This is a genomic window from Vagococcus silagei, from assembly GCF_004795745.1.
Lineage (GTDB): Bacteria > Bacillota > Bacilli > Lactobacillales > Vagococcaceae > Vagococcus > Vagococcus silagei.
Genome location: NZ_SDGV01000017.1, coordinates 57,672 through 115,342, shown reverse-complemented (window position 1 = coordinate 115,342; position 57,671 = coordinate 57,672). Strand labels below are relative to the sequence as shown.

The 57,671-nt window shown below is 34.7% G+C and carries 61 protein-coding genes, 1 tRNA gene and 1 other annotated feature (2 of these 63 cut by a window edge); of the genes, 56 read left to right on the top strand and 6 right to left on the bottom strand.

The window, feature by feature from the left end; genetic code table 11:
- The 5 genes from ytpR to ESZ54_RS07860 form a co-directional block, all read left to right on the top strand.
- Positions 1-81, top strand: the end of a protein-coding gene (ytpR, locus tag ESZ54_RS07880; RefSeq protein WP_136137120.1) for a YtpR family tRNA-binding protein. The gene continues 531 nt to the left of window position 1, outside the view; only the last 81 of its 612 coding nucleotides appear in the window; the start codon falls outside the window, past its left edge; the stop codon is at positions 79-81.
- Between the two features lie 77 nt (positions 82-158).
- On the top strand, positions 159-428 hold the full coding sequence (locus ESZ54_RS07875) for an IreB family regulatory phosphoprotein (protein ID WP_136137119.1): 270 nt from the start codon (positions 159-161) through the stop codon (positions 426-428).
- The gene (ruvX, locus tag ESZ54_RS07870; RefSeq protein ID WP_136137118.1) at positions 425-844 is read left to right on the top strand and encodes a Holliday junction resolvase RuvX; all 420 of its coding nucleotides are present in this window, start codon (positions 425-427) and stop codon (positions 842-844) included. Before ESZ54_RS07875 ends, ruvX begins: the two co-directional genes overlap by 4 nt.
- A 75-nt stretch (positions 845-919) precedes the next feature.
- Positions 920-1,246, top strand: coding sequence for a DUF1292 domain-containing protein (locus ESZ54_RS07865; RefSeq protein ID WP_136137117.1), 327 nt, complete (start codon positions 920-922; stop codon positions 1,244-1,246).
- 147 nt (positions 1,247-1,393) lie between these two features.
- On the top strand, positions 1,394-2,743 hold the full coding sequence (locus tag ESZ54_RS07860; protein ID WP_136137116.1) for a TrkH family potassium uptake protein: 1,350 nt from the start codon (positions 1,394-1,396) through the stop codon (positions 2,741-2,743).
- Positions 2,744-3,240: 497 nt separating this feature from the next.
- Here the strand turns inward: ESZ54_RS07860 and ESZ54_RS07855 are convergent.
- Positions 3,241-3,314: transfer RNA gene (locus tag ESZ54_RS07855), tRNA-Arg, on the bottom strand.
- A 236-nt stretch (positions 3,315-3,550) separates the two neighbouring features.
- On the opposite strand from ESZ54_RS07855, the gene ESZ54_RS07850 reads away from it, so the two are divergent.
- The 13 genes from ESZ54_RS07850 to recN all read left to right on the top strand — a co-directional run bounded on the left by ESZ54_RS07850 (position 3,551) and on the right by recN (position 13,576).
- Entirely contained in the window at positions 3,551-4,189 is a 639-nt protein-coding gene (locus ESZ54_RS07850; protein WP_162615133.1) for a TetR/AcrR family transcriptional regulator, read from the top strand.
- Between the two features lie 69 nt (positions 4,190-4,258).
- Positions 4,259-4,331, top strand: a sequence feature (ribosomal protein L21 leader region).
- 18 nt (positions 4,332-4,349) lie between these two features.
- Positions 4,350-4,658 carry a 50S ribosomal protein L21 gene (gene rplU / locus ESZ54_RS07845; RefSeq protein WP_136137114.1) on the top strand — a complete coding sequence of 103 codons (309 nt, stop codon included), beginning with the start codon at positions 4,350-4,352 and terminating at the stop codon, positions 4,656-4,658.
- A 30-nt stretch (positions 4,659-4,688) separates the two neighbouring features.
- Positions 4,689-5,009 (top strand): ribosomal-processing cysteine protease Prp, encoded by a 321-nt coding sequence (locus tag ESZ54_RS07840; protein WP_239433776.1) that lies wholly within the window; start codon positions 4,689-4,691, stop codon positions 5,007-5,009.
- Between the two features lie 29 nt (positions 5,010-5,038).
- Positions 5,039-5,314: a 50S ribosomal protein L27 gene (rpmA, locus tag ESZ54_RS07835; RefSeq protein ID WP_455350413.1), complete on the top strand. Its 276-nt coding sequence runs from the start codon at positions 5,039-5,041 to the stop codon at positions 5,312-5,314.
- A 192-nt stretch (positions 5,315-5,506) separates the two neighbouring features.
- Complete coding sequence (locus ESZ54_RS07830; protein WP_136137112.1) at positions 5,507-6,571, top strand: M24 family metallopeptidase; 1,065 nt, start codon at positions 5,507-5,509, stop codon at positions 6,569-6,571.
- Positions 6,572-6,651: 80 nt separating this feature from the next.
- Positions 6,652-7,080, top strand: coding sequence for an Asp23/Gls24 family envelope stress response protein (locus tag ESZ54_RS07825; protein ID WP_136137111.1), 429 nt, complete (start codon positions 6,652-6,654; stop codon positions 7,078-7,080).
- A 1-nt stretch (position 7,081) separates the two neighbouring features.
- The gene (gene nusB / locus ESZ54_RS07820; RefSeq protein WP_239433775.1) at positions 7,082-7,519 is read left to right on the top strand and encodes a transcription antitermination factor NusB; all 438 of its coding nucleotides are present in this window, start codon (positions 7,082-7,084) and stop codon (positions 7,517-7,519) included.
- Between the two features lie 79 nt (positions 7,520-7,598).
- Positions 7,599-8,450, top strand: a complete 852-nt coding sequence (gene folD / locus ESZ54_RS07815; RefSeq protein ID WP_136137109.1) for a bifunctional methylenetetrahydrofolate dehydrogenase/methenyltetrahydrofolate cyclohydrolase FolD — start codon at positions 7,599-7,601, stop codon at positions 8,448-8,450.
- Positions 8,450-9,796, top strand: a complete 1,347-nt coding sequence (gene xseA / locus ESZ54_RS07810) for an exodeoxyribonuclease VII large subunit (protein WP_136137108.1) — start codon at positions 8,450-8,452, stop codon at positions 9,794-9,796. The genes folD and xseA overlap by 1 nt, the downstream gene beginning before the upstream one ends.
- Before the next feature lies 1 nt (position 9,797).
- Entirely contained in the window at positions 9,798-10,025 is a 228-nt protein-coding gene (locus ESZ54_RS07805) for an exodeoxyribonuclease VII small subunit (protein ID WP_136137107.1), read from the top strand.
- A gap of 2 nt (positions 10,026-10,027) precedes the next feature.
- Positions 10,028-10,921, top strand: coding sequence for a polyprenyl synthetase family protein (locus tag ESZ54_RS07800; protein WP_136137106.1), 894 nt, complete (start codon positions 10,028-10,030; stop codon positions 10,919-10,921).
- Positions 10,922-10,929: 8 nt separating this feature from the next.
- The gene (locus ESZ54_RS07795) at positions 10,930-11,751 is read left to right on the top strand and encodes a TlyA family RNA methyltransferase (protein ID WP_136137272.1); all 822 of its coding nucleotides are present in this window, start codon (positions 10,930-10,932) and stop codon (positions 11,749-11,751) included.
- 145 nt (positions 11,752-11,896) lie between these two features.
- The gene (recN, locus tag ESZ54_RS07790; protein WP_136137105.1) at positions 11,897-13,576 is read left to right on the top strand and encodes a DNA repair protein RecN; all 1,680 of its coding nucleotides are present in this window, start codon (positions 11,897-11,899) and stop codon (positions 13,574-13,576) included.
- Positions 13,577-13,685: 109 nt separating this feature from the next.
- Here the strand turns inward: recN and ESZ54_RS07785 are convergent, their stop codons facing one another.
- Positions 13,686-13,805, bottom strand: coding sequence for a DUF4044 domain-containing protein (locus ESZ54_RS07785; RefSeq protein ID WP_136137104.1), 120 nt, complete (start codon positions 13,803-13,805; stop codon positions 13,686-13,688).
- Positions 13,806-13,995: 190 nt separating this feature from the next.
- Here ESZ54_RS07785 and ESZ54_RS07780 point away from each other — a divergent pair, with 190 nt between their 5' ends.
- From ESZ54_RS07780 to ileS, 17 genes are all read left to right on the top strand, one after another.
- Positions 13,996-14,349: a DUF3397 domain-containing protein gene (locus tag ESZ54_RS07780; RefSeq protein ID WP_136137103.1), complete on the top strand. Its 354-nt coding sequence runs from the start codon at positions 13,996-13,998 to the stop codon at positions 14,347-14,349.
- A 156-nt stretch (positions 14,350-14,505) separates the two neighbouring features.
- A complete protein-coding gene (gene mraZ / locus ESZ54_RS07775) occupies positions 14,506-14,937 on the top strand; it encodes a division/cell wall cluster transcriptional repressor MraZ (protein WP_136137102.1) in 432 nt (143 codons plus the stop codon).
- A 24-nt stretch (positions 14,938-14,961) separates the two neighbouring features.
- Positions 14,962-15,930: a 16S rRNA (cytosine(1402)-N(4))-methyltransferase RsmH gene (rsmH, locus tag ESZ54_RS07770; protein WP_136137101.1), complete on the top strand. Its 969-nt coding sequence runs from the start codon at positions 14,962-14,964 to the stop codon at positions 15,928-15,930.
- Position 15,931: 1 nt separating this feature from the next.
- On the top strand, positions 15,932-16,321 hold the full coding sequence (gene ftsL / locus ESZ54_RS07765) for a cell division protein FtsL (protein ID WP_136137100.1): 390 nt from the start codon (positions 15,932-15,934) through the stop codon (positions 16,319-16,321).
- 104 nt (positions 16,322-16,425) lie between these two features.
- Entirely contained in the window at positions 16,426-18,207 is a 1,782-nt protein-coding gene (locus tag ESZ54_RS07760; RefSeq protein ID WP_239433774.1) for a penicillin-binding transpeptidase domain-containing protein, read from the top strand.
- A gap of 24 nt (positions 18,208-18,231) precedes the next feature.
- The gene (mraY, locus tag ESZ54_RS07755) at positions 18,232-19,200 is read left to right on the top strand and encodes a phospho-N-acetylmuramoyl-pentapeptide-transferase (protein WP_136137099.1); all 969 of its coding nucleotides are present in this window, start codon (positions 18,232-18,234) and stop codon (positions 19,198-19,200) included.
- A 15-nt stretch (positions 19,201-19,215) separates the two neighbouring features.
- Positions 19,216-20,589, top strand: coding sequence for a UDP-N-acetylmuramoyl-L-alanine--D-glutamate ligase (gene murD / locus ESZ54_RS07750; protein WP_136137098.1), 1,374 nt, complete (start codon positions 19,216-19,218; stop codon positions 20,587-20,589).
- Between the two features lie 9 nt (positions 20,590-20,598).
- The gene (gene murG / locus ESZ54_RS07745) at positions 20,599-21,693 is read left to right on the top strand and encodes an undecaprenyldiphospho-muramoylpentapeptide beta-N-acetylglucosaminyltransferase (protein WP_136137097.1); all 1,095 of its coding nucleotides are present in this window, start codon (positions 20,599-20,601) and stop codon (positions 21,691-21,693) included.
- 15 nt (positions 21,694-21,708) lie between these two features.
- Positions 21,709-22,647, top strand: a complete 939-nt coding sequence (locus tag ESZ54_RS07740) for a cell division protein FtsQ/DivIB (protein WP_136137096.1) — start codon at positions 21,709-21,711, stop codon at positions 22,645-22,647.
- A gap of 125 nt (positions 22,648-22,772) precedes the next feature.
- Positions 22,773-24,101 (top strand): cell division protein FtsA, encoded by a 1,329-nt coding sequence (gene ftsA / locus ESZ54_RS07735; RefSeq protein WP_136137095.1) that lies wholly within the window; start codon positions 22,773-22,775, stop codon positions 24,099-24,101.
- A gap of 23 nt (positions 24,102-24,124) precedes the next feature.
- The gene (gene ftsZ / locus ESZ54_RS07730) at positions 24,125-25,375 is read left to right on the top strand and encodes a cell division protein FtsZ (RefSeq protein ID WP_136137094.1); all 1,251 of its coding nucleotides are present in this window, start codon (positions 24,125-24,127) and stop codon (positions 25,373-25,375) included.
- A 15-nt stretch (positions 25,376-25,390) separates the two neighbouring features.
- Entirely contained in the window at positions 25,391-26,062 is a 672-nt protein-coding gene (locus tag ESZ54_RS07725) for a YggS family pyridoxal phosphate-dependent enzyme (RefSeq protein ID WP_136137093.1), read from the top strand.
- 18 nt (positions 26,063-26,080) lie between these two features.
- Positions 26,081-26,683, top strand: a complete 603-nt coding sequence (locus ESZ54_RS07720) for a cell division protein SepF (RefSeq protein ID WP_239433773.1) — start codon at positions 26,081-26,083, stop codon at positions 26,681-26,683.
- 12 nt (positions 26,684-26,695) lie between these two features.
- A complete protein-coding gene (locus tag ESZ54_RS07715; protein ID WP_239433772.1) occupies positions 26,696-26,965 on the top strand; it encodes a YggT family protein in 270 nt (89 codons plus the stop codon).
- Between the two features lie 26 nt (positions 26,966-26,991).
- The gene (locus ESZ54_RS07710; RefSeq protein ID WP_136137092.1) at positions 26,992-27,774 is read left to right on the top strand and encodes a YlmH family RNA-binding protein; all 783 of its coding nucleotides are present in this window, start codon (positions 26,992-26,994) and stop codon (positions 27,772-27,774) included.
- A gap of 16 nt (positions 27,775-27,790) precedes the next feature.
- Positions 27,791-28,552: a DivIVA domain-containing protein gene (locus ESZ54_RS07705; protein WP_136137091.1), complete on the top strand. Its 762-nt coding sequence runs from the start codon at positions 27,791-27,793 to the stop codon at positions 28,550-28,552.
- Positions 28,553-28,821: 269 nt separating this feature from the next.
- Positions 28,822-31,608: an isoleucine--tRNA ligase gene (ileS, locus tag ESZ54_RS07700; protein ID WP_136137090.1), complete on the top strand. Its 2,787-nt coding sequence runs from the start codon at positions 28,822-28,824 to the stop codon at positions 31,606-31,608.
- Between the two features lie 56 nt (positions 31,609-31,664).
- Here the strand turns inward: ileS and zwf are convergent, their stop codons facing one another.
- The gene (gene zwf, locus ESZ54_RS07695) at positions 31,665-33,152 is read right to left on the bottom strand and encodes a glucose-6-phosphate dehydrogenase (RefSeq protein ID WP_136137089.1); all 1,488 of its coding nucleotides are present in this window, start codon (positions 33,150-33,152) and stop codon (positions 31,665-31,667) included.
- Between the two features lie 193 nt (positions 33,153-33,345).
- On the opposite strand from zwf, the gene ESZ54_RS07690 reads away from it, so the two are divergent.
- A complete protein-coding gene (locus ESZ54_RS07690; RefSeq protein ID WP_136137088.1) occupies positions 33,346-34,083 on the top strand; it encodes an acyl-ACP thioesterase domain-containing protein in 738 nt (245 codons plus the stop codon).
- 86 nt (positions 34,084-34,169) lie between these two features.
- Entirely contained in the window at positions 34,170-35,387 is a 1,218-nt protein-coding gene (locus tag ESZ54_RS07685; RefSeq protein WP_136137087.1) for a pyridoxal phosphate-dependent aminotransferase, read from the top strand.
- A 54-nt stretch (positions 35,388-35,441) separates the two neighbouring features.
- On the opposite strand, the gene ESZ54_RS07680 is transcribed toward ESZ54_RS07685, so the two are convergent.
- A complete protein-coding gene (locus ESZ54_RS07680; protein WP_136137086.1) occupies positions 35,442-35,621 on the bottom strand; it encodes a DUF2187 domain-containing protein in 180 nt (59 codons plus the stop codon).
- A gap of 269 nt (positions 35,622-35,890) precedes the next feature.
- Here ESZ54_RS07680 and ESZ54_RS07675 point away from each other — a divergent pair, with 269 nt between their 5' ends.
- Together ESZ54_RS07675 and ESZ54_RS07670 are read left to right on the top strand one after the other, a co-directional pair.
- The gene (locus tag ESZ54_RS07675) at positions 35,891-36,967 is read left to right on the top strand and encodes a M24 family metallopeptidase (RefSeq protein ID WP_239433771.1); all 1,077 of its coding nucleotides are present in this window, start codon (positions 35,891-35,893) and stop codon (positions 36,965-36,967) included.
- 21 nt (positions 36,968-36,988) lie between these two features.
- On the top strand, positions 36,989-37,336 hold the full coding sequence (locus ESZ54_RS07670) for a tRNA-binding protein (RefSeq protein ID WP_136137084.1): 348 nt from the start codon (positions 36,989-36,991) through the stop codon (positions 37,334-37,336).
- Between the two features lie 133 nt (positions 37,337-37,469).
- On the opposite strand, the gene ESZ54_RS07665 is transcribed toward ESZ54_RS07670, so the two are convergent.
- A complete protein-coding gene (locus ESZ54_RS07665) occupies positions 37,470-38,210 on the bottom strand; it encodes a class I SAM-dependent DNA methyltransferase (RefSeq protein WP_136137083.1) in 741 nt (246 codons plus the stop codon).
- Between the two features lie 151 nt (positions 38,211-38,361).
- On the opposite strand from ESZ54_RS07665, the gene ESZ54_RS07660 reads away from it, so the two are divergent.
- From ESZ54_RS07660 to ESZ54_RS07635, 6 genes are all read left to right on the top strand, one after another.
- A complete protein-coding gene (locus ESZ54_RS07660) occupies positions 38,362-39,111 on the top strand; it encodes an ABC transporter ATP-binding protein (protein ID WP_136137082.1) in 750 nt (249 codons plus the stop codon).
- Complete coding sequence (locus tag ESZ54_RS07655; RefSeq protein ID WP_136137081.1) at positions 39,101-40,987, top strand: ABC transporter permease; 1,887 nt, start codon at positions 39,101-39,103, stop codon at positions 40,985-40,987. The genes ESZ54_RS07660 and ESZ54_RS07655 overlap by 11 nt, the downstream gene beginning before the upstream one ends.
- Before the next feature lie 134 nt (positions 40,988-41,121).
- Entirely contained in the window at positions 41,122-41,559 is a 438-nt protein-coding gene (locus ESZ54_RS07650; protein WP_136137080.1) for a MarR family winged helix-turn-helix transcriptional regulator, read from the top strand.
- A complete protein-coding gene (locus tag ESZ54_RS07645) occupies positions 41,556-43,295 on the top strand; it encodes an ABC transporter ATP-binding protein (RefSeq protein ID WP_136137079.1) in 1,740 nt (579 codons plus the stop codon). Before ESZ54_RS07650 ends, ESZ54_RS07645 begins: the two co-directional genes overlap by 4 nt.
- Positions 43,282-45,153, top strand: a complete 1,872-nt coding sequence (locus ESZ54_RS07640; protein ID WP_239433770.1) for an ABC transporter ATP-binding protein — start codon at positions 43,282-43,284, stop codon at positions 45,151-45,153. Before ESZ54_RS07645 ends, ESZ54_RS07640 begins: the two co-directional genes overlap by 14 nt.
- A gap of 185 nt (positions 45,154-45,338) precedes the next feature.
- On the top strand, positions 45,339-46,121 hold the full coding sequence (locus ESZ54_RS07635) for a (S)-acetoin forming diacetyl reductase (RefSeq protein WP_136137077.1): 783 nt from the start codon (positions 45,339-45,341) through the stop codon (positions 46,119-46,121).
- Positions 46,122-46,401: 280 nt separating this feature from the next.
- Here ESZ54_RS07635 and rnhC read toward each other — a convergent pair whose 3' ends face one another.
- Entirely contained in the window at positions 46,402-47,331 is a 930-nt protein-coding gene (gene rnhC, locus ESZ54_RS07630; RefSeq protein ID WP_136137076.1) for a ribonuclease HIII, read from the bottom strand.
- A gap of 160 nt (positions 47,332-47,491) precedes the next feature.
- Between rnhC and ESZ54_RS07625 the strand changes: the two genes are divergently transcribed.
- The 11 genes from ESZ54_RS07625 to ESZ54_RS07575 form a co-directional block, all read left to right on the top strand.
- Positions 47,492-47,971, top strand: a complete 480-nt coding sequence (locus tag ESZ54_RS07625) for a cell division protein ZapA (RefSeq protein ID WP_136137075.1) — start codon at positions 47,492-47,494, stop codon at positions 47,969-47,971.
- Positions 47,972-47,982: 11 nt separating this feature from the next.
- On the top strand, positions 47,983-48,531 hold the full coding sequence (locus tag ESZ54_RS07620) for a CvpA family protein (protein WP_136137074.1): 549 nt from the start codon (positions 47,983-47,985) through the stop codon (positions 48,529-48,531).
- Between the two features lie 56 nt (positions 48,532-48,587).
- On the top strand, positions 48,588-50,966 hold the full coding sequence (locus ESZ54_RS07615; protein WP_136137073.1) for an endonuclease MutS2: 2,379 nt from the start codon (positions 48,588-48,590) through the stop codon (positions 50,964-50,966).
- A gap of 83 nt (positions 50,967-51,049) precedes the next feature.
- Positions 51,050-51,361, top strand: a complete 312-nt coding sequence (gene trxA, locus ESZ54_RS07610) for a thioredoxin (RefSeq protein WP_136137072.1) — start codon at positions 51,050-51,052, stop codon at positions 51,359-51,361.
- A gap of 100 nt (positions 51,362-51,461) precedes the next feature.
- A complete protein-coding gene (gene uvrC / locus ESZ54_RS07605) occupies positions 51,462-53,243 on the top strand; it encodes an excinuclease ABC subunit UvrC (protein WP_136137071.1) in 1,782 nt (593 codons plus the stop codon).
- Between the two features lie 65 nt (positions 53,244-53,308).
- Positions 53,309-53,605 carry a hypothetical protein gene (locus tag ESZ54_RS07600; protein ID WP_136137070.1) on the top strand — a complete coding sequence of 99 codons (297 nt, stop codon included), beginning with the start codon at positions 53,309-53,311 and terminating at the stop codon, positions 53,603-53,605.
- Positions 53,606-53,699: 94 nt separating this feature from the next.
- Positions 53,700-54,905, top strand: a complete 1,206-nt coding sequence (locus ESZ54_RS07595) for an NAD(P)/FAD-dependent oxidoreductase (protein ID WP_136137069.1) — start codon at positions 53,700-53,702, stop codon at positions 54,903-54,905.
- A 165-nt stretch (positions 54,906-55,070) separates the two neighbouring features.
- Positions 55,071-55,373: a PadR family transcriptional regulator gene (locus ESZ54_RS07590; RefSeq protein WP_136137068.1), complete on the top strand. Its 303-nt coding sequence runs from the start codon at positions 55,071-55,073 to the stop codon at positions 55,371-55,373.
- A 4-nt stretch (positions 55,374-55,377) separates the two neighbouring features.
- A complete protein-coding gene (locus tag ESZ54_RS07585; protein WP_136137067.1) occupies positions 55,378-56,070 on the top strand; it encodes a DUF2812 domain-containing protein in 693 nt (230 codons plus the stop codon).
- Between the two features lie 14 nt (positions 56,071-56,084).
- Entirely contained in the window at positions 56,085-56,987 is a 903-nt protein-coding gene (locus tag ESZ54_RS07580; protein WP_136137066.1) for an ABC transporter ATP-binding protein, read from the top strand.
- A protein-coding gene (locus ESZ54_RS07575; protein WP_136137065.1) for an ABC transporter permease crosses the window boundary here: on the top strand, positions 56,980-57,671 show its 5' portion. Its footprint extends 550 nt past the window's final position; the window shows 692 of its 1,242 coding nt (coding positions 1-692); it begins with the start codon at positions 56,980-56,982; its stop codon lies beyond the right edge, outside the window. Before ESZ54_RS07580 ends, ESZ54_RS07575 begins: the two co-directional genes overlap by 8 nt.

Below are 57,671 nucleotides of genomic sequence, written 5' to 3'. Positions count from 1 at the left end.
GGGCTACCAAATGCACCAACCAAACGTGGCATTTTAGAGCTTTCTATGGATTACGAAGTGGGTTCAGTCTTCGAACATTAAAATCAATAAGGCTATCAATTGTTGTTTTGAACACTTTGCGGTAAAATAGAGAAAGAAAATGGAATGGAGGCGATTCGATGAGTTTTACAGATGAAACTGTTCGTTTTGACTTTAATGATAATAATAAAAAAGAAGTTAGTGAAACATTAGCTATTGTTTATCAAGCATTAAAAGAAAAAGGCTATAACCCGATTAACCAAATTGTCGGCTATTTACTTTCTGGAGATCCGGCATATATCCCACGTTATCAAGATGCTAGAAACCTTATTCGTCGTCATGAACGCGATGAAATCATGGAAGAATTAGTTAAAGAATATCTATCTCATTACGGTATCGATACACTATGAGATTAATGGGATTAGATGTTGGCTCAAGAACAGTCGGTATTGCAGTCAGCGATCCATTAGGTTGGACAGCACAAGGCATTGAAATTATCAAGATTAATGAAGATGAAGAAGAATTTGGTATCGACCGTGTAGCAGAATTAGTTGCCGAGTATCAAGTGACGGAGTTTGTTGTCGGACTACCTAAAAATATGAATAATACTATAGGCCCGAGAGCAGAAGCTTCAATGAGATATGGCGATATGTTAATTGAACGATTCAATTTGCCAGTTCAATATCAAGATGAGCGACTGACAACTGTTCAAGCTGAAAGAATGCTAATTGATGAAGCAAATACATCACGTGCTAAACGTAAGAAAGTAATTGATAAGTTGGCTGCAGTGATGATTTTGCAAAATTATTTAGATAAAAAAAATTAAGAGCATAGCCTTTTTATCTTTTAGAATGTATAATGAGGCAAATAGTCTTTAAAGACAAAGAAAAGAGGAATTACGATGAGCCATAACCATGAGCATCATCACGATCATGATCATGACCACGATCACGATGTAGATGATTTAATTACATTAATTGACGATGAAGGAAATGAAGTACTATTCAGAATTCATATGACAATTGATGGTCAAGAACAATTTAACAAAGATTATGTACTTTTATATGATGCTAGTACACCAGAAGGCGAAGAAGTTGAACTTTTAGCTTACGCTTATATTCAAGAAGAGGGCGAAGCTGATGGTCGTCTTTTAGAAATTGAAACAGAAGCAGAATGGGACATGATTGAAGAAGTTTTCAATGCTTTTGAAGCAGAAGAAGAAGAATAAAATAAGTAGAGACTTACAAAGCAAGAAATATATTTGTTTTGTAAGTCTTTTTTTTCGAATAATCTATTAAACTTTTTAAAAGCAGTTGTATAGTTGAAAAGTGACCTGTACAATAGTGATTATCAATTTATATGAGGAGTATTATTAATGTTAGCAAAGAAAAAATCAAAAGGATATAAAATGAGCACAGTTCAGTTTATTACCTTAGTTTTTATCGGTATCATTTTGTTAGGTGCTTTTTTATTTTGGCTACCGATAACACAGCAACCGGGACAATCAATTAAATTTATTGATGCTTTATTTGTTGCAACTTCATCGGTTTGCGTAACTGGATTGACGCCAATTAATGTGTCAGAAGTGTTTAATCCTTTTGGTCATACTGTGATGATGTTATTGATTGAAGTTGGAGGACTAGGATTTATGACGGTCTTTTTAATGGTAGCAATTATGCTTAAAAAAAGACTTTCATTTCAGTCACGATTGATCATGAAAGATATGTTGAATATGGATAGTCATGGAGGTATTGTTCGTTTATTGAAATTCATTTTTAAATTTTCTTTAACCGTTCAATTGATAGGGGCACTGCTGTTAAGTTTCCAATTTATTCCTGAGTATGGTATTTCGACGGGCGTGTTTTATAGTGTCTTTCATTCAGTTTCAGCATTTTGTAATGCTGGTTTTGATTTGTTTGGGACAAGTTTGACTGGGTACGCGAATAAACCTTATGTTTTAGTTGTCATTTCACTATTAATTATCGCGGGTGGTTTTGGATTTATTGTTTGGCATGATGTCATCTATTATCATCAACAAAAAAAACTATCATTTCATACTCAAGTAGCTTTAACTGTAACAGCAACGTTATTGATTTTGGGAACAGTCATTTTTTATTTTACGGACGCTTTTAGAGGTACAGACTCAGTGCTAGCTCGTTTAGCAAATAGTTTCTTTTTAAGTGTAACGCCAAGAACAGCTGGTTTTGTTTCATTTGATTATAATAATTTTAGTTATGCAGGAATCTTTTTAACAATTATCCTAATGTTCGTTGGTGGAACTTCTGGTTCAACAGCTGGTGGTATTAAAACAACAACTCTTGGTGTGCTATTTATTCAAGCAATCAGTTTATTCAAAGGTCGTGAGGAAGCGGAAGCTTTTGAACGTACAGTACCAAAAGCAACAGTCGTACGCTCGTTTGTCTTTGTTTCGTCAGCAGCATTAATTTGTCTAGTAAGTTCATTAATACTAATGGTGACTGAAAAGATTCCAAGAAACTCTGGTATTGAATATGTATTGTTTGAAGTAGTATCAGCTTTTGCGACAGTGGGCTTAACAATGGGCTTAACACCAGACTTAACGGTCTTTGGTAAATTACTAATCACTTCATTAATGTTCATCGGACGAGTTGGTTTATATACAGTGAGCTTTGCTTTATTACGTGGTGAGACAAATTTACAAACGACACATTTTAATTATCCTAAAGAAAATATTGTCATCGGTTAGATAAACTTCTGGATTTATGAATTCTACTTAAAAGTAATGTTGAATAATACTTTTAAGGCTGAGTCATAAAGACAGAAGTTTTTTTTAGAGAAAATACTGGCGAAATTATAACGACAGTTTTTGTAAGCGGTATATTTATGAAGAAACCTTGATTAAATAACAATGGAAAAAGCAAACGTTAATTAAACGAGTGGATAAGGAATTATAGCTGGAACTAAAAGTCGAATATAGGGAGGTTTTTCTCGTTAGAAATGACTAGATAACCATTGCGTTTAGGCTCAGAAATTATAGGAAATAGAAGGAATGAAACAGGATCTAAAAATTACTTAGTAAGTAAAGATACTAAAAAAAGTCTATTGTACGATTAGTCTGTTTTGTGAAAAAGAAGTCTGATTGTTAATGATAATCATAATAATCTTAGTATAATTGTCTTTTTATTAAGATTATTCAATGGAAAAAGGACAAAAAAACACACAACAATTTGTTGTGTGTTTTTACGTCGCAGGAGGGATTCGAACCCCCGACCGTTCGCTTAGAAGGCGAATGCTCTATCCAGCTGAGCTACTGCGACAGCTTTAAATTAGTGTTCTTCAAGAACAATTAATATCATATCTAAAATATAACAATTAGTCAATAGATTTTTTGATATTTATCAAATAAATGGGGATATCCAAAAACATAACACAAAGGAGGTCAATTTTACTAGACAAAAAAACATATATGGTATATAATCCTAAATGTGTGTTTGAAAATCATTGTGGGGGATTTTTGAATGTAAACATAAACATATCAAGGGGGAAATGTATAATGGGGAAAATAGATCCTCGAGTAGTAAAAACTCGTAAAAAACTAAGACAAGCATTTTTAGAACTATTAGTAACAAGAACGCTAGGTGAAATGAACATTAAAGACCTAACAAATCAAGCAGGTGTAACTCGGGGGACGTTTTATCTGCACTATAAAGATAAAGAGACTTTTATCGAAACAATTATGGAAGAAATCATTGAAGATTTCTTCACTGAAGTCGTAGAATATAGCGCTGTAAGTGCAAATGACGATACTCGTGTTCCATATATTCAATTAGAAAAAGTATTTGAAAACATTGGTGAAACACCAGAGTTCTTTATCACGTTATTAAAAGAGTCAGAGGCTGAGGATTATCGAATTTTATTTAGCGACAAATTGTATGACTATTTATTAGAACATACATCAGCTAATACGCCAAATCCGGTAAGAAAATTACCAAAAGAACTTCTAACTAACTATCTTGTATACTCATTATTAGGTATTGCTGAATCTTGGGTACAAGAAGGAAAAATTTACGCTAACCATTACATGGCATCTGTCTTTGTTAAGTTAATGCGTTCAGAGTTATTTGAAGAGGTAGGGTTAAACAGTTTTTTTATTGATTCAGCTAGCCATTTAAAACTAGCCAGTGTCAATTAAAGAAAATTTAAGTTTAAATTGACTTTAAAATAAGAAACTGATAATATATTAATGTTGTAATTGTGTGCACCACAACTACAACCGCTCGAAATAAGTTATTAAGAACATTTTGTCGCTTATGACGGCGAGTCTAAGTCAAATGAAGGAGGTGCGGAAATACATGTACGCTATCGTAAAAACAGGTGGAAAACAACTTAAAGTTGAAGTTGGCCAAGCTATCTATGTTGAAAAATTAAACGCAGAAGCTGGTGAAAAAGTTGTCTTTGATGAAGTAGTTTTAGTAGGTGGAGAATCAACAAAAGTTGGCTCACCATTAGTAGCAGGAGCAACTGTTGAAGGAACTGTTGAAAAACAAGGAAAACAAAAGAAAGTTGTTACTTACAAATATAAACCTAAAAAAGATTCTCATCGTAAACAAGGACATCGTCAACCTTATACAAAAGTGATGATCGATGCTATTAACGCATAATTTTATAGAGAATAGAAAGTAGGATTTCTAGTGATTCGTGTCTTATTTAAACAAGATGATCAAGGTTGCTTTCAATCTTTCGAATTGAGTGGTCATGCTGGATCAGGACCTTATGGGTATGATTTAGTCTGTGCGGCTTGTTCAAGTCTTTCAATAAATACTGTGAACAGTATCGAGCAACTTGCTCAAACTGTACCGATTGTTGAAAGTGATGAAGGATACTTATTTTTAACTGTTCCAGCTGATTTGTCAGTTGAACAAAGAGAAAAAGTGCAACTTTTAACTGATAGTTTGCAGATTGGACTACGAGATATCGCAAAAGAGTATCCTGAATTCGTAAGATTTACCTAGAAATTGAGGAGGTGTAACTCATGATGAAAATGAATTTACAATTATTCGCCCATAAAAAAGGTGGGGGTTCTACAACTAACGGCCGTGAATCAGAATCAAAACGTTTAGGTGCAAAACGCGCTGATGGTCAAACTGTTACTGGTGGTTCAATTTTATACCGTCAACGCGGAACTAAAATTTACCCAGGTACTAACGTTGGACGTGGAGGCGATGACACTTTATACGCTAAAGTTGAAGGTGTTGTACGTTTCGAACGTAAAGGCCGTGACAAAACACAAGTTTCTGTGTACCCTGTTGCTAAATAAGAACTTTAAAGAGATAGACTTTCGAAGTCTATCTCTATTTTTTTGTAAAATATTTGAAGAATATTTATTTTACTTGGTCATTATTCTTCAAAATATGTCATTTAAAAAAATCAACTGGAGATATTGTTTTAATTGATAACACACTTTGCTATAATAGGGATTATATTACAATAGAAGAAAAGGGGTAATTAAATGATTCAACGCGTTGAAAATTTACGAAGCATAATGAAAGAGCAAGAATTATCGTCATTCTTGATTACAAATCCTTATAATTTAAGATATTTAACAGGATTTACTGGAACGACAGGAGTCGCTTTAATTACTCTAACTGAAGCCTTCTTTATCACAGACTTTAGATATACTGAACAAGCAGCTACACAATGTCAAGGTTACAAAATTGTAAAAAATACAGGTCCAATTTTTGAAACAGTCGCTGACTTAGTTGCTTCTGAAAAAGTAACGAATTTAGCTTTTGAAGAGTCTGTCGTTTCATTTAAAGAATATGCAAACTTAGAAATGCTAATCGAAGCTGATTTAATTCCGATTTCTGGGGAAATTGAGGAATTAAGAGAAATTAAAGATGAAACTGAAATTGAAACAATTAAAAAAGCATGTCAAATTGCAGATGCAGCTTTTGAACATATTTTAACATTCATCAAACCTGGTGTGACAGAAATTCAAGTTGCTAATGAATTAGATTTCTTTATGCGTTCAAAAGGTGCGAGTGGCGTATCTTTTGATACTATCGTAGCTAGTGGTTTGCGTTCTGCGATGCCGCATGGTGTCGCAAGCGATAAAGTGATTGAAATGGGTGACATGATTACAATCGACTTTGGTTGTTACTATGAAGGCTATGTTTCAGATATGACACGTACGATTTCCTTAGGTGAACCTAGTGATCAATTAAGAGAAATTTACCAAATCGTCAAGGAAGCGCAAGAAAAAGTTTTAGAAGTAGCGAAACCTGGAATGACTGGAATTGAATTAGATGCGGTCGCACGTGACTACATAACTGAAAAAGGGTACGGTCCAGAATTCGGGCATTCAACTGGTCATGGTATTGGTTTAGAAATTCATGAAGGACCAAATGTTTCTAAAGCAGCAGAAAAAGCATTTGTACCTGGAAATGTGATTACCGATGAACCTGGAATTTATGTGCCAGGTGTTGGTGGAGTTCGAATCGAAGATGATATGTTAGTTACAGAAAATGGCGTAGAAAGATTGACACAATCGCCAAAAGAGCTTATCATTTTATAGAAGTACACGTTTGAAATTATAACGAGAAGAGAAAGTGTGGAAGTTCATTTGTCTCTCAAAAAAATGAAGGAGGAAGACACATGGCTGAAAATAAAAACTTAGTTTTAGACAATCAAAACCAAGAAGTTAGTGGCGAAATTGTGATTGCCCCAGAGGTGCTTGAAATTATTGTAGGGATTGCGGCATCAAAAGTAGATGGTGTTTATGCAATGCGCGGTAATTTAGCTAGTAATGTTACTGAATTATTTGGTGGATCTGTTCATGACAAAGGAGTAACGCTAAAAAATAGTGACGGCGAAATCAAAATTGATTTATACTGCTATTTAGAATATGGTATCTCTGTACCTAAAGTCGCGCTTGATATGCAAGGAAAAGTGAGACAACAAGTGTTGTATATGACAGATTTAGAATTAGCTGAAGTCAATGTACATGTTGTAGGTGTTGTTCCTGAAAAAACAACAATGCCAAATTTAGATGATTTATTCGGTTCGGAAGAAGAGGAAGCGTAAATTGAATTTTAACAGACATCAATTAAGACAAATTGCATTTCAAAGTATCTTTATTCAATTTTTCAATGAAGATTTATCTTGTGAAGATGCTATTAACCATGTTTTAGACCTATTTGAATCTGCGGAAGACGAAGAGTATGAGTTTGTTTTGCCAGAATATGTTGTGACTACTGTTAATGGTGTGAAGGAACATCAAAGTGAACTTGATGCTTTGATTAGTAAACATTTGAACAAGTGGAAACTTGAAAGAATAGCTAAAACTGATTTAGCGATTTTAAGATTAACAACCTATGAAATGTTGTACCAAAGTGATATTCCTAATAAAGTAGCTCTAAATGAAGCGTTAGAATTAGCGAAAGAGTTTAGTGATGATGAATCACGTCGTTTTGTAAATGGGGTATTATCATCAATACTAACTTCGTTGGAAGATCAAGCTTAGACGTTGTTAAAATCGTATAAAACCTTAAATTTTAAGGTTTTGTACGATTTTTTTTAAAAGAAAAAAATGGAGGGGTTCTATGACAATCGTATTGGATGGAAAAAAAATTGCTGAAGAGATTCAACGTGAACTACATGAAGAAATGAAAGATTGGAAAAAATGTGGTAAAAGATTGCCAAAATTAGCCGTGATTATAGTGGGGGATCATACAGCGAGCCAAGTGTATGTGAACAACAAAGAAAATGCCGCTAAATATATTGGCTTTCATTCTATTGTCAAAGAATTTCCGAAAGATATTACAGAAGAAAAATTACTCTGTGAAATTGACAAGTTAAATCAAGATTCAACCGTCGATGGTATTTTAGTTCAACTACCGCTACCGCTTCACATGGATGAAGAAAGAGTGTTGGTTTCGATTGGACCTGAAAAGGATGTTGATGGGTTTCACCCGTTAAATATGGGGCATTTACTTGTCGGGCATCCAGAAAAATTACCATGTACACCTTATGGAATTATGACGTTGCTAGACCGTTATCAGATTGACTTAGAAGGAAAGCATGCAGTTATCGTAGGACGGAGCAATATTGTTGGTAAACCGATGTCTCAATTGTTATTACATCAAAATGCTACAGTAACAGTAACGCACTCAAAAACTAAAAATTTGAAAGAAATTACTCAACAGGCAGACATTTTAATTGTTGCAATTGGTCAGTGTGAGATGATTACAGCAGACTTTGTTAAAGATGGAGCGGTTGTTGTTGATGTTGGTATGAATCGGAATAGTGAAGGCAAACTTGTTGGTGACGTTGCATACGACGATGTGTTTCCAAAAGCGAGCTTTATTACGCCTGTTCCAGGTGGAGTTGGACCAATGACAATTACAATGTTAATGGAACAGACAATTAACAATGCAAGAATAGGTGATAGATAATGTCAGATGTTCAGTATCTTAGTGTTACGGCATTAACAAAGTATTTAAAACGAAAATTTGATGTTGATCCGTATTTAGAACGTGTGTATTTAACAGCAGAAATTTCAAATTTTCGAAATCGACCAAATAGTCATCAGTATTTTAGTTTAAAGGATGAAAAAGCTAAAATATCAGCAGTAATGTTTAAACAATCTTTTGCTAAGTTGAAATTCAAGCCAGAAGAAGGGATGAAAGTCTTAGTCATTGGGCGTGTTTCCTTATATGAAGCAAGTGGTAGTTATCAAATTTACGTTGAACACATGGAGCCAGCGGGTGTAGGCGCTTTATACCAAGCTTATGAAGAGCTGAAGAAAAAGCTGACGCAAGAGGGTGTATTTAAAGTTGAACATAAACAACCTCTAGTCAAGTATCCTAAAAGGATTGCCGTTATTACTAGCCCAAGTGGTGCCGTTATTCGTGATATCATCACAACGATTCAACGTCGTTATCCGATTACGCAACTCGTTTTATTTCCAACGCTGGTTCAAGGTGATAAAGCAAGCGTTGACATTGTAAGGCAAATTCAACGGGTCAATCAACAAGGTGATTTTGATACATTAATTGTTGCGCGTGGTGGTGGATCGATTGAGGACTTATGGCCTTTTAATGAAGAAAATGTTGCGAGAGCGATTTTTGAATCTCGAACACCAGTCATATCTTCAGTTGGTCATGAGACAGATACAACCATTGCTGATCTTGTTGCAGATGTTAGAGCTGCAACACCAACAGCTGCTGCCGAAATTGCAACACCGGTTTTGACAGAAGAAATTATTAGATTAAAAGAACAAGAAGCTAAAATTCATCGTATTCTTGAATTTAAACTTAAACATGAGAAACAACGATTACTTCATTTGCAATCGTCAGTTTTGTTTAAACAACCACAAAGACTTTATGAACCGTATAGTTTGAAAATTGATGATTTAACTCGTCGTTTGATTCAAACGACAGAGCAACAGGTTCGTGAAAATGATAAAAAATATCATGCACTAAATCAACGTTTGCATTTAATTAATGTAAAAGAAAAAATATCAAATTATCAAATAGAACTACAACACAATCAAGAAAAATTGTTGCGTTCAATCCATTATTTATTTGAAAGTAAACAAAACTTATTTGAAAAAAATATAGAAAGTCTAGATATGTTAAGCCCTTTAAAAACGATGACACGTGGCTATAGTTATGTTACGTTAGAGGGAGAAATTATTAAAGATACTTCGAAATTGAAAGTTGACCAAGACGTTAAAGTTACGCTTTCTGAAGGATCGTTTAATGCAACTGTTAATGAAATTGTGGAAAAGGAAGATTAGCATGGAAAAGAAAAAACAAACCTTTGAAGAATCATTGTTAGAATTAGAAGATATTGTAAAACAGCTTGAAATGGGCGAAGTACCTTTAGAAGAAGCCTTAGATAAATTTAAAAAAGGAATTGAAATTAGTAAAGAATGTCAGAAAACATTAGCTCAAGCAGAAAAAACAATAACGTTAATTGCAACTGAGAATGGTGAGGAAGTTCCGTTTGAGGGAAAAGGAGAGTAACTATGGTAGATTTTACTCAATTTTCTCATAATGGAAAACAAAAAATTGATCAAGTCATGGTTGGATTTTTACAAAAAAACTCGTCATCAGAGGAATTAACACAATCAATGACATATTCGATTTTAGCAGGAGGAAAACGATTCCGACCATTACTGATGTTAGCTACAATTCGGTCATTTGAATCAAATCTGTCGGAATCAGCCTATCAGGTTGCATCTGCACTAGAAATGGCCCACTGCTATTCTTTAATTCATGATGACTTACCAGCGATGGATAATGATGATTTAAGACGTGGTAAGCCTACGAATCATAAAGTTTATGGTGAAGCAACAGCTATTTTGGCTGGTGACGCACTATTAACTGAAAGTTTTGCATTGATTGCAGCGACAACTTTAAGTGATGAAATCAAAATTCAATTGATACAATTATTTGCTAGCGCGGCAGGTTCTAACGGAATGATTGCGGGTCAAATGATGGATATGCAAAATGAAAAAAAGAAAATTTCATTAGATGAACTGAAAGAAATGCATCAAAAAAAAACAGGAGCTTTAATTGAATTTGCAGTTAAAGCGGGTTGTTTATTCTGTGGATGTGACACGCGAACAATGACTCTGTTTGAATCATTTGCTTATCATTTGGGGATTGCTTTTCAAATTCGAGATGATTTGTTAGATGTTTTAGGTGACGAAGAAGTCATCGGTAAAAAAATTGGTATGGATCAAGAACATGATAAAAGCACTTATGTATCGCTTTTAGGAGTAGATGGTGCTAAAGTTGAGTTTGAGGATCATGGGAAAAAAGCCGCAGAGTTTTTAGTTGCACTTAAGGAAAGTGAAGCAGTTAATGATGTTGCTTTACTTGAAGATATCTTAAAAGAATTGATGGTAGTGATATGAAAGAAAAAATAAATAAAGAACGTGTTGATGTACTCGTACATAGACAAGGTTTAGTTGAAACGCGTGAAAAAGCTAAGCGATCGATTATGGCTGGAATTGTCTATGATCAAAATAATTTACGTTATGACAAACCGGGAGAAAAGGTACCTGAAACAACAGAATTTAAAATTAAAGGACAAACACTCCCTTATGTTTCTCGAGGCGGTTTGAAATTAGAAAAGGCGAAGGAAGTTTTTGCGATTGATTTTTCAAATCGTATTTTGTTGGATATTGGCTCATCTACTGGTGGCTTCACTGACGTTGCGCTTCAAAGTGGTGCGAAAATAAGTTATGCTTTAGACGTGGGTTCTAACCAACTTGCTTGGAAATTACGTCAAGATGAACGTGTTAAAGTCATGGAAAAGACTAATTTTAGATATTCTAAACCAGAAGATTTTGATTTAGGTCAACCGACGATTGCAACAATTGATGTCTCGTTTATTTCGTTAAAACTAATTTTACCAGTGTTAAGAGAAATTCTTGCGGAAGATGGTGAAGTCGTCGCATTAATTAAACCGCAATTTGAAGCTGGTCGTGAACAAGTTGGCAAAAAAGGAATTATTCGAGATGCTAAAATTCATCTATCTGTTTTAGAAGAAGTTTTATCGTTTATCACACAATTTGGGTTTAATGTCATTAATTTAGATTTTTCACCAATTACTGGTGGAGACGGTAATATTGAATTTTTAGCTCATTTAAAACCAGCAAAGGAAGGGTTAGGACAATATCAAGCAACAATATTACCAAGTGAAGTCGTACAACAAGCACATCAAAAACTAAAAGAGCGATAATTAATAGGTGGAGTAGAAAGCGGTTTGTGCTGAGCAGTAAGGCAAGCACGATAATTTGACGGTCTTTGTCAAAAAATCGTGATAGACTTAATGCCGAAGCGCAGCCTCCATAACCTCCGATAATCAAAGCTAGGTGGTGTTTTTTATGATTCAAGAATTATCAGTTAAAGATTTTGCAATCATTTCAAGCTTACACATTCAATTTAAAGAAGGAATGACTGTTCTAACCGGAGAAACTGGAGCAGGTAAATCCATTATTATTGATGCGATGAGTTTATTAGTTGGCGGGAGAGGCTCAATCGATTTTATTCGGGATGGGACAGATAAATGTCGGATTGAAGGAGCTTTTTATGTCAAACAACCGATGACTAAAATGAAAAATTATTTACAAGAGTATGGCATTGAAGTCACGGATGATTTAATCATTTTACAACGTGAAATATTTAGGTCGGGACGGAATATTTGTCGCATAAATGGGCAGCTTGTTAATACAAAAGTTTTAAGAGAAGTGGGACGTCAATTAGTTGATATTCATGGTCAAAATGAACATCAAGAATTAATGGATGCAGCTTTTCATTTGAGTCTTTTGGACAAGTTTAATGGTGAGGAAATCAGCTCGGTTTTAAATGACTATCAAAAAACATATGATCGTTATCGTGAGTTGAAAGAAAAAATAGATAAATATCAAACGCATGAAAAAGAATTTGTTCAAAGGATGGACATGCTGCAATTTCAACGTGATGAAATTGTGAGCGCGAATCTACAAATAGGTGAAGAAGCTGAATTGCAATCTGAACGACAACGATTGGCGAATTTCCAAAGAATTGTGCAAGCTTTAACGACAAGTTATAACGTTTTAGAAGGAGATGAGGATCAAATTCTCAACCTTTTAGGCATCGCAATGAATGAAATGGAAACAATTGAAGCTTTAGATGAAGTGTATGAGGAATCTTCTGGATTGATTAAAAATGCGTATTTTACGCTACAAGAAGCGGCTGGAACAATTTCAGGGTTAATTGATACTTTAGAGTTAGATGAAAGTCGTTTGAATGAAGTCGAAGCACGATTAGATTTAATTCGTCAATTGAAACGTAAATATGGTGAGTCTGTCGAAGAAGTTTTAACTTATGCCGAAACAATTGATCAAGAATTAGAATTGAATGGCCATCAGACATTAAATTTAGAGGAATTAAATGCTGAATTGAACCAAGCCAAGACGATGTTGATTCAATTGGCTGATCAATTAACTGATGTTCGAAAACGAACTGCTATAGAATTAGAAAACAATATTTTAGAACAATTGCAAGGGCTGTATATGGATAAAACGGTTTTTAAAGTGGTATTTGAAGAAGATGCGATAAGTTTTAATCGTACAGGTCGTGATAAAGTTGAGTTTTATATTTCCACGAATGTGGGAGAGTCGTTAAAACCATTAGTGAAAGTTGCCTCTGGCGGTGAGTTATCACGAATGATGCTTGCGTTAAAAACAATTTTTTCACAATCGCAAGCAATTACAAGTATCATTTTTGATGAAGTTGATACGGGTGTGAGTGGCCGAGTGGCACAAGCGATTGCAGAAAAAATCCATCAAATTGGCAAAAATTCGCAAGTTTTATGTATCTCGCATTTGCCTCAGGTTGCAGCAGTCGCTGATACGCAATACTTTATCGAAAAGCATATTGTAGATGAGCGAACAGAGACAACTGTTAGAGAATTAGCGCATGATGAGCGGACTGAAGAAATTGCTAGAATGCTATCGGGAAGCGAAATTACTGAATTAACTTTAAAACATGCACAAGAGCTTTTGCAATTGGCACATGAATAAGGTTGTGACAGAAGTGTTCGGCTTATTTCCGAAGAAGCTACTTCTGTGACACCGTTTAGTTTGTAAAAAGAGGGGCTGTGACATAAATACGTCACAGCCCCTCTTTTTATTATAGAACGCCTAATTGTAATAGTGCAGTTAGTCCGATACCGCCAACAGTTGCGATAATCATAATCCAGACTACAATGTGAGTGATCTTTTCAAAAGTTGATTTTTTTTTCTTAGCCATTTTGAACACGCCTTTCTGTATTCCTCTCAATAGTCTACAATGAAAGGGATTAGGAATTCAAGTGAAAAATGATTAAAATACGTATTTTTAATAAAAAAATTTGAATGAGCGTGTAAATTATCTTATAATGTGTTGTAATCAGAAGACTATTTTATTAAATATAAAGGTTAGTAAAGGTGTGTAAAAAAATATGAATGGTTTAGTATTTGTTTGGTATATCCTGCCGCTTGTATCATTTGGTGTCATCCAATTTTTTATGAATAAAAGACACTTAACAAATCAAAATGGATTGAGAACACCTGATTTAGTGACTCCTATTTTGATATTAAGTGTTCATTTCACTTCTAAAAATGTTTTAAATGAAAGTTTGTTACCATATTTTAGCTTGATGATGTTATTAATTGCAATGTTAATTGCTGTTTTCCATGTTAAATACTTTAAAGTGTTAAATTATAAACGCTATTTTAAAATGCTGTGGCGAATTGCCTTCTTAGTGATTTCGCTGATTTATGTTGTTGTATTTATCCTCCAATTTATTCTTTAATAAAAATTTTGAAAGACTTTTGTGCTATTAAACAACAAAAGTCTTTTTGTTTTTAAAAAATGGATAATTTAATGAAAAAAAGGCAAGGATATTGTGGTAGAAAGTGGGGGAATGTGGTAGACTAGTCCTAGTAAGTGGTTGAATGAGGTGATCATGATGTTTATGGGAGAATATCAACACAATATCGACGCAAAAGGTCGTTTAATCGTTCCAGCTAAACTGCGAGAAGGACTTGGAGAAAAGTTCGTTGTCACTCGTGGAATGGATGGGTGTTTGTTTGGTTATCCTTTAACTGAATGGGAGCTTCTAGAGGAAAAAATGCAAGAGATGCCTTTAGCAAAGAAAGACGCTCGTACATTTGTCCGTTTCTTTTACTCCGCAGCAACAGAATGCGAGATTGATAAACAAGGACGCATCAACTTACCTACAAACCTAAGAAAATATGCAAAATTAGAGAAAGCTTGCACAATTATAGGCGTATCCAATCGAATTGAAATCTGGTCTGAAGAAAACTGGCAAGAATTTTCTTGTGAAGCTGAAGAGAACTTTGATGATATTGCAGAAAATATGATTGATTTTGGCTTTTAACAATAAAAAGTTGGAGAGAAAAAAATGTCAGAAAAATTTAAACATATAACAGTCCTTTTACACGAAACTGTTGATGGATTAAAAATAAAACCAAATGGAACTTATGTTGATTGTACGTTAGGTGGAGCTGGACATAGTCAGTATTTACTGTCACAGCTGGATGAAACGGGTCACTTGATTGTGTTTGATCAAGATGAAACAGCCATTGAGCATGCTAAAGAATTTCTCGCACCGTATGTAGAAAAAAACATGGTGACATTTATTCAAAGTAATTTTCGTTTTTTAAAAGAAGAATTAATAAAAATAAATGTTGCGAAAGTCGACGGTATTTTATATGATTTAGGTGTGTCTTCTCCGCAGTTAGATGAAGCGGAAAGAGGATTTAGTTATCATCAAGATGCACCGTTAGATATGCGGATGGATTTATCTGCATCGTTAACAGCACAAGACGTTGTCAATGATTATTCATATGAGCAACTTGTTAAGATTTTCTTTCGCTATGGTGAAGAAAAATTTTCAAAACAAATTGCGCGTCTGATTGAAAAAAGAAGAGAGACTGCTAGAATTACAACAACTGGTGAATTGGTTGATATTATCAAAGATGCTATCCCAGCCCCAGCAAGACGTAAAGGTGGTCACCCAGCAAAACGCGTTTTCCAAGCTATCCGTATTGAAGTGAATAGCGAATTAGACGTGATTGGGGAATCTCTTGAACAAGCAATTGAAATGTTAGATGAAGGTGGACGTATTAGCGTAATTACCTTCCACTCATTAGAAGATAAGTTAGTTAAAAATATATTTAAGGAGTACAGTCAACCGCATTCTGATTTGCCACCTGGCTTACCGATTATTCCGATTGAGTATCAACCTACGTTGAAGCTTATCAATCGCAAACCAATCCTACCTTCTGAGGAAGAGTTGGAGGCTAATAATCGTTCACGAAGTGCGAAATTAAGAATTGTTGAAAAAGTACTTCCGGAAAGGATGGTGTAGTATGTCTCTAGCTGAAGAAAAAAAATATTATCTTGAAGAGCATGCTCCGAAGAATCCTCAAGAGGAAATTAAAACTGGACTAAAAGCCGTTGAAAATAAAAAAGAATCAAATAAATTACAAGTGGTAAGTCGTTTAGAAAAAGTAGTTGGAGTTAGTTTTGTGGTAGCGTTGGTCTTTCTGTCAGTAGCAACAATTAAGTTGACAACAGCTGTAAATCATGAGGAAGAAGCAATTACCGGTATCCAACAAAAAATGAGTCAAGCTCAAAAAGATGTGAATAAACTCGAACAAGAAAAAAATGAGTTGCTCAGACAAGATCGCGTGAAAGAAATTGCGGATAAAGCTGGGATTAAACCACACGAAGATAGTATAAGGACAATTCGCGAATGAAAAATAAAGTTAGAATGTTTTTCAAAAAAATAAAGAACAAGATTAATAGTAAAAATCAAACGCCTGCTAGGAACAGACGTAATGTTGGGTTGATTTTGAGTATTATGACAATAGCAGTTTTTGTTCTATTTACCAGTCGTTTTATTTATATTGTGACAATTGGAAAAGTAGGAACTGAAAACTTAAACGAGAAAAAGGACAGTTTATATCAAGGGAGTAGCATAATCAAAGCAAAAAGAGGGACTATTTTCGACAGAAATGGTTTGCCGATTGCTAAGGATGCTACTTCCTATTCGTTATATGCTGAATTAAGTAAGGATTATATTGGTTTAAATAATGTCGAACTTTTTGTACATGAGAAAGATCATAATGCAATCGCTGAAATTCTAAACAAGCATGCCAGCGTGCCTAAAGAAATGACGCTGGAACAATTAAAACCAAAGAGAAATAAAGCAGGTAAAGAAATTAGTTATGTTGAGTTTGGTTCTGAGGGTAAGAATTTATCACTAGAAACAAAAACTGAAATTGAAAAGGAATTGCAAGAGAAAAAAATTACCGGAATTTATTTTAATGAACATCCTGATCGTATGTATCCTAATGGTGAATTTGCTTCATATTTAATTGGTTACGCATCGCCACAAAAAGATAAAAATGGAAACACTGTTTCTATTTCTGGTGAAGAAGGTATGGGCATTGAAAAAGCCTATGATAAAGTTTTAAAAGGTGAAGATGGTCATAAGAATTATCAGCGTGACAGCAAGGGTAATGAAATACCAGGAACTGAAATTGTTGAGAAGAAAGCTAAAGATGGTCAAGATATTTATACAACTATTGATACCAACCTACAAGTTAGATTAGAAGACGCCATGTCAGAAGTTCAAAAAGAAGCGAAGCCCGTTAATATGACAGCGACATTAATGAACGCGAAAACAGGTGAAATTCTAGCGGCTTCTCAACGGCCAACTTTTGATCCACAGACTAAACGTGGATTGTATGAAGAAAAAGGTCAGCCAAAACCAGTTTGGGAAAATCTTTTAATTGAAAATCCGTATGAGCCAGGATCAACCATGAAAGTCTTTACAATGGCTGCGGCAATTGATTCAGGTAATCTTAATGAAAATGAAACCTTCCAATCCGGGAAAATCCAAGTTGAAGACCGAGTAATTAATGACTGGAATGGTGGTGAAGGTAAAGGACCAATGACGTATCGTCAAGCATTAGCATGGTCAAGTAACGTTGGTATGATTCGTCTAGAACAAAAAATGGGGCCAACGTGGCAATCATACTTACAAAAATTTGGTTTTGGAAAGACAACTGACTCAAATTTACCAAATGAAAAACCGGGAAATATTCAGGATACATCACCTGTCGATACGGCGATGACTTCATTTGGACAAGCGATTAATGTTACCAATTTCCAAATGATGCAAGGTTTCTCTGCAATTGCTAATGATGGGAAAATGATGAAACCTCAATATCTTAAAAAAGTAACGACAGAAGATAAGAAAGATAAAGTATATGGGCCAAAAGAAGTAGGCCAACCAGTAAAATCAGATACAGCAAATAAAGTGTTAGATTTTATGCAAGATGTTGTTAATGATAAAGTCTACGGAACTGGTACTGGTATTTATAATATTGACGGCTTAAATGTGTCTGCGAAAACAGGGACTGCGCAAATTTTTGATCGAGGTTTACTATTAACAGGTCCAACTGATTATATTTATTCAGTGGTGCAAATGGCACCAACGGAGAATCCAGAATATATTATGTATGTCACAATGAAACAACCGAAAGTTGGCGACGCGCCAGAACAAATTGCAAAAATTTCGAATAGCGTACTAGAACATGCATTTAAAGTTGATGCAGGTAATACAGAACATAAATAAACGAGTGAACAAAGGAGAACAAACATGTTAACCACAGAATTATTAATTCCATTTTCATTAGGATTTGCTTTTGTCTTAATGGTGATGCCAATCTTTATTGGCTTTTTTAGAACTAAAAAAATGGGTCAAGCAATTAGAGAAGAAGGTCCACAAGCACATTTAGCTAAATCTGGGACGCCTACTATGGGAGGATTTGTCTTTTTAATTAGTATTGTGTTAGCTTCTTTGATTACGACATTGTGGTTAAAAGAAGTGACGCCCTTCTACGGGATTGTAATTTTTATTTTAATGCTTTACGGAGGATTAGGTTTTGTAGATGACTTTTTAAAAGTTTTCAAAAAACAAAACCTTGGCCTTAATTCATTACAAAAATTAATCGGTCAAATCGTTGGCGGGATTATTCTATATGGTGTAATCAAAATGGAAGGGATTAGTGAAACACTTGCTCTTCCATGGGGTGGTTCAATCCATATTGGTGTTCTCTATGGTGTCTTTTGTGTCTTTTGGTTAGTTGGCTTTTCAAATGCAGTCAATTTAACTGACGGCATTGATGGTTTAGTATCTGGATTAGGCATGATTTCATTCTTAACATACGCTTTTATTGCGTGGAAGCAACACCAAATAGATATTGCCTTAATTTGTATTACAACAGCAGGCGCGTTGTTTGGTTTCTTTTTCTATAATAAGAAACCAGCGAAAATATTTATGGGTGATGTCGGCTCGTTAGCACTAGGTGGTATGTTAGCAGCTATTTCTATCCTATTGGAGAAAGAATGGACATTACTCTTAATTGGGTTTGTTTATGTTGTGGAGACCGCTAGTGTCATGTTACAAGTTGCATCATTTAAGTTAACTGGAAAAAGAATCTTTAAAATGTCACCCATTCACCATCATTTTGAATTAAGTGGTTGGACTGAATGGAAAATTGATATTGTTTTTTGGATAGTAGGATTAATTATGTCAGGTTTAACATTAGGAATTTTATACTTATAAAAAGGGGTCATAAGGATGAAAGCAACAACAAAATATGAAAATAAAAAAATATTAGTGCTAGGATTAGCGAAAAGTGGTGTTGCAGCTGCCCAGTTATTACATGAGTTAGGTGCTTTTGTCACAGTTAACGATGCTAAAAAATTAGATGATAATTTAGAAGCACAACAACTGTTAGAACAAGGCATGACGGTTATAACAGGGGAGCATCCGATTGATTTACTTGATGAAGGGTTCGCGATGATTATCAAGAACCCTGGTATTCCTTACAGTAATCCTATTCTCGAAGAAGCAATAAAACGTCATATTCCTATTTATACTGAAGTAGAATTAGCGGCTGAAATTTCTGCAGCTGATTTTATCGGTATTACAGGAACGAATGGTAAAACAACAACAACAACCATGATTTATCAAATTTTAAATGCTAATAAACAAGCGGGGCAAGCTTTATTAGCTGGTAATATCGGTTTTCCTGCTTGTCAAGTAGCTAAAGCAGCAGCTGCTAGTGATCGATTGGTTACTGAATTATCAAGTTTCCAACTAATGGGCATCGAAACATTTCATCCTAAATTAGCGATTATTACAAATCTTTATGAAGCTCATTTGGATTATCATGGTACGCGTGATGAGTATGTTAAGGCGAAATGGAATATTCAAAACAATATGACAGCGGATGATAAATTAATTTTAAACTTTAATCAAGCTGAATTAAAAGAATTATCAAAATTAACGAAAGCTACAGTCATTCCATTTTGTACAGATGGCTCAACAAAAGAAGGGGCCTATGTGCTTGATGGACAATTATTCTATCAAACAGAATTAATTATGACAGCTTCTGAAATTGGTGTTCCCGGCGTACATAACATTGAAAATGCTTTGGCAGCTATTTGTGTGGCAAAATTAGAAGGTGTTTCCAATGAAGTTATTCGCGAAACCTTAATTCATTTTGTAGGTGTGCCTCATCGAACAGAATTTATTGGCCAATTTGAAAATAGAAAAGTCTATAATGATTCCAAAGCAACCAACATTCTAGCTACAGAACGAGCATTAAGTGGTTTTGATAAGCAACACTTAATTTTAATTGCTGGTGGTTTAGATCGCGGGAATTCATTTAGTGAATTAGTACCGAGTCTAACTGATTTGAAGGCAATTGTTGTGATGGGTGAAACGAAAGATAAATTAGTTGTAGCTGCAAAGGAAGCGGGGATTCCGTTGATTTATGAAGTTGATACAATGCGAGATGCAGTTTTAAATGCATTTTTAGCAAGTGACTTAGGGGATTCCATTCTTTTATCTCCAGCCTGTGCTAGCTGGGATCAATATGAGAATTTCGAAAAGCGCGGTGAGGATTTTATTTCTGAGGTAGCACGACATTTTAAAAAAAGTAAATAGGGGTATAACATGAAAATTTTAGTTTCAGGTGGAGGTACCGGTGGTCATATCTATCCAGCGGTTTCACTGATAAAACATATTAGGAAAATTGATCCTACTGCAGAATTTTTGTATGTGGGAACAGAAAAAGGTTTGGAACAAAAAATTGTACCAAGAGAAAACATACCTTTTACGACATTAGAAATACAAGGCTTTAAACGTTCGCTGTCACTAACTAACTTCAAAACGATTTATTTGTTTTTGAAAAGTGTGAAGCAATCAAAAAAAATGATTAAAGAATTTAGACCTGATGTTGTGATTGGAACAGGTGGTTATGTTAGTGGAGCAGTTGTGTATGCAGCTAGCCGCTTAAAAGTGCCAACAATTATACATGAACAAAATAGTGTAGCGGGTATGACAAACAAATTTCTATCACGATTCGTTGATAAAATAGGCATCTGTTTTGAAGATGCAGCTCAAGATTTCCCAGCAAGTAAAGTTGAATTGATTGGAAACCCTCGTGCTCAAGAAGTCGCGGGATTGCAAAAATCAGATGCATTAACTAAATATGGTTTGCAAAATGATATTCCAACCGTTTTAATTTTTGGTGGGTCAAGAGGAGCATTACGTATTAATGAAGCGATGCTAGAAGGTTTGATTGATTTTAATCAACGTGATTATCAAGTTTTATATGCATCAGGCAATATTTATTATGAAGATGTTGAAAAATATTTAGTTGAACATCAATTAGAGAATTTGAAAGTTAAAATTGTGCCATACATTGAAGATATGGAACAAGTTCTTGTAAACGTTGATTTAGTTGTAGGCCGTGCTGGTGCAACGTCACTGGCTGAAATTACAGGGTTAGGTTTACCGTCTGTTTTAATTCCAAGCCCAAATGTAACAAATGATCATCAAACAAAAAATGCTCAAAGCTTAGTAAATCAATCTGCTGCGTTGGTCATTAAAGATAGTGAGTTAACAGGAAAAACTTTGGTTAACGCAGTAGATCAAGTGATGCTTGATGAAGATATGAGAACTAAAATGAGCCTTCAGTCAAAAGCACAAGGTATTTCAGATGCAACAGATCGTCTTTATCATTTAGTTCAAGAATTGACAAATTAAGGAGGGTTTAGAAAGATGAAAAAAACTCGTCCTCAAAAAGAAGACAAGAATAGTAATTTACCAAGCGTACAAAGACAAAATTCACAATCGCGACGAAGCTCTAAAGAAAAAGAAAAAAAACAATCAGAAGTTAAACCAGAACAAAAATCTTATGAGATTAAAGAACGTACTCAAAAAACGCGCAACCCGAAGATTTTGAAACAGTTAATTGGCGTGCTTTTAGTGCTCTGTATTGCTATTCTCGTAAATTTATATTTCATTTCACCATTTAGTAAGGTACAAGAGATAAAAGTAGTAGGCATTAAAGACGCTAAATCTGAACAAATAATAAATAGTTCTGATATTCAAATAGGTAAAGGAATTTGGAAGCAATATTTTAATAAAAGTAGTTCTCAAAAACGAATTGTTGCGCAGAATCCAAGAATTAAAACTGCAAAAATTGAACTGGCAAGTTTTGATGAATTAAAAATATCAGTGACAGAATACAAAACAATTGGATATTTGAAAAAAAATGACAAGTTTCATGTTATACTTGAAAACGAGAAGGTATTACCCGAAACTGAGGCTCAAACTGATAGTCAATATCCAGTGTTGATAAATTTTAAAGAAGATGATAAATTTACAACTTTTTTAAAGGCATATCAACAATTTGATGACAAAACAAAATCAAATATTAGTGAAGTTGAATCAACAGCGAAGAAAAAAAATCCCTATCAAATAAAACTGAAAATGAAAGATGGCAATGAAGTCATCGGTCTATCGTCAACAATTGCTAAAAAAATTGTGTATTATCCTAAAATTGTTGCTGAAATGAAGAAGCCAGGGGTAATTGATATGGAAGCAGGAACGAGTGGTATTTTTTCATATGAAAAGGGAAATGACAAAGAAAAAACAGAAGAATCTTCAGAAAGCACAGACGATTCATCAGAAATAATAACAGAAGATTACTATTAAATTTAATTTTGATGACATTTAATAGAATGTTCTTTATTTAATGGTCTATTTTATGATAGAATGATGTGTGGTATTATGCAATAATAGAGGAAGACTCTGTTAGAAAATAGGAGGGAACACCTTTCATGGCAAAAACAGGAATACATGTGAGTCTTGATGTCGGAACTACATCTGTCAAAGTAGTAGTTGCTGAGTACATAGAAAATCAAATTAATATTATTGGTGTGGGAAATGCAAAATCTAAAGGATTGGATAGAGGTATTGTCATTGATATCGATAAGGCTGTCCAATCTATTCAACGTGCAATTAAGCAAGCGGAAGAAAAATCTGGCGTTCAAATTAGAAGTGTCAGCGTTGGTATTCCAGCTAACTTGTTGGAAGTTGAAAAATGTGAAGGTATGATTGCTGTTAATTCAGAATCAAAAGAAATTTCGTCAAACGATGTGAAAAATGTTGCACAAGCAGCGGTGGTTCGTTCAACACCACCAGAACGTCAAGTGATTACACTTATCCCTCAAGAGTTTAAAGTTGATGGATTTGAAGGAATCAAAGACCCTCGTGGTATGATTGGCGTTCGTCTTGATATGAAAGGACTATTATTTACTGGTCCTAAAACAATTGTTCACAATATCCGTAAATGTGTGGAAAAAGCTGGCTTAGTTGTTGAAGAAATGGTTATTACACCATTAGCTTTAGCTGAATCTATTCTTTCTGATGGAGAAAAAGATTTTGGTACAGTTATTATCGACATGGGTGGCGGTCAAACAACAACTTCTGTTATGTATGAACAAGAGTTGAAATTCTCTCACGTAGAACAAGAAGGTGGAGAATTTGTAACAAAAGACATTTCAGTTGTGTTAAATACGTCATTAACAAATGCGGAAGCATTAAAAATTAACTACGGCTATGCTTATCCTGAAAAGGCATCTTCAAATGAAGATTTCCCAGTGGATGTTATTGGACAAAATGATCCAATTAAAATTGATGAACGTTATCTTTCAGAAATTATTGAAGCAAGAGTTGAACAAATTTTTACTAAATCTAAATCAGTTTTAGATACATTTGACGGGTTAAACTTACCTGGCGGTGTAATCTTAACTGGTGGCGCTGCAAGTTTACCAGGCGTTGTTGAGTTAGCAGCAGATATTTTTGGAACAAACGTAAAATTATACGTGCCAAATCATATGGGATTAAGAAATCCTGTCTTTGCTAATGCAATTGCGATTGTTGAATATGTAACAGAATTAGACGAAGTCTATCATGTTGCAAAAGAAGCCGTTTATGGCAACAACAAATCAAAAGTAGTAACTTCTAAAGAAGTTTACACACAACCAAAAGTCGAAACAACTCCTGCCCCTGTGCAAGAGCCAATCACTGAGATTCAATCAGATGAAACGGAAAAAGAAGGATTTGGAAGTAAAGTCAAAGGCTTCTTCTCAAACATATTCGACTAAACATAACTAGGAGGAAACAAACAATGGAATTTTCTTTAGATAACACAGTAAACGCAGGCGCTGTTATTAAAGTTATTGGTGTCGGTGGTGCTGGTGGAAATGCCGTTAATCGCATGATTGACGAAGGTGTTAAAGGCGTTGAATTTATCGTTGCTAACACTGATGTTCAAGCTTTACAACATTCAAAAGCTGAAACAGTAATTCAATTAGGACCTAAATTTACAAAAGGTTTAGGTGCAGGCTCATTACCAGAAGTTGGTGAAAAATCTGCTCAAGAAAGCGAAGAACAAATCGCAGCAGCATTAGCTGGGGCTGATTTAGTTTTCATTACTGCAGGAATGGGTGGCGGTACTGGTACTGGTGCAGCACCAATCGTTGCAGGAATTGCAAAAGAACAAGGAGCGTTAACTGTCGGTGTGGTAACACGTCCATTTAGTTTTGAAGGACCAAAGAGAAGTCGTTTTGCTTCTGAAGGTGTTTCAGGATTAAAAGAAAATGTTGATACTCTAGTCATTATTTCAAACAATCGCTTATTAGAAATTGTTGATAAGAAAACACCAATGCTTGAGGCTTTCAGAGAAGCTGATAATGTTTTAAGACAAGGTGTTCAAGGAATTTCAGATTTAATTACTTCTCCAGGTTATGTGAACTTAGACTTTGCTGACGTTAAAACTGTAATGCAAGACCAAGGTACTGCATTAATGGGTATTGGTGTAGCCAATGGTGAAGATCGTGTTATCGAAGCAACACGCAAAGCAATTGCATCTCCATTATTAGAAACATCAATCGAAGGTGCAGAACAAGTGTTACTTAACATTACTGGTGGCTTAGATATGACGTTATTTGAAGCACAAGATGCTTCAGAGATTGTTGCAAATGCTACAGGTGGCGATGTGAATATTATTCTAGGAACATCAGTTAACGAAAAACTTAACGATGAAATCATCGTAACAGTTATCGCAACTGGCATTGATCCTGGAAAAAAAGAAAGACCTCAAGTTGGTCGTCAAGTACCGACACAACAAACAATGGTTCAACGTCCAACACGTCAAGCACCAGCGGTTCAAGAAGTAAGTGAACCAGTTGAATCTCAACAAAATGGAATGTTCGGGGATTGGGATATCCGCCGTGAGCCAAATACAAGAGCTGTACCTGAAGAAACTCAATTTGATTCTTTAGAAAAAAAAGATTTAGATAATTTTTCAAACAATAATGTAGCTCAAGAAGATGAAGATGAGTTAAGTACTCCTCCATTTTTCAGAAGAAAAAGATAGTAGGTTTTTTGACTAATGATAAACACTAATGTTGAAACAATTCGTCAAAATATCAAAGTTTCCTGTCAAAAAAGGCAACGCGATATTGAAAAAGTTAATTTAATCTGTGTGAGTAAAAGTGTCGGTGTTCCAGATATGGAGACTGTTTTTGAAACAGGGATACGACAATTTGCGGAGAATAGAGTTGATGCCCTTGCTGAAAAGCAAGCTCACTTTAAAGACTCTGATATCATATGGCATTTTATTGGCCGTTTGCAAAGACGAAAAGTTAAGGATGTAATCAACACAATCGATTATTTTCATGCGTTGGACAGTTTAAAATTAGCTCATGAAATACAAAAAAGAGCTGATACAAAAATTAAATGTTTTGTACAGGTCAATATTTCGGGTGAGACATCCAAACAAGGTGTCTCTCCTGAAGATTTGATGAAATTTGTAACTGAATTGATTGAATTTGATAAAATTGAAGTCGTAGGTTTGATGACAATGGCTCCTTTTGAAGCTAGTGAAGGTGAACTACGTCTTTATTTTTCAGAATTGAAAAGGTTGCAAACAATTTTGGCGAACAAAAATTATAACCATGCTCCGTGTCAAGAACTTAGTATGGGAATGAGTCAAGATTATCAAATTGCGATAGAAGAAGGAGCTACTTTCGTTCGCGTAGGGTCAGCTTTTTTTAAGAAATAGTGGAGAGGTGGAAAGAACTTGAAATATTTTAATAAAAAATCATTCTCTGAATTTTTCTTGTTAGGCCATCCAACAAACGAAGAGACTCAAGTGGAAGAAACTGTTAATGAATCTGTAGTCAAGCCAAAGATTGATAAGACTCAAGACACTAAGAAGTCGAAACAAAGAGCAGAGAAAAATAGGAGTGGAAATCAGATGAAGCAAACGAACACAGCTATGAACGTTTCTTCGCCTAATCCGGTCCCATCAAATAAAAAAGTGGTTGCCATGAATACTTACCAACAACCCGTTCAACCGACTTCAAATGTCAATGCAAATCGTAGGATGACTGATAACCAACGTGTCGATAAAAAAGTATCGGTATTTGAGCCTAGTGAGTACGGTGAATGTCGTATGATCGCTCAAAGTTTGTTTAAAAATGAAATTGTAATTCTTTCTTTCGCAGCAATGGAAGAATTTCAAGCACGTCGTGTTGTGGATTTTTTAACTGGAGCAGTTTATGCCATTGATGGAGATATTCGTAGAATTGGGGAAGAAATATTCATTTGTACACCTAAGAATGTTGAGATTAGTTCAACAATTGCGAAAAGTTTAATTGAGGCACATTTTGCAGAAATGTAGGAGAGTGATAGCTTGATTATTAGCATTTTAAGCTTATTTTTATACATAGTAAGAATTTACTCATTTGTTTTAATTGCATATGCGTTATTATCATGGTTTCCTGGCGCTTACCAAACAAAAATTGGCGAGTGGATTATCAATCTATCGAGACCGTATTTAAGCCTGTTTGATCGCTTGAATTTATCTTTTGGTCCAATTGATTTCACGATAATTGTTGCGATTTTTGCACTAAACATATTTAGTGAAGTCATTTCGAAAATTTTGATAGGATTGCTATATTAATAACAATAAAGAAGGGATGTGAGTTTTTGCAAACTAATGTGTATCAACATTTTCGCAAGGACGAACATCCTTTTATCGAATCTGTTTTGGACTGGATTGATCAAGTAACGGCACAATACGCACCAATTGTTACTGATTTCTTAAATCCTCGCGAAAAATTTATTGTGGAGTCTTTAGTGAATGGTAATTTAGATATAGAATGTCAATTTTATGGAGGCTTTGAAGAGTCTGAAAGAAAGTGTGCTATTCTATATCCAAACTACTACACGCCAAGTATTGAGGACTTCGAAATAAAAATTTTTGAGATTAGTTATCCTACAAAATTTTGTGATTTAACACATGGCAAAATTTTAGGGACGATTATTAACAAAGGTATAAAAAGAGAGTGTATCGGTGATATCATTACTGATGGTGAAAAATGGCAAATTTTTATGAAAAAATCAATTGCCAATTATGTTGTGATTCAAACGGAGAAAATTAGCAATGTTAGCATTCGTTTTATAGAAATCGAACTTAATGATGTTATGAAACCTATTGAAGATTGGATGTTGGAAAACCATACGATTTCTTCGTTAAGAATTGATAATCTTGTATCGTCAGTATATAATATATCTAGGCAACGGTCTAAAAAACTAATTGAATCTGGTAAAGTCCAATTAAATTGGACACCAATCGAAAGACCAGATCTTGTTGCTGATATCAAAGATATTGTTTCTGTTAGAGGCTTTGGTAGAATTCAATTAGAAGACATTCAAGGAAAAACAAGAAAAGATAAGATTCGTATTGCGATACGATGCTTAAGAAAGTAATTTATGAGGTGGAAAAATGAGTTTAAAACCAATCGATATTACCAACAAACAATTTAATTCAAAATTCAAAGGATACGACCGCAACGAAGTTGATGATTTCTTAGATCAATTAGCACTTGATTATGAAAAAATACTTCAACAAAATCGTGAACTTGAAAAAGATATCAAACAAGCACAAGAAAAATTAAGCTATTTTGATGATCTTAAAGATTCATTAAATCAATCAATTATTGTCGCACAAGATACAGCTGATAAATTAAAGGAAAATGCTACAAAAGAATCTGATCTTGCGATTCAACAAGCACAAGCTCAATCTGAAGATATTTTAGCTCATGCAAGTAAAATGTCTGAAGAATTAATTACAGCAGCCACTGCTAAAGCAAACAAAATCCTTAACGATTCTAGCGAACGTGCGCGTCAATTGGCTGTTGAAACAGATGATCTTAAGAAGAAAACAAGAGTCTTCCATAGAAATCTTTCTGTTCTATTGGAATCACAATTGCAAATTGTTCAAAGTGATGAATGGGATGAATTATTGAAACCATTTGGCGCCTATGTTGATAATACTCATCAAGCGTTTAAAGAAGTACTTGATGCTGTTGAAGCGGCTAACGCTGGTGGAACAACATCTAATGCTGTTGCGGTTGATGTACAGCCAAACTTCAATACAGAAGCTGTTGCAGTAGAAACTGATGAAAATGAAGTGACTGAAGAAACACGTGAATTACCAAAAAATTTAAATAATGATGGCCGTTCAAAACGTAACCGTCTAAGCTAAAAATTGTAAAACAGAAAAGAATATTTTATTCATCCAAGTGAGTTAGGGCTAGTGAGAACCTAATATGCTCTAAAATATTTTCTAGATCATTTACAAAATTAATTAACTGAAAAAAGTAAGTTAATTCGGGTTGTCACCCGTTAACATGATATCGAGGAGTAATCATTAATGCGTTTTGATTGCTTAAACTTGGGTGGTAACACGAAACTTCGTCCCTTATTAGGGGTGAAGTTTTTTTATTTTTTAAAACAAAGAGAGGGGTAGACTAAATGAAAACAAAAGAAACATTACATTTAGGTCAGACAGGATTTCCAATGCGTGGGAATTTACCTGTAAAAGAAGTCGAATGGCAAAAAGATTGGGAAGAAAAGAATATTTATGAACGTCGTCAAGAATTGAATGAGGGTAAACCAACGTTTATTCTTCATGATGGCCCTCCATACGCAAATGGTAACATTCATTTAGGTCACTCTTTAAATAAAATCAGTAAAGATATTATTGTGCGTTCAAAATCAATGTCTGGTTTTAGATCACCATATGTACCTGGTTGGGATACTCACGGACTGCCGATTGAACAAGTGCTGACAAATAAAGGTATCAAACGTAAAGAAATGAGCCGTGCTGATTACCTTAAAAAATGTGAAGAATACGCCCTAAGTCAAGTTGACAAACAACGTGAGGACTTTAAACGTCTTGGTGTTGCTGCTGATTGGGAACGTCCATATGTAACTTTAACACCTGATTATGAAGCTGCTCAAATCCGTGTGTTTGGCAAAATGGCTGAACGTGGATTGATATATAAAGGATTAAAACCAATTTATTGGTCACCATCTAGTGAATCATCTTTAGCTGAAGCTGAAATTGAATATAAAGATGTTAAATCACCTTCAATTTTTGTAGCCTTTACAGTCAAAGATAGTAAAGGTAAGTTGCCGGAAGACGCTCGTTTTGTAATTTGGACAACAACACCTTGGACGTTACCTGCTAATACAGGTATTTCTGCTAATGCTGACTTTGATTATGTATTAATTAATGCAGATGAGCAAAAATTTGTTTTAGCTAAAGAACTTTTAGAAATGGTTTCTGAAACAATTGGTTGGGAAAGTGTTGAGATTCTGTCAACATTTAAAGGATCAGAGTTAGACGGTATAACTGCGCACCATCCATTCTACGAACGTGAGTCACGTATTGTATTAGGCGATCATGTAACACTTGATGCTGGTACTGGTTTGGTTCATACAGCTCCTGGACATGGTGAAGATGACTATATTGTTGGTAAGAAAAATGGTTTAGAAGTGTTATCTCCTGTAGATGGACGTGGTTGTTTCACTGAAGAGGCTCCAGGATTCAAGGGTATTTTCTATGATAAAGCAAATCCGATGATCACTGATTTATTAACAGAAAAAGGAGCGCTACTAAAATTAGACTTCTTTACACATAGTTATCCACATGATTGGAGAACTAAAAAACCAGTTATTTACCGCGCGACGCCACAATGGTTTGCTTCAATTGACGAAATTCGTGCTGACGTATTATCTGAAGTTGAAAACGTGGACTGGATTATTCCATGGGGTAAAACACGTCTTTACAATATGATTCGTGATCGTGGTGATTGGGTGATCTCACGTCAAAGACAATGGGGTGTTCCCTTGCCAATTTTTTATGCAGAAAATGGTGAAGCAATTCTAACAAAAGAAATTACAGATCATATTTCTGAATTATTTGCGGAACATGGTTCAAGAGTTTGGTTTGAAAGAGAAGCTAAAGATTTATTACCTGAAGGCTTTACTCACCCAGGAAGCCCAAATGGTGAATTTACAAAAGAAACTGACATTATGGATGTTTGGTTTGATTCTGGTTCATCACATGAAGCTGTTCTTAAAGGAAGAGATTATTTAAGCTTCCCAGCAGACCTATACTTAGAAGGATCTGACCAATATCGTGGTTGGTTTAACTCTAGTATTACGACAAGTGTGGCAATTAACGGCGTTTCTCCATATAAAGCTGTTATTTCTCAAGGTTTCACTTTGGATCCACAAGGACGTAAACAAAGTAAATCACTAGGTAATACTATTGAGCCAAGCAAAGTAATTAATCAAATGGGTGCTGATATCTTAAGATTATGGGTTGCCAGTGTTGATTATGAATCAGATGTTCGTGTTGATATGGGAACATTACAACAAATTTCTGAAGTATATCGTAAAATTAGAAATACAATGCGTTTCTTATTAGCAAATACATCTGACTTTGATCCAAAAGTGAATCGTGTTGCTTATGAAGACTTACGCTCAGTTGATAAATATATGTTAATCCGTTTGAATCAAGAAGTAAAAACAATTCGTGAATTAGGTTATGACAAATATTCATTCTCAACTGTTTACAAACATCTTGTAAACTTCTGTACGTCTGATTTATCAGCATTTTATTTGGATTTTGCCAAAGATGTTGTGTATATTGAATCTGAAAATAATATCGAACGTCGTGCAATGCAAACAGTCTTCTATGATATTTTAGTTACTTTAACAAAATTAATGACACCAATCTTACCACATACTGCCGAAGAAATTTGGAGCTATTTACCAGAAGAGGAAGAATACGTGCAACTTGCTGAATTACCTGGTTACCAAAACTTCAGTGATGAAGCAGAAATTCTAGATATGTGGTCAGAATTCATGACAGTTAGAGATAACGTACTTAAGGCATTAGAAATGGCTAGAGCAGAAAAACTAATCGGAAAATCATTTGAAGCTAAAGTAACACTTTATCCAAATGAAGTGATTAAAACATTGTTAACTGCATTAAATGTTAACTTAGCACAAATCTTAATTGTTTCAGAGGTTGAGATTCAGTCTGAATTAACAGCAGAACCAGCTGGTTTAGTTAAGTTTGATGATGTTGCTGTTTTAGTTGAAAAAGCAGAAGGCGAAACATGTCAAAGATGTCGTGCTGTTAAGAAAGATGTTGGTCAAAATGAAAAATTACCAACACTTTGCGGACGCTGTACATCAATCGTTGAAGAATTCTACCCTGAAGCTTTAGAAGATGGCTTAGAATAAAACAAAATAAAAGTGTTGTGAGTAGAGCTACAAAAGCTATTCTCACAACACTTTTTTTAATTTTTGTTTGGTTCCCAAACCCATGAACGGTTGTCTTTTTCTAAAAGATCGAAGGCTTCTTTAGGTCCCATCGAACCTGGAAGATAGTTTGGAAAATCAACTGTCTCATCATCCCAAGTATGACGAATCACGTCAACGACTTTCCATGATTGCTCAACTTCGTCCCAATGAGTGAAGTTTGTCGCATCACCATTCAGACAGTCAAGTAATAATTTTTCATAGGCTTCGGGTGTGTTTTCAAGATTTTCAACAGATTGTCTAAAGACAAGTTTAGTCGGATCAATATCAAATCCTGTTCCAATTTTTTTACCATTTAAAGTTAATGAAAAACCTTCAGTGGGTTGTATGTAAATGGTTAAGACGTTTTCTGGTAGTTTTTGTGTTTGACATATTGGTGTATCAATTGAACGGAAAATATTGATTGGTGTTGATTTAAAGACAATATTAATACGTGTTCCTTTTTCTGTCATATTTTTACCAGTTCGGACATAGAATGGTACGCCGGTCCAACGGAAATTATCAATTAAAAATTTACCAGCCACAAAAGTTTCGGTATTAGAATCTGGATCAACACCTGCTTCTTCACGATAAGCTAAGTGATGGTCGCTAGAAGAATATTGGCCACGTACAAAAGATTTTTTGACTTCATCAGAATTGTAGACGCGGACAGCTTTTAGTGCATTTATTTTTTCAGTTCGAATTGCTTCGTCAGTAAAAACAGTTGGTGGTTCCATTGCGAGTAAGGCAACAATTTGTAAAATATGGTTTTGAACCATATCTTTAAGAGCACCACTTTTATCATAATAGCCACCACGTTCTTCAACGCCTAAGCTTTCGGCTAATGTGATTTGAATATTATCGATATAGGCATGATTCCAAAGCGATTCGAAAATATTGTTACCGAAGCGAACTGCTGCAATATTTTGAATCATTTCTTTACCTAAGTAGTGATCGATTCTGAAAATTTGTTTTTCATCAAATACAGCAGAAATTTCTTCATTTAATTGTGTAGCTGAAGTATGATCAACACCAAATGGTTTTTCAATGATCAATCGATTAAAGCCATGTTCAGACATGATACCTTCAGATTTAATATGCTGCGAAATGGTACCGAAAAATTGAGGTGCCATGGCAAGGTAAAAAATACGATTACCTTCTAAGTGGTAAGTCTCATCTAAGGACTCAGCCAATTCTTGAATGGAAACATATTCGTCAGTATTCGCAACATTTAGTGCTTGATAATAAAAATGATTAATAAATTCATCTAATTCTTGTTTAGTCGGGTGAAGACTATTGATGGATTCAGTTACAACTTCTCTAAAGTGTTCGTGTGTCCAAGTACTTCGGGCTGTTCCAATAACAGCAAAGTGTGATTGAATGTTCTTTTTTCGATAGAGACGAAAAAGTGAAGGATATAGTTTTCTCTTCGCTAAATCACCAGTTGCTCCGAAGATGATAAAAAGAGCATGATTTTCGTGCGTCATAACGTTACCAACTTTCTAAATTTAATCATAGGGGTAATCCCAATAGACTCTATTCTACTTTTAAACGCTTGATAAATCAATTGATTCAGATTAAAGTAATAAAAACTATATTATTTAACCTTGTTATGTTGTAAATGCGAAAAAAAAATGTGCTATACTTTAAAAAGCAGTATTGAAGGAGGCCGTATTTTTTATGGGAAAAAAATTTAGAGAAACTCACACAATTCCATTTTATGAGTGTGATGCAAAAAGACGTTTAACAATTCCAACATTAATCAAATTAGCAGTATCGTGTTCGACTGTTCAAAGTGAACAATTGGGTGTTAGTGAAGAAGATGTTGAGAAATTAGGTTTAGGTTGGATTATTACCCATTATGAAATCACGATTTCCCGTTTGCCTGAACAGGGTGAAACCGTGACTGTTCAAACAGAAGCTGAAAGCTATAATAAATTTTTCTGTTATCGAAATTTTTGGATTTTTGATGAGTCGGGTGCTGAATGTGTCTTCATTGAGTCCGTCTTTGCGTTAATGGACTTTGAAACAAGAAAAATAGCAAGTGTGAGAGATGAAGTTCTCGCACCGTTTGAATCGGAAAAAATTAAGAAAATCAAACGCCCAACACCATTGTTGCCATTTGAAAAAGCAACAGAAAGCAAAGATTATCGGGTACGTTTCTATGATTTAGATGCAAATCAACATGTAAATAATGCTGTGTACTTTAGTTGGCTTTTTGATGTATTGGATCGATCATTCTTAGAGGAACACGTTCCGGAAAAGATTGTTTTAAACTTCAATAAGGAAGTCCGTTATGGTGAAATGGTTGTGAGTGAATATGAACTAGTCGAAGAAGTTGAATTTTTAGCAACTAAACATCAAGTTAATAGTCAGGATCAATTATCTTGTGAAGCCACGATATATTGGCAAAAGTAAAATTTTATCTAAATAAACAAAAAAGAACTTGTTTTTAGTTTTAATAAAAGGTAAATTTGAAAAAATAATTGTTTGGAGGGGAATTAATGAAACACTATAATAAATCAACCAAATTGGATTATGTAAGTTATGATGTTCGGGGACCAGTACTTGAAGAAGCTGATCGAATGGAGGCACAAGGCATTCATGTGTTAAAGTTAAATACAGGAAATCCGGCAGCTTTTGGATTTAAAGCACCTAATGAAATCATTGCTGATTTAATTACGAACGCACGTGATTCTGAAGGTTATTCTGACTCTAAGGGTATTTTTGCAGCGCGTAAAGCAATTCAACAATATTGTCAGTTAAAAGGTTTGCCAAATGTTTCGATTGATGATATTTATACTGGTAATGGTGTAAGTGAGTTAATTATGATGTCAATGCAAGGACTGATTGACAGTGGAGATGAAGTCTTAGTGCCAATGCCTGATTATCCACTTTGGACGGCTGCAGTTACTTTATCAGGTGGGAATGCCGTTCACTATGTTTGTGATGAGTCTGCAGAATGGTACCCAGATATTGATGATATCAAGAAAAAAATCACCTCACGAACAAAGGGAATTGTCATAATTAATCCTAATAATCCAACTGGTGCTTTATATCCTAAAGAATTACTTGAAGAAATTGTCGAAGTTGCCCGTGAGAATCAATTGATTATTTTCTCAGATGAAATTTATGATCGTTTAGTGATGGATGGTTTGGAGCATATCTCAATTGGAAGCTTAGCTCCGGATGTATGTGTTGTAACATTCAATGGGTTATCGAAATCTCATCGTGTTGCTGGTTTTAGAGTGGGTTGGATGGTATTGAGTGGTGAGAAGAGACATGTTAAAGGATATATTGAAGGCTTGAATATGCTTGCTTCAATGCGTCTTTGTTCAAATGTGTTATCACAACAAATTGTTCAAACCGCTTTAGGTGGCTACCAAAGTGTTGATGAATTATTATTGCCTGGTGGCCGCATTTATGAACAACGTGAATGTGTGACTAATGCACTTGCAGATATTCCAGGAATATCCTTTGTTAAACCGAAAGCTGCCTTTTATATTTTTCCAAAATTAGATGTGTCAAAATTCAATATTTATGATGATGAAAAATTTGTTTTAGATTTTTTACATGAACATCATATTTTATTAGTTCATGGCCGAGGATTTAACATGAATACGCCAGACCATTTTAGAATTGTATATTTGCCAGAAGTTAAAGACCTAAAAGAAAGTACAGATGCTTTAAAATATTTCTTATCAGGTTATAAACAAAAATAAATAAAAAAACTTTTGATTTTTTTAGAATCAAAAGTTTTTTGTTTTTGTTGAATTTTAGTTAATAATTGATTGATACGATTTCTTACTGATAACAATCCTACCAAGATATTTATCTTGTAATTCTGCGTTTGGATTGCTAACGTTGACTAAAACTGAATGATCATACTCTTTTTCGATAAAGCCTTCAAATTGTTGTCCTTGCCAATCAAATTGAATTCTATTTTCTTCTTGCATTGAATTCACTCCTCGCCGATCGTTTCCATTAATGGTACGAAAATCGTAGTATTTTCATATTATAACATAAATAAAAATAAAGTGAAGTACAAATTTAAAAGCAGCGTTTTCATGCACGGTTTTATTATATTTGTGTACTCTTTATTTCGAAAAAATAACATCTTAGGATAACAAAGTATTATTAAATCCTCCCTAGACGCTTCTAAGGGTAATCAAGTATAATGGAGTGAGATGAACGGAAAGGAATGATTTGTGTGAACCAAGAGAGAATGAGGAAAGTTTTAGCAGAGATGAAGGAAAGAAAAATGCCTCAGTTATTGGTCTCTGATCCGGCTACAATTTTTTATTTGACTAATATTGAGATTGAACCAGGTGAGCGACTCGCAACACTTATCTTAAAGGAAGACGGTAACCATGTTGCTGTAATTAATCGACTATTTCCAGTTTCAGAACAAGAGTTAGGCATGCCGATTGTTAAAGTTGATGATACAGATGAAGGATTTGGCATGTTAGGTTTAATTGCACAATTAGATACAGAAAAACAAATTGCAGTTGATAAGAACTGGGCAGCCCACTTTTTATTAGATTTGATGAAACGAGTAGACAAACCTGTTTCAAATTTTGATATTAGTTCAAAAATTACTGATGATATCCGCAGTATCAAATCAGCTGATGAAATCGAAAAAATGCGTCAAGTATCTTTAGACAATGATGAAGCAATTGATCGTTTGAAAAAATTAGTACCAAAAAAATTAACTGAATTGGCAATGACCAAAGAATTAGCAGCCATTTATGAAGAATTAGGCAATTCTGGTTTTTCGTTTGATCCGATTGTTGCTTATGGGGCAAACGGTGCTGATCCGCATCATTTGAATGATGATTCAATTGTAAAAACTGGCGATAGTATTATTATTGATATCGGTGGTGTGAAGGATGGTTATTGTTCAGATATGACCAGAACATTTTTCTATAAAGATGTTTCAGAGAAGAGTCGTGAAGTTTATGAAACTGTTTTAGAAGCTAATCTACGTGCGATTGCCAAAGTTAAACCAGGCGTTTCGTTTAAAGAAATTGATGCAGCAGCAAGAGATTACATCACTGAAAAAGGCTATGGTGAATATTTTACACATCGTACGGGACATTTTATTGGTATCGAGTGTCATGAAGCAGGTGACGTTTCAGCCGCTAATCATGCACTGGTTAAACCAGGTATGATTTTCTCAATTGAACCAGGTATTTATCTTCCAGGAGAAGTTGGTGTGAGAATTGAAGATTTAGTCGTTGCAACTGAAGATGGCTGTGAAGTATTAAATCATTATCCTAAAGAATTAACCATTATTGATTAATTAAATCGGAGGCAAAAAGCGATGAAAGAGATTAAACCAGAAATTTCATTTTCTGACCTAACAAAAGTTGATATCCGCGTGGGTGAAATTAAAGCAGTTGATGATATTCCTAAATCAGATAAGTTAGTTAAATTAACAGTTGATTTTGCTGATTTTGAGCGGACGATTGTGGTTGGTATGAAACAAGAGCGTAAGAATCCTGCGGAAATTATTGGGTTGCAAGCATTATTTGTTGTCAACTTGGCGCCAAAAGAGATGTTTGGTATTGCGTCACATGGTATGCTTTTTGATATTGGGTATGAAAGCGGGATTTTACCAGTTTTAGCTGTTCCAGAAAAACCTGTACCAAATGGAGTTATTGCTGGATAATTGATTGAGCTGAAAAGAAAGATGAAGTTGTGACAGAAGTGTTGGGCTTATTTTCGAAGAAGCTACTTCTGTGACACCGTTTAGTTTGTAAAGGGACTGTGACGTATTTTTGTCACAGTCCCTTTCCTATGTTCTATTTTTTTGCCCTAAAAGTTAATAAAGATGAATCAGGATTAATTCCATAACCACGGATCCATTCAATTGATGTAAAACCGACTTTTTCTAAAGCATAGATAATTTCTTGGATACTATACCAATAAAGTGTGAATTGTGAAAGCTCAGTTTGTGTTAAGACACCATCTTCGAAAAGTTCATAACGATGTAAGTAACTTGTTTTTTGATCAAACCAATCAATCGACTCACTCGTACTTGAGAATAGAATACTCGTATTTTGAGAAAGAGTGAAAAGTTGAGTTGTATGTGCTTGTTCTTTGAAATCAAGTGGTAACTCGATATCAAAGATGAGTTGACCATCTAAATCTAAATGATCATAAAAGTTTTTAAGTAAAGTGAGTATTTTTTCTTTAGAAATTAAACAAAAGCTGCCAGTAGGCATAATAATTGAATTGTACTTGTTTTCTAAATCAAGAGTTAATAAATCTTGTTGAAAAATTTTTGCTTCTACTTGGTGTTTATTGAGGTTCTTAAGACATTGTGTCAACATATCTTCAGATAAATCAACCCCGTCAATAGTATAGCCTTCTTTTGCGAATGGGATAAGAAGTCTACCTGTTCCAACCCCTGCTTCAAGAATGCGCCCATCAACATTTGTTAATTGATCTAAATAAAACTCTAAATCGCCATCAAGACTTTTTCCGATAGGTTTTGTGATGTTATAAACAGCGGTGCTTAGGGCACCGTATTCTTTAAACATTGAAATACCCCCTTTTGTATTAGTTAAATTATATCATATAAGTTCAGACTAATTGATAAGATGTTTCTCCTCCTTGGGACCTATGCTAAAAATCCTGAGCTTTGCTAGACTTAAATCAACGAGGAAAGAGAAAAAGAAAGTGGGAGTTTACATGTTAGAAATTAAAAATGTCTCAAAAATATATAACGAAGGGTTGCAATTTCAAGCCTTGAAGTCAATTGACTTAGAAGTAGAAGAAGGTGAATTTGTTGGCATTATGGGACCTTCAGGAAGCGGGAAATCAACGCTTTTAAACTTAATTGGGACAATAGATACACCAACTTCGGGGAAAGTTATTTTAGGCGGTAAAGAACCAGCAAAATTAAATTCAGAAGAATTAGCAAAATTTAGAAGAAATGAATTGGGCTTTGTTTTCCAAAATTTTAATCTCATGCCCACATTAACTGTTGAAGAGAATATCATTTTACCGTTAACATTAGATGGTGAAAAAATTAGCGTGATGACAAAAAAATTAAACATCATTGCGGAACGTTTAGGTATTAGTGAATTACTTAAAAAAAGAATTGCAACGATATCAGGTGGACAGGCACAACGTGTTGCAATAGCGAGAGCCATGATTCATGAGCCTAAATTGATTTTAGCGGATGAACCAACTGGAAATTTAGATACAAAATCTTCCAAAGATGTAATGGGATTACTTGAAGATTTAAATCAAAAAGAAGCGTCAACGATTTTAATGGTAACCCATGATCCTTTTGCAGCAAGTTATTGTAAAAAAATTGTTTTCATTAAAGATGGTGAACTGGTAAAAGAAATCTATCAAAATGGAACGCGTGAAGCTTTTTATGATGATATTTTAATTGCACTAAAAGAGATTGAAGGTGCTCAAAATGAACTTTAATCAATTTGTTTTAAGAAATACGATGAGGAATAAGGGTTTATACTTAGCATATTTCTTAAGTGTTTTATCGACCGTTATGAGTTTCTTTACCTTTAGCGCATTTGCGTATCACCCTAGTCTGACAGCAGATTTACACTATAGTGTGAAAACAGGAATGCTGGCTTCAGCTATTATCATCTATATCTTTTCGTTTTTCTTTGTCTGGAATTCAGTTGATATTTTTATTCAGTCACGGAAAAAGGAATTTGGCTTATTATTGATTCAAGGTATGTCACCTAAACAATTGAAAAAAATGATCGTGAAAGAAAACATGATTGTTGGTTTCTTCTCAACTATATTTGGTATTATTGTGGGAATTGGATTTTCACAAGTGTTAATTTTGTTGAGTAATCAACTTTTAGGCCTAGATTTTAACCTGTACTTTCCATTGAAAGCCATTTGGGTTACCTTAGCTTCATTTTTAGTACTGTTTGGTTTCATCTCGTTTTTTGTGCAATTCAAAGTACCAAAATTAGATGTGCAAACACTCTTAAAAAGTTCTGAATTAGGTAAAGGTCAACTGAAATTATCAAAATTAAAAGTAACATTGGCTGTTCTGTTGATTGGCATTGGTTATGCGATAGCTTTAATTGCAAAAGGCCCGCAGGTAATATTTGCGATGATTCCAGTTATTGTTTTAGTCATCCTAGGAACCAACTTTTTATTTAGTCAATTTAGCGTATTTGCTGTCAATCGTCTACAAAAGAATAAAAAATGGTTCTGGAAAAAAACAAACTTACTGGTTTTTTCTGATTTAAATTTTAGAATGAAGGATAATGCCAAAGCATTCTTTTTAGTAACTGTCATTTCAACAGTTGCCTTTTCTGCCATTGGAACATTAGTTGGTTTTAAAGAGATGATTTTTAAAGGCATTGATGCAACACCGTATGATATTTCATTATATGTTTCGGATGATAAACCAGAGGAAACAAAGAAGAGTGTGGCTTTAATCGAAGAAGCGATTCAAAAAAATAAAATTAATGCTGAAGCGATTGAACTGGCATATTTTACGCACCTTGTTCGCCCAGACCAAGATCGTTCAGTTAGCCTAGTTAAAGAGTCTGATTATAATCGTGTGGCCAAACAAGTGGACGAATTAACTGTTAAAGTGGGTGAAAAGCCTGTGTTAGTCGAAACGTCTCTTGATAAGTCTCAAATGGATTCAATGAATGAAAAACAAGTTAAAAGTATTCAATTATCAGATAAAAAAGATCATGAGTTAGAAACTGAGCGTGTGAAATACAATTTACTTGGTTCAGGTTTACCACTTGTCATTGTGAAAGATCAGGAATATGATACTTTGCAAAAGGCTGATAAAGCTCCGATTTCGAAAACGTATCAATGGTCAGTTGCAAAGGGACAAGAAGCTGCCCTTGTAAAATTAGGTGAGGAGCTTCAAGAAAATCATGACATTCAAGTTAAAGAATTTGGGCGTGAAATGATCAATCGTCAATTTGGGCCAATTTTGTTTGTCGGTTTCTTTATTGGACTTGTCTTCTTTATCTCTGCAGGAAGTTTTCTTTACTTCCGTTTATATAGTGATATGCCGCTTGATAAAGAAAAATTCTTAACGGTCTATAAATTAGGTTTCAGCAAGAAGGAAATGAAGAAAGTTGTGTACCAACAAATTGGAATTCTCTTCTTTACACCAATGGTTGTCTCAGTTTGTCATGGTTTAGTTGCACTAACCGCGATGTATGCGTTATTTGCTCAACCATTACAAATAATGGCACCAATTGTTTTAGGTATCTTTTTACTGATTCAAACCATCTATTATCTCATTGCGCGCACGTTCTATTTTAAAAAGTTATACAATGAGATTACTAAGGTAGCATAATTAAAATCGAAGAAGACTAAGGAAAACGTTTACTGTTTAAACTTAGTCTTTTTTTCGTTCAAAAGAGTTGACAATTATTTTTATTTAGTTGAAAATAGTTAGGTAACTAACTATTTTGCGAAAGGAATGTTGACATGAAGAGTCTTGGACGTGAAATAAAAAAATTATCAAACGAACATTTTCGTTTTACAAATCGCTATTTGATCCATCATTTCCCTGATCATTGTTCACCAATGCAAACATTTTTTATTCATCATATTGGTAAACAAACCGAACCGATTTTTCAAAAGGATTTGGAAAACTGGTTTAATATTCGTCGTTCTTCAGCCAGTGAAAATTTAAGTCAAATGGAAAATATTGGTTTAATTGAGCGTGTCGCAAATCAAAAAGACATGCGCTTGAAGGAAATCATCTTAACAGCAGAGGGAGAAGAATATTTTCAAAAAACGAAAACAGCGTTCGGAGAATTAAATCGTCAACTCGCAAAAAACTTGTCAGAGAGTGAGATTGAGATGTTTTATTCAGTTACCGAAAAAATGATTGAGAATATGAAAGAGGAGGAAACCATATGATCAAAACACTTTTAGGACAAGTCAAAGAATATAAAAAAGTCAGTCTGATTGTGCCCGTTTTAGTCACCTTAGAAGTTGTATTAGATATCATTATTCCATTAATTATGGCTTTACTAATTGATCAAGGAATTGAAAAGGGTGATATGAACAAAATTTTATACTATGGTGGTATTTTAGTTGCACTTGCAATTGTCGCGTTAATTTTTGGTGCATTATCGGGTCGCTATGCAGCAATTGCCTCATCAGGTTTGGCAAAAAATTTAAGAAAAACACTGTTTGGACATATCCAAGAGTTGTCGTTTGCAAATATTGATAAATTTTCAAATTCAAGTTTGATTACGAGAATGACAACCGATGTGACAAACGTCCAAAATGCTTATCAAATGATTATTCGTATTTTGATTCGTAGTCCGTTAATGTTTATTTTTTCATTAATGATGGCGTTTAGAATTAATTCAACGCTTGCCATGACGTTTCTTTATATTATTCCAATATTAGCGATTGGTTTATTTTTAATGATTCGTTTTGCATTCCCAGTATTTGACCGTGTATTTAAAATGTATGACCGCTTAAATAAAGTGGTTCAAGAAAACTTACAAGGAATTCGTGTTGTGAAATCATTTGTACGTGAAGACCATGAGAAAGAAAAATTTGAAGATGTATCGGAAGATATGTTTAAAAACTTTTCACTAGCGCAACGGATTGTCGCGACGAATGGTCCATTGATGCAATTTAGTATGAACGCTGCAATGCTTTTAATTTCATGGGTCGGAGCTAAGCTTGTGGTCACAAGTCAAATGTCGACTGGTGAATTGGTGAGTATGTTTACTTATGTTGGGCAAATTTTAATTAGTTTAAATATGCTATCAATGGTCTTTGTCATGATGATGATATCAAGAACTTCAGCACGTCGTATTACAGAAGTGTTGAATGAAGAAAGTACTTTAACCAATCTAGAAAATCCTGTCATGGAAATTCCTGATGGTTCTGTTTCTTTTGAAAATGTTAACTTTAGTTATGTTGGACGTGACGAAAAAAATGTCCTCAGAGATATTAATTTTAGGATTGAACCTGGCGAAGTTGTTGGAATTATTGGTGGAACAGGTAGTGCTAAATCAACACTGGTTCAGCTAATTCCAAGACTTTATGATGTGACGTGTGGCGCTGTAAAAGTTGGCGGTCGTGATGTCCGCGAATATGATATTGAAGCGTTACGTGATGCTGTTGCGATGGTCTTGCAGCAAAATGTATTATTCTCAGGTACAATAAAGGAAAATTTACGTTGGGGCAATAGCGAAGCGACAGATAAAGAAATCGAACGTGTTGCTAAAATAGCACAAGCTGATAGCTTTATTCAAGAATTACCAGATAAATATGAGACCGTTCTAACTCAAGGTGGAACAAATGTTTCTGGTGGTCAAAAGCAACGTTTGACAATTGCGAGAGCGCTGCTTAAGAAACCAAAAATATTAATTATGGACGATTCTACAAGTGCTGTTGATACAAAAACAGATTATTTTATTCGTTCAGGTTTGAAAGAAGAAATTCCAGGTACAACAACGTTTATCATTGCGCAACGAATTAGTTCAATTCAAGATGCTGATAAGATTATCGTCCTTGAAAAAGGTCAAATTAATGGCATTGGTACACACGAAGAATTAATGCAAACAAATGAAATCTATCAAGAAGTTCAGGCTTCACAACAGAAAGGATTTGGTCAACATGAAGAAGGATAATCAAAAACAGCCTTTAAAAACTTTACAACGTGTTCTTCAACTCATGTTGTCTGAATACAAGTGGCGTTTTATCCTTGTTGTTTTACTTATTTTAGTGACAGCATTTGCGAACGTGAAAGGGTCACTCTTTTTACAAGTTGTGATTGATCAACACATTACACCAATGTTGGCCTCTCATTCGAGAGATTTTAGTGGTTTATTAAAAGCAGTGATTACGATGGCGTTTATTTATGCGACAGGTATTCTGGCTAGTTTAGGGTATAACCTAATTATGGTAACTGTCAGCGAGGGAACACAAAAAGGCATTCGAAATCGTTTATTTGGTAAGATGGAACAATTGCCAATTCGTTACTTTGACCAAAACCCATTTGGTGATATTATGAGTCACTATACAAATGATATCGACACTTTGCGGCAAATGATTTCGCAAAGCATTCCAAGCCTACTCGCTGCGCTTGTTAGTTTTGTCAGTACAATTATTGCAATGCTCACGATTAGTATTCCAATGACATTATTTGTCTTAGTTTCAATTACATTGATGATGTTGACGATTCGTTTTGTCGCTGGTAAAAGTGGTAAGTATTTTGGTCAACAACAAAAAGACATTGGTGCTGTTAACGGATTTATAGAAGAGATGATGGAAGGTCAAAAAGTAGTAAAAGTCTTTAATCATGAACAAATAGTGATTGACGAATTTGATCAAAAAAATGAGCAATTACGCGAAAGTTCAACAAAAGCAAATGTTTATGCAAATACGTTAATGCCGATTATGATGAACTTACTAAACATCCAATATGTTTTAGTTGCGGTTGTGGGTGGTCTTTTCTCTATTTATGGAATTAGTGGTATGACAGTAGGGATGATTGCTTCATTCTTACAATTGAGTCGTTCGCTCAATATGCCAATTAGTCAAATTTCACAACAAATAAATTTTGTTATCATGGCACTTGCAGGTGCGGAACGTATCTTTAATTTGATGGATGAAGAACCTGAAGATAATGATGGAACAGTTCGTTTAGTTAATGTTCGTGAAGAAGAAGGTAAACTAATTGAAGTACCTGAACGAACCAATCGTTGGGGCTGGAAAGCAACAGATGAAGCAGGTCATGAGTCAATTCGTGAAGTTGTTGGTGATGTAGTCTTTAATAATGTGGACTTTTCATATGCGCCAGATAAACAAATTCTTTATGATATCAGCCTATACGCTAAACCAGGTGAAAAAGTGGCGCTCGTGGGAGCAACTGGTGCAGGTAAAACGACGATTACTAATTTAATTAACCGATTTTATGATATTCAAAATGGTGAAATTCTTTACGATGGATTGAACATTAAAGAAATTGATAAATCGTCATTACGTCGTTCGCTAGGTATTGTATTACAGGATACACATCTATTTACAGGTTCAATTTTAGAAAATATTCGTTATGGTAAATTGGATGCGACTGATGAAGATGTGTTTGCTGCAGCAAAATTAGCAAATGCAGATGATTTTATCGAAAAACTTCCTGAAGGTTATGACACTATTATTTCAGGTGATGGTGGTAGTCTGTCACAAGGACAGGCTCAATTAATTGCGATTGCACGTGCGGCAATTGCTGATCCACCAGTTATGATTCTTGATGAGGCAACGTCAAGTATCGATACTAGAACTGAAAGTATTGTTCAACGTGGTATGGATAGCTTGATGGACGGGCGAACTGTATTTGTCATTGCCCACCGTTTATCAACAATTAAGAATTCTGATGTGATCATGGTAATGGACCACGGTCGCATTATTGAACGTGGTGATCATGACTCACTGTTAGCTAAAAAAGGGATGTACTATCAGTTATATACTGGTGCGATTGAACTTGGATAATAAATAAAAAAAAGTTACAGCTCGAGAAAATTTTGAGTTGTGACTTTTTTGTCATTTTGACTAATATTTTTATGGATAGTGCTGAATTTCACAAATATGAAATGATATCCCTTGGCTTTTTAAATGTGAGTGTTATACTGGCGTTGTAAGATGTTTTAAAACAAATAAGAAAGAAGATGGCGTATATGACAGACAAAACAAAACGAGTAGCATTTGTAACCGGAGGAGCCCAAGGAATTGGTAAAGCAATCTGTGAACGACTCTCAAATGATGGCTTAAAAATTGCAGTGGCTGATTTTAATGAAGCTGGCGCTAAAGAAGTGGCCAATGAAATTAATGCTCATGGTGGCGAAGCAATCGCAGTGAAAGTTGATGTGTCTGATCGCGACAATGTCTTTGCAGCAGTGGCTGAAACAGTTGAAAAACTTGGTGGCTTTGATGTCATTGTAAATAATGCAGGCTTAGGACCACAAACACCTCTTGAATCAATTACTTATGAAACTTATCGTAAAGTATTTGATGTTAACGTTGGTGGAACTCTTTGGGGAATTCAAGCTGCAATTAAAGCTTTTAAAGATTTAGGTCATGGTGGTAAAATAATCAATGCTTCTTCTCAAGCGGGTCAAGAAGGTAATCCTGGACTCGCAGTTTATGGTGGTACTAAGTTTGCGATTCGTGGTATTACACAAACTGCCGCAAAAGAGTTAGCTCCATTAGATATTACTGTTAATGCTTATTGTCCTGGTATTGTTAAAACACCTATGATGATGGACATTGCTCAAAAAACAGCGGATGAAGCCGGTAAACCATTTGATTGGGGTATGGAACAATTTAGTCAAAACATCACACTTAAACGTTTATCAGAACCAGAAGATGTTGCAGCTTGTGTGTCATATCTTGCAAGCAAAGATTCAGATTATATGACTGGTCAAGCTTTAATTATTGATGGCGGTATGGTTTTTAATTAATTATTGTATTAAATAACCTAAATAAAATGAACCACAAACAACAGGTTTCAGTTGTTTGTGGTTTTTTGGTTGGGTTAGATAAGCTTTGTGTTGGATTATCGCTAGGCTCAAATTATCAGGCTCGCCTTACTGCTCAGCTCAAAGCGCTCACTTCACCACCTGGGATAGACGGGATTTTCTGTGCTGGAGCTAGGCAATAAGTCAATCACGAAAATAAACTAAAGACCAGTTTTTTTCGTGCTCGCCTTATTGATCGCTCCAAAGCGCACAGAAAATCACCTTATCTTTTAGCGATTTTTTTTGCTTTTTCTGTGTTGGAGAAGTGGAGTTTTGCGTGTTTTTCGAGGAGAGGCATTCCACCTTGTTTTAGTAATTTTGCGGCGGCTTGGTCTGATTTTACGCCTGCTCCTGATGGGATTGTAAAGCCGACTTCTTTTGAAGCTCGATCGAGTTCATCTAAAAAGGTTGCGCGACTGATGATTGAAGCTGCTGCTACTGCTAGATGGTACTGTTCTCCTTTTGTGACAAAAAACAATGGGTCAGTGACAGGATGATCTTCTGATTTCAAATAATTGCGATAGTTTTTTTCAGTTGTGAATTGATCAATCAAAATGCCTTGTGGTTTAGCTGGTTTTATTTTTTCTTGTAAGAGATGGATAGCTTGGTTATGTAAGGCAACTTTCATACGAACGGCGTTATAGACAGGCTGAATTTGATTATATTTTTCCGGTTTTACAATCAACTGTTGATAAGGTAAAAATAATTTTAAATCAGCTGCAATTTTACGAATGCTCACATCGTTTAGCATTTTTGAATCTTTGACACCGAGTTCTTTTAAAAGTGGCAGTTGTTCTGTTGTCGCATATGCTGCACAAACAACGAGAGGGCCTAAGTAACTTCCGTTACCAACTTCGTCGCTGCCGATAATTGACCAATTTTCAAAATCTTTAGGTAAAGCGTTGCTCTTTGTAGAAGAAGATACCGTTGACTTTTCTTTAGGTGCAGCACTTTGATCCCAACGTTTTGCTTCTGCCTCAGCATTTGTCCCTTGGAATAAAACTTTTCCAGATTGATAAGCAGTAATGGTGACACCCGGTATTTTTGCTGAAAAAATAGCGTAGGGTGGAGTTTTACCTAAATGAGGTTGATAATATTTTTTTAAATCATTAATTTTAGTTGTACTTGCTTTAATAGTGATTGATTGGGTCACAATTTGACACTCCTATCATTGTAAAATTAACTTAAGTATATCAGTTTATTGGTAAAAGATTGTAAAAAGAAAAGAAATGACAGATAAAATTGTCAATTGCTTAAAAATTATATATAATTAAGGTGATTTTGCCCTGCGCAATGATAAAAGGGGGATAATGATGAGTGAACCAACAAAAAGGTTTAAGTTGAATATAAAAAATGAAGAATATATTATCATTGGAAATGAAGAACAATCCCATATGTCGATGGTTAATGACTTAGTCAATGAACACTTGGATTTGCTCATGGATCATAATCCAACTTTGAGTAAAGAACAGGCGGCAATTTTGTTGGCGATTAATACTGTCTCACTTCAAGTCAAACAACAAGAAAAAATTCTTGATTTGAGGACAACTATTTCTGAATTAAATAATAAAGTCGATATTTTAGAAGAGAACAATCAACGTTTGGAACATCTTGAATCACGTTTAAATGATTTGAATGATCGCGAACGTGAAAAAACCAAAGACATTATTGAAAACAATGGTGATATTTCTGAAGCTGATTTACAAAATCAGATTGAAATTCAAAAATTAATGAACCAACAAGTAAAAGAAAAAATAAAAAATAAGAATCAACAGAAAAATAAAAATAAGTAAGGTTTGATGCTATGTTAACATTATTAATACTTTTAGTAATTATTGTCGGTATTTATGCCGGGTATCAACGAGGATTTGCTTATCAGATGGTCTATACATTAGGCTACTTGATTGCATTTTTAGTTGCCAAAGCAAATTACCGCGCATTAGGTAAAAAATTAGAATTGATTATCCCATATCCATCACCAACGGTTGAAACGAAATTAGTTTTATTTGATAAAGCAATCGTTTTTGACTTGGATAAAGCATTTTATGCTGGTTTTGCATTTGTTTTGATTTTGACAATAGGTTGGCTGATTGTCCGTTTTATCGGAATGCTAAGTTATGGCTTAACGTTTATCCCGCTGTTAAAGCAAGGCAATGATCTTGTTGGAGCTGCTTTAGGGGGCGTTATCGGATTGGTTGCTTTGGCAATCTTTTTAACATTACTAGCAATGTTACCTGTTCCTTCAATTCAAAATCTATTTGCTAAAAGCGGATTAGCAAGAGGAATTGTCAATCATACACCAATTATCTCTGCTTCGTTACATGATTTGTGGATAAATAAAGTGATTGGCTAAGGAAGAGGACCGGTTAGAGGTTCTTTTTCTTTATCTGCATGAAAGGATTTGAAAAAATGAACAAGAAAATTCTACAAACTCTAGAATTTAATAAAATAAAAAAAATGTTAGAACAATATTTAGTCACGCAAACTGGTAAAGAGTTAGCGGAAACTTTAACGCCAATGAATCAATTGGATAAAGTGGAAGAGGCGTTACTAGAAACAGAAGATGGCTTTGATATTTTACGTTTAAAAGGCGGTCTACCGATTGCTAAACTTGAAAATGTGAAACCACATATGAAGCGAATAGAAATTGGGGCTGTTTTAAATGGGGTTGAACTTGCCCAAGTGGGTCGCTTGTTAAAAACAGTCACTGAGATGCAACGTTTCTTTGAAAAACTTGAATCAGAAGAAGTGGAATTACATACACTGTATGAATGGAATGAAAAACTAATCGCTTTACCAGATTTATCAAAACAGATTAGATTGTCAATTGATGAAGATGGCTATGTGACTGATGATGCGTCAAGTGAGTTAAAATCTTTACGTGTTCAAATTCGTCGTCAGGAACAAAATATCAAAGAATTATTAGATGGTTTTATTCGCGGCAAGAATAGTCAACTTTTAAGTGACACCATTATCACCATGCGAAATGATCGTTACGTTATTCCGGTAAAAAGTGAATATCGTAGTCATTTTGGTGGTGTCGTTCACGATCAGAGTGCGTCAGGTCAAACAGTCTTTGTTGAACCACGTCAAGCAGTCGAATTAAATAATAAATTACGTCAACATCAAATCAATGAGCGTAAAGAAATTGAACGTATTTTGGCTGAACTCTCAAATGAGTTGGCACCATATCGTTTAGATATTCTACAAAATGCTTTTGTGGTTGGGAAATTAGATTTTATAAATGCCAAAGCCAGACTAGGTAAAGCCCTGAAGGCTGTTGTTCCTACAGTCAGTGCCGAGAAACATGTAAACTTAATCCAAGCCCGCCACCCCTTAATTGATGAAAACCAAGTGGTTGCTAATGATATCTTTATTGGTGAAAAACATCAGACCGTGATTATTACGGGACCGAATACGGGTGGTAAGACGATTACCTTAAAAACACTTGGTTTGTTACAACTGATGGGGCAAGCTGGATTACCGATTCCAGCTGGAGAAGAAAGTACAATTGGTGTCTTTTCAGAAATTTATGCCGATATTGGTGATGAACAATCAATTGAACAAAATTTAAGTACGTTTTCTTCTCATATGACAAACATTGTCAGCATTTTAAAAGATATGGATAAGGATAGTTTGGTTCTCTTTGACGAATTAGGCGCAGGTACCGATCCGCAAGAGGGTGCGGCTTTAGCAATTTCGATTCTTGATGAGGTAGGCAGTGTAGGTTCATATGTAATGGCCACTACTCACTATCCGGAGCTAAAAGTTTATGCATACAATCGTCCGGGAACAATTAATGCTAGTATGGAATTTGATATCGATACTTTAAGCCCGACTTATCGATTGTTAATGGGAATTCCTGGTCGAAGTAATGCTTTTGATATTTCACAACGTTTAGGACTCTCATCACCAATCATTACTAGAGCAAAACAAATTATTGATGGTGAAAGCCAAGATTTAAATGATATGATTTTAGATTTAGAGAATCAACGTAAAATGACTGAAACTGAATATTTAGAAGCACGTGAGTTCTTTGCTGAAGCAGAAAAACTTCATCGTGAATTAAAAGAGGCGCAACAATACTTCTTTGAAGAACGTGAAAAAGAAATGAATAAAGCTAAATCAAAAGCAAATGACATTGTTGAAAAAGCGGAACATCGTGCTGAAGGTATTATTAAAGATATTCGTGAACTACAATTAAGAAGCCAGGATTCTATTAAGGTTAAAGAACATGAATTAATTGATGTTAAGGGTCAATTAGCGAATCTGAAACATGAGGAAACACAGCAATTAGGCAAAAATAAAGTCTTACAAAAAGCCAAAGAGAAAAAAGTCTTAAAACCAGGTGATGATGTCATGGTTGAATCATTCGGACAACGCGGAACTTTAATTACTAAGATGGGTAATAAAGAATGGCAAGTTCAAATGGGTATTCTTAAGATGACAATTGCTGAAGACCAATTAACAAAAATTGCGCCTGAAAAAGAAGAAAAAGTCAGAATTACTGGACTTAAAAGTGATGGTGGTGGCGGACGCCAAACGGTAACGTCACAACTAGATTTACGTGGTAAACGTTATGAGGAAGCAGTTGCGGATTTAGATCAATATATTGATTCCGCATTATTAAACGGTTATCCACAAGTGACGATTGTACACGGTCGTGGGACTGGTGCAATTAAGCAAGGTGTACAAGAGTATTTAAAACGTCATTCGCAAGTTAAAAAATATGAATACGCACCAAGCAATCAAGGTGGCGATGGCGCAACAATTGTGACGTTTAAGTAGTAAGCAGAATACTGGCAGGGGTATCAAGTCTTTGCTATAATCAGTGCATAAGTTAATTATTGATTTGAAAGGTAGCGATAAATATGGTAGCAGAAATTACAGATAATACATTTGAACAAGAAACAAACGAAGGGCTAGTCTTAGTTGACTTTTGGGCACCTTGGTGTGGTCCATGTCGTATGCAAACACCAATTTTAGAAGGTCTTGCAAATGATTATGAAGATCAAGTTAAAATTGTGAAAATGAATGTGGATGACAATCCTGCCACTGCACAAGCATTTGGTATTATGAGTATTCCAACATTATTATTGAAGAAAGACGGTCAAGTTGTTGATACTCTTGTAGGTGTTCACCAAAAAGCACAACTTGAACAAGTGTTCAGTCAATATTTATAATCAATAGATAAAAAGTACCAAACCTTCGTGTCATTGAAGTGTTTGGTACTTATTTTTTTGAACCTCGTGTTATAATAGGCTAGAGGAGTGAGCGTGTACTGTGAATGAACAAATTAAAAATAAATTAATGCTACTGCCAGATCAACCTGGTTGCTATATTATGAAAGATAAAAATGGCACGATTATCTATGTTGGTAAAGCAAAGATTTTAAAAAATCGTGTTCGCTCCTATTTTACAGGGAGTCATGATACAAAGACGGAAAGATTGGTTAGCGAGATTGAGGACTTCGAGTTTATTGTGACAGAATCAAATACAGAAGCGTTGTTGCTTGAAATCAATCTTATCCAAAAGAACCAGCCTAAATATAATATCTTATTGAAAGATGATAAGTCGTATCCTTTTATTAAAATTACCAATGAAAAAGCACCACGTCTTTTAATTACGCGCAAAGTCTTAAAAGATAAGGCGCATTATTTTGGTCCATATCCAGATGTTCGTGCCGCTAATGAAACCAAGCGATTGCTTGATCGAATCTACCCGTTAAGAAAGTGTAAAAATTTACCAAATGAAGTCTGTCTCTATTATCATATGGGACAATGTTTAGGTCCGTGTGTAAATCCAATTGTTGAAGCACAATATCAAGAAATAGTTGAAGAAGTCAAACGCTTTTTAAATGGCGGATACACAGATGTTCAAAAACAAATTGAAGCAAAAATGTTGAAAGCAGCCAGTGAGATGAATTTTGAACAAGCTGCAGAGTATCGTGATCAAATTCAATCAATTCAAATGGTCATGACCAAACAAAAAATGACCAATGCTGATTTTATTGATCGTGATGTTTTTGGTTATGCAGCTGATAAAGGTTGGATGTGTGTCCAAGTCTTTTTTGTCCGCCAAGGAAAACTAATTGAGCGTCGTACATTTGATTTTCCATTTTACAATGAACCTGAACAAGACTTTCTTACTTTTATTGCTCAGTTTTATCAAAAAGCAGAACATTTTATTCCTCGTGAAATTTTAATACCGAAAACGATTGAGTTAGAACAGGTGCAGGCTTTAGTGGATACAAAAGTTTTACAACCGCAACGTGGAGAAAAAAAGAATTTAGTGGAGTTGGCGAATAAGAACGCAAAAATTTATTTAACCCAACAATTTGATTTAATCGAACGCAAAGAAGAACGAACAATTGGTGCGATTGAACAACTAGGTGAAGCTCTAAGAATTGAAACACCGGTTCGCATTGAGGCTTTTGATAACTCAAATATTATGGGAACGGATCCTGTTTCGGCAATGGTTGTTTATATTGACGGTAAACCGATGAAGAAAGAATATCGTAAATTTAAGATTAAAACGGTCAAAGGCCCAGATGATTATGCATCAATGCAAGAAGTTATATACCGTCGATACTCACGAGTTATTAAAGAAAATTTACCACTCCCTGATTTAATCTTAATTGATGGTGGCAAAGGGCAAGTTCATGCGGCAGAAAAAGTATTGTTAAATCAATTAGGTATTGATGTACCAATTGCCGGCATGGCTAAAAATGATAAACATAAAACCAGTGAGCTATTATTTGGAGACAATCTTGAGGTAGTGCCATTAAAAAGAAATTCGGCTGCGTTTTTCTTATTGCAACGGATTCAAGATGAAGTCCATCGCTTTGCGATTACTTTCCACCGTGCAACGAGAAGTAAAACAAGTTTCGCTTCACAGTTAGACGATATACCGGGATTGGGACCAAAACGAAAACAACGCTTATTAAAAGAATTTAGGTCATTAAAAGCAATTAAAGAGGCGTCACTGGAAGAACTCGTCGCTTCAGGACTGCCTAAGCCAGTCGCAGAAGACTTGCAAAAACACTTTACAAAACCGGAAGAGTAGTCATTTTAGCAATAAAATGGTACACTTTTAAGGTAAATTTTTAAAAGATGAAGGATGAAAATTAAATGCGACTTATTATTAATATTGTATCAATTCTTATCATTTTTATGGGTATGTTCTATTATATTCGTAAAACAATGAAGTTTCGTGAAGATGAGAAGGGCTATAAAGTTATGGCTCATGCTAGTCAAATTACAATGAGTAGCTATCTACTAGGTTTAGCTATTATTTTAATTGAATTGAACATGTTTGGACTATCAAGAGGAAAATTTGTTAATCACTTATTGATTTACGGTGCATTTGTGAGTGTCGTGAATGTTGGCAGTTTATGGTATTTCAGTCGAACGATGAAAGAAAAATAATTGAAAAAATTCATGAGAACCAAGCTAGTTAATTGACAATTTTGTGAAAAAAATCTATAGTGGACACTGATGAAAATCTTGGAGGGAATAGTTTATGAACAAACAAACGGTTGTTGTTTTAGGCGCTGGTTATGCAGGTCTAAAAACAGTAAAACAATTACAAAAGAAAAATGCAGATTTAGAAATTATTTTAGTGAACAAAAATGACTATCATTATGAGTCAACACAGTTACATGAAGTAGCTGCTGGAACTGAACCATCAACAAAAATTTGTTTTAACATCAAAGATGTCATTAATGAAAGTAAAGTGACGTTTATTCAAGATACCGTAACTAAAATTGATCGTGATGCACAAGTTGTAACATTGGAAAGTGATAAAACGTTAAACTATGATTATTTAGTTGTAGCTTTAGGTTTTGTTTCTGAAACATTTGGTATTCCTGGAGTGGATGATTTTTCGTATCCATTAGTGAATATTACAACAGCTGAAATTGCGAGAAAGCATTTAGAAGCAACACTTGCTAATTATCAAAAATCACAAGACGTACGAGATTTATCAGTCGTTGTATGTGGTGCGGGTTTTACAAGTATTGAATATCTTGGCGAAATTACCAACCGTTTGCCAAAATTAGCACAAGAATTAAACTTCCCAGAAGACAAAGTTTCAATTACATGTATTGAAGCAATGCCAACTTTATTACCAATGTTCTCTGAAAAACTAGGAACATATGGAATTAATGTTTTGAAAAAACGTGGTGTTGAATTTAAAGTGGGAACACCAATTAAAGAAATTAAAGAAGGCGCTGTGGTCTACGAAGAAAATGGCGAACTTAAAGAAATTGAAGCAAACTCAATTATTTGGACAACAGGTGTTAAAGGTAGTCCAGTAATTGGTGAGTCTGGCTTTGAAGAACGTCGTGGCCGTGTGATGGTTGAATCAGACTTAACAGTTAAAGACTATCCAAATGTTTTCATGATTGGTGATGTTAGTGCAGTGATGGATGAAGCTTCAGGTCGTCCATTCCCAACAACAGCTCAAATTGCTTTGAAACAAGGAGAGTATGTGGCAGATGCAATTGTTGCTAAAGTCAACCAACAATCAGTTGCACCATTTACATTTAAACCACTAGGAACAGTTGCTTCTATCGGTAACAATGCCGGTATTGGTAATGTTCTAGGTAAAGAAGTTAAAGGTTATATTGGATCAGTGATGAAGAAAAATATTATCAATAAATCACTATTAGAAGTTGGTAATACTAAAATGTTAATGAAAAAAGGACGTTTTGATTACTATCATTGATTCGTTTAGTTAAATATAAAGTTATGAGAGATAATCTGAAAAGATTGTCTCTTTTTTTATTTACTATATTGACAAGTGATATATCATTGGTTAATATATCGTTATAAGATATATCTTTGAGTGATATATCACGTTAAGATATAAATAGTGAGGAGGTTAATCAGAGTGAATGAACCGTTAACCGATTTAAATTATTTGATTTTGTTGACTTTGTTAGAGCCAAAGCACGGTTATGCAATCATGCAAGAAGTGAGTGATTTAACAGAAGAAGAGGTTACAATTGGGCCAGCAAGTATGTACACAATCTTAAAGAAACTTGAAAAGTCGGGCGATATTGAACTGGCAACGAGTCAAGATCGTAAAAAAACATATGAGATTACGGAGCAGGGGAAAGAAGCATTAGTCTATGATTTAGCTAGACGAAAACGATTGACTGCTTTGGGGAGTAAATTATTGTTCGAGGAGTGAAAAAATGATTTATGGGAATCGAAAATATAAATTTTCAAAAGGGCTTAGTTTTTACTCAGAATTAGAGGCCTTACATGTTAAAGAAGAAGCTGAAAATGGTTGGCATTTAGCTAAACTTAGTCGCTGGGGATTTTTAGTTTTCGAAAAAGGTGAACCTGAAGAAATGGAAGCAACCATTGATTTTTATCCTGGTAAAAAAGAAGATATTGCCGAATATCTAGAACTTTATCAACTATCGGGTTGGTACTTAATGGCAAGTTATCGTAAACGCTACTTTATCTTTAAAGCCGAAAAGGGTACGAAACCAGCTTACACGGATGTTGAGAGCTACGAAACAAAAATGAAAAAAGAAAGTAACTGGTTAATTTTGCAGATGTTGATGTTTGGTTTACCAGCGTTACTCTTACTACTGTTACTTAATTTTACACCACTCATTTCGATATTTGACTATATACCAAGAGGCTTTAAAGGAATGATTAACCTATTATTAGTGACGGGAACGTTAACACCTTTTATTGGCTTTGCGTTGGTAACCTACTTTAGAGTAGTTTATCCAAAAAGAAAAGAATCGTTCAAGGATACAGATAACTTTGCTAAGCGTCAAATTTTCTTTCGAGATATGCTGTTGACGATGATTATTGGTGGTTTAATTGGCGGTGTAATTGGTTTTATAATGGGATACTTTAATATTTTTTAAAAGGAGAGACGAAGATGTTAGAAATTAAAAACTTAACCAAAGCATTTGGTGATATGGTTGCAGTTAACGACATATCATTTAAAATTGAAGATGGTCATATTCTTGGTTTAATTGGTCAGAATGGAGCAGGTAAATCAACAACTTTCCGATTGATTTTAGACTTCATTGACGCAGATCAAGGAGAAATCTTATGGAACGGGAAACCAATTTCAAAAGATGATTATAATGTTATTGGATACTTACCTGAAGAACGTGGACTATATCCTAAAGATACAATTGAAAATCAATTGATCTACTTTGCTCGCTTGAGAGGAAAGACGAAAAAAGAAATTTTACCTAAGATTGATTATTGGATGGAAAAATTCCAAGTTAAAGGTAAAAAAACAGATAAAGTTAAATCATTGTCAAAAGGGAACCAACAAAAAGTACAATTAATCGCGACTTTAATCCATGAACCTAAGTTAGTCATTCTGGATGAACCATTTAGTGGCTTGGACCCAGTGAATGCGGAACTTTTAAAAATGGGCATTATTGAGTTAAAAGAGCAAGGCTCATGTGTCATTTTCTCAAGTCATAATATGGAAAACGTGGAAAAAATATGTGATCACTTAATGATGTTACGCAATGGCGACATGGTATTAAATGGTACCGTTCATGAGATTCGCGAATCATTTGGTCGAACAATTTTAGAAATTGAAACATTACTGTTAGAAGATGAACTTTCTTCAATTGATGGCGTCCTACAAGTTGAAAAACTACGTTCAAATACTTATAAACTACATTTAGCTGATGCTGCAGTGGGCGAAGAAATATTCACCAAAGCATTAACGCAAGAACCATATTTAACTGTGTTTAATCAACAACCGCCTACATTAGAAGAGATATTTAAAATGAAAGTTGGTGAAGGTCATGAATAAATTATGGGTTGTAGCATTAGAAACATATAAAAAACATGTCAAAACAGTCACTTTTTTAATTATGCTTTTAGCACCATTCGTGATGGTTGCCTTTTCGTTAGGCTTTGGCTATTTTGCTAATAATATGTCAAAAACCAATGAAATCGCAGTGATTAGCGAGAATGAAGCGATAAAAGAGGGGATTCTTGCGCAAGGAAAAAAAGATTTTAAGTTTGATAAAAAGATTAATAGTGAGAAGGAAGCAGAGAAGGCACTCAAAGACGAAAAAATTGACGGTTTCTTAGTTGTTAAACAAGAAGGCGATCAAATTTCAGGTCGATACACAAGTAAAAAATCTTTGGGGACAGATGACCAACAACGTTTTACTCAATATCTAAATGGTCTACAACTTGCTGCTAATACAGAGGCGCTAAAATTGAAACCAGAAGAAGTACAAACATTAATGAAATCAGCGAAGGTGACTGATCGCCAAGTTGAATTTAAAGACAATAAGATGGTCGACAACAACACAAATAAATTTGTGCTTTCAATGGTAGGCTTCTTAATCGTCTTTGTAATGTATATGATTGTCTTAAATTATGCTTCAATTACTGCACAAGAAGTAGCTTCAGAAAAAGGGACGCGTATAATGGAAGTTATTCTTTCAAGTACAAGCGCAGCAAAACATTATTATGGAAAAATCAT

What these genes read in the sequence shown, in the direction of transcription:
- ESZ54_RS07875 (WP_136137119.1), top strand. Translation starts at nt 159, where the DNA reads ATGAGTTTTACAGATGAAACTGTTCGTTTTGACTTTAATGATAATAAT.
- ruvX (WP_136137118.1), top strand. Translation starts at nt 425, where the DNA reads ATGAGATTAATGGGATTAGATGTTGGCTCAAGAACAGTCGGTATTGCA.
- ESZ54_RS07865 (WP_136137117.1), top strand. Translation starts at nt 920, where the DNA reads ATGAGCCATAACCATGAGCATCATCACGATCATGATCATGACCACGAT.
- ESZ54_RS07860 (WP_136137116.1), top strand. Translation starts at nt 1,394, where the DNA reads ATGTTAGCAAAGAAAAAATCAAAAGGATATAAAATGAGCACAGTTCAG.
- ESZ54_RS07850 (WP_162615133.1), top strand. Translation starts at nt 3,551, where the DNA reads ATGGGGAAAATAGATCCTCGAGTAGTAAAAACTCGTAAAAAACTAAGA.
- rplU (WP_136137114.1), top strand. Translation starts at nt 4,350, where the DNA reads ATGTACGCTATCGTAAAAACAGGTGGAAAACAACTTAAAGTTGAAGTT.
- rpmA (WP_455350413.1), top strand. Translation starts at nt 5,039, where the DNA reads ATGAATTTACAATTATTCGCCCATAAAAAAGGTGGGGGTTCTACAACT.
- ESZ54_RS07830 (WP_136137112.1), top strand. Translation starts at nt 5,507, where the DNA reads ATGATTCAACGCGTTGAAAATTTACGAAGCATAATGAAAGAGCAAGAA.
- ESZ54_RS07825 (WP_136137111.1), top strand. Translation starts at nt 6,652, where the DNA reads ATGGCTGAAAATAAAAACTTAGTTTTAGACAATCAAAACCAAGAAGTT.
- folD (WP_136137109.1), top strand. Translation starts at nt 7,599, where the DNA reads ATGACAATCGTATTGGATGGAAAAAAAATTGCTGAAGAGATTCAACGT.
- xseA (WP_136137108.1), top strand. Translation starts at nt 8,450, where the DNA reads ATGTCAGATGTTCAGTATCTTAGTGTTACGGCATTAACAAAGTATTTA.
- ESZ54_RS07805 (WP_136137107.1), top strand. Translation starts at nt 9,798, where the DNA reads ATGGAAAAGAAAAAACAAACCTTTGAAGAATCATTGTTAGAATTAGAA.
- ESZ54_RS07800 (WP_136137106.1), top strand. Translation starts at nt 10,028, where the DNA reads ATGGTAGATTTTACTCAATTTTCTCATAATGGAAAACAAAAAATTGAT.
- recN (WP_136137105.1), top strand. Translation starts at nt 11,897, where the DNA reads ATGATTCAAGAATTATCAGTTAAAGATTTTGCAATCATTTCAAGCTTA.
- ESZ54_RS07785 (WP_136137104.1), bottom strand. Translation starts at nt 13,805, where the DNA reads ATGGCTAAGAAAAAAAAATCAACTTTTGAAAAGATCACTCACATTGTA.
- ESZ54_RS07780 (WP_136137103.1), top strand. Translation starts at nt 13,996, where the DNA reads ATGAATGGTTTAGTATTTGTTTGGTATATCCTGCCGCTTGTATCATTT.
- mraZ (WP_136137102.1), top strand. Translation starts at nt 14,506, where the DNA reads ATGTTTATGGGAGAATATCAACACAATATCGACGCAAAAGGTCGTTTA.
- rsmH (WP_136137101.1), top strand. Translation starts at nt 14,962, where the DNA reads ATGTCAGAAAAATTTAAACATATAACAGTCCTTTTACACGAAACTGTT.
- ftsL (WP_136137100.1), top strand. Translation starts at nt 15,932, where the DNA reads ATGTCTCTAGCTGAAGAAAAAAAATATTATCTTGAAGAGCATGCTCCG.
- ESZ54_RS07760 (WP_239433774.1), top strand. Translation starts at nt 16,426, where the DNA reads ATGACAATAGCAGTTTTTGTTCTATTTACCAGTCGTTTTATTTATATT.
- mraY (WP_136137099.1), top strand. Translation starts at nt 18,232, where the DNA reads ATGTTAACCACAGAATTATTAATTCCATTTTCATTAGGATTTGCTTTT.
- murD (WP_136137098.1), top strand. Translation starts at nt 19,216, where the DNA reads ATGAAAGCAACAACAAAATATGAAAATAAAAAAATATTAGTGCTAGGA.
- murG (WP_136137097.1), top strand. Translation starts at nt 20,599, where the DNA reads ATGAAAATTTTAGTTTCAGGTGGAGGTACCGGTGGTCATATCTATCCA.
- ESZ54_RS07740 (WP_136137096.1), top strand. Translation starts at nt 21,709, where the DNA reads ATGAAAAAAACTCGTCCTCAAAAAGAAGACAAGAATAGTAATTTACCA.
- ftsA (WP_136137095.1), top strand. Translation starts at nt 22,773, where the DNA reads ATGGCAAAAACAGGAATACATGTGAGTCTTGATGTCGGAACTACATCT.
- ftsZ (WP_136137094.1), top strand. Translation starts at nt 24,125, where the DNA reads ATGGAATTTTCTTTAGATAACACAGTAAACGCAGGCGCTGTTATTAAA.
- ESZ54_RS07725 (WP_136137093.1), top strand. Translation starts at nt 25,391, where the DNA reads ATGATAAACACTAATGTTGAAACAATTCGTCAAAATATCAAAGTTTCC.
- ESZ54_RS07705 (WP_136137091.1), top strand. Translation starts at nt 27,791, where the DNA reads ATGAGTTTAAAACCAATCGATATTACCAACAAACAATTTAATTCAAAA.
- ileS (WP_136137090.1), top strand. Translation starts at nt 28,822, where the DNA reads ATGAAAACAAAAGAAACATTACATTTAGGTCAGACAGGATTTCCAATG.
- zwf (WP_136137089.1), bottom strand. Translation starts at nt 33,152, where the DNA reads ATGACGCACGAAAATCATGCTCTTTTTATCATCTTCGGAGCAACTGGT.
- ESZ54_RS07690 (WP_136137088.1), top strand. Translation starts at nt 33,346, where the DNA reads ATGGGAAAAAAATTTAGAGAAACTCACACAATTCCATTTTATGAGTGT.
- ESZ54_RS07685 (WP_136137087.1), top strand. Translation starts at nt 34,170, where the DNA reads ATGAAACACTATAATAAATCAACCAAATTGGATTATGTAAGTTATGAT.
- ESZ54_RS07680 (WP_136137086.1), bottom strand. Translation starts at nt 35,621, where the DNA reads ATGCAAGAAGAAAATAGAATTCAATTTGATTGGCAAGGACAACAATTT.
- ESZ54_RS07675 (WP_239433771.1), top strand. Translation starts at nt 35,891, where the DNA reads ATGAGGAAAGTTTTAGCAGAGATGAAGGAAAGAAAAATGCCTCAGTTA.
- ESZ54_RS07670 (WP_136137084.1), top strand. Translation starts at nt 36,989, where the DNA reads ATGAAAGAGATTAAACCAGAAATTTCATTTTCTGACCTAACAAAAGTT.
- ESZ54_RS07665 (WP_136137083.1), bottom strand. Translation starts at nt 38,210, where the DNA reads ATGTTTAAAGAATACGGTGCCCTAAGCACCGCTGTTTATAACATCACA.
- ESZ54_RS07660 (WP_136137082.1), top strand. Translation starts at nt 38,362, where the DNA reads ATGTTAGAAATTAAAAATGTCTCAAAAATATATAACGAAGGGTTGCAA.
- ESZ54_RS07655 (WP_136137081.1), top strand. Translation starts at nt 39,101, where the DNA reads ATGAACTTTAATCAATTTGTTTTAAGAAATACGATGAGGAATAAGGGT.
- ESZ54_RS07650 (WP_136137080.1), top strand. Translation starts at nt 41,122, where the DNA reads ATGAAGAGTCTTGGACGTGAAATAAAAAAATTATCAAACGAACATTTT.
- ESZ54_RS07645 (WP_136137079.1), top strand. Translation starts at nt 41,556, where the DNA reads ATGATCAAAACACTTTTAGGACAAGTCAAAGAATATAAAAAAGTCAGT.
- ESZ54_RS07640 (WP_239433770.1), top strand. Translation starts at nt 43,282, where the DNA reads ATGAAGAAGGATAATCAAAAACAGCCTTTAAAAACTTTACAACGTGTT.
- ESZ54_RS07635 (WP_136137077.1), top strand. Translation starts at nt 45,339, where the DNA reads ATGACAGACAAAACAAAACGAGTAGCATTTGTAACCGGAGGAGCCCAA.
- ESZ54_RS07625 (WP_136137075.1), top strand. Translation starts at nt 47,492, where the DNA reads ATGAGTGAACCAACAAAAAGGTTTAAGTTGAATATAAAAAATGAAGAA.
- ESZ54_RS07620 (WP_136137074.1), top strand. Translation starts at nt 47,983, where the DNA reads ATGTTAACATTATTAATACTTTTAGTAATTATTGTCGGTATTTATGCC.
- ESZ54_RS07615 (WP_136137073.1), top strand. Translation starts at nt 48,588, where the DNA reads ATGAACAAGAAAATTCTACAAACTCTAGAATTTAATAAAATAAAAAAA.
- trxA (WP_136137072.1), top strand. Translation starts at nt 51,050, where the DNA reads ATGGTAGCAGAAATTACAGATAATACATTTGAACAAGAAACAAACGAA.
- ESZ54_RS07600 (WP_136137070.1), top strand. Translation starts at nt 53,309, where the DNA reads ATGCGACTTATTATTAATATTGTATCAATTCTTATCATTTTTATGGGT.
- ESZ54_RS07595 (WP_136137069.1), top strand. Translation starts at nt 53,700, where the DNA reads ATGAACAAACAAACGGTTGTTGTTTTAGGCGCTGGTTATGCAGGTCTA.
- ESZ54_RS07585 (WP_136137067.1), top strand. Translation starts at nt 55,378, where the DNA reads ATGATTTATGGGAATCGAAAATATAAATTTTCAAAAGGGCTTAGTTTT.
- ESZ54_RS07580 (WP_136137066.1), top strand. Translation starts at nt 56,085, where the DNA reads ATGTTAGAAATTAAAAACTTAACCAAAGCATTTGGTGATATGGTTGCA.